Source organism: Stenotrophomonas sp. C-A (assembly GCF_054030835.1).
This window is the reverse complement of record NZ_CM132916.1, coordinates 2480528-2536383: the sequence shown is the minus strand read 5'-3', so window position 1 is coordinate 2536383 and position 55856 is coordinate 2480528. Positions and strand designations below refer to the sequence as shown.

Sequence of the window (55856 nt, the reverse complement as noted above, 5' to 3'; positions counted from 1 at the left end):
GCGACGCCGACGGTCTATGTGCCGTACACCTCCGCGTCCTCGCGCCTGCTTGGCAGCCAGCGGCTGGAGAGCATCACCGTGCGCGTGCGGGATGACGTGCCAACCACCGCCGCTGAGGCCTCGCTGGGCGCGGAGCTGCAACGCCTGCACGGCCGGCGCGATTTCTTCATCTACAACGCCGACCAGATCCGCAAGGCAGTGATGAAGTCCAGCCAGACCATGGCGGCACTGGTTTCGGCCATTGCTGCGGTGGCGCTGGTGGTCGGTGGCGTGGGGGTGATGAACATCATGCTGGTGTCGGTGAAGGAGCGCGTGCGCGAGATCGGTGTGAGGCTGGCGGTGGGTGCCCGGCAGGGCGACATCCTCCGCCAGTTCCTGATCGAGGCAGTGTTGATCTGCCTGTTCGGCGGGGTGCTGGGGGTTTTGTTCGCGTTGGCTGTGGGCGCCTTGTCCAGCCTGCTGTCGCTGGGGGTGCCGTTCCTGTTCACGCCTGGGCCGGTGATCGCCGCGCTGGCATGTTCGTCTGCGATCGGGCTCGGTTTCGGCTACTTCCCGGCGCGCAGTGCCGCACAGCTGGACCCCATCCAGGCGTTGGCGGCGGAGTAGGGTCGCGCCCGCTGCGGGGAGAGTCTCAGGTTGCCGGTCGCGGGTGCGTGCGCACGCGTGCGCGCTCGCGGTACAGGCGACTGTCGGCACGCTGCAGGGTGTCGGCCACCGACTCACCCGGGGCGTGGTGGGTCGCACCCAGTGAGAAGGGCGTGGGTGACCGACCGGCCTGCTGCGTATACCACTGCTCCAGCGCGGCCAACCGCCCCGGCTCCGGGCAGGTCAGCACCACCATGAACTCGTCGCCGCCCATGCGCACTACGCTTTCCATCGCCCCCAGTGGAGCGCGCAGGAAGGCGGCGAACTCGACCAGCACCGTGTCCCCTCGCGCGTGGCCCTGCGTATCGTTGATCTGCTTGAAATGATCCAGATCGAACATCAGGCAGGCCCAGGGTTGATCAACCAGCTCGTCCAGGCGCGGCAGGAAGCGGCGGTTGTAACTCTGGGTCAGCGGGTCCTTGAAGGACATCTCGCGCAGCTGCTGCTCCTGCATCCGCAGTGCAGTCACATCCTGCGCATGGCCCAGCACATAGGGAGGGTTCGCCTCGCTGTCGAGCACGTTGTGATATGCCCAGAAATGGCGGGTGCCATCGGCGGCGATCAGTTCGATGACGCCGGCATCGGTGTGGTTGACCGTGATCCGCGCGAGATAGGCCTTGAATGCAGCACGCTTCTCGGGAGGCATCAGATCGCACAGGCTGCGCCCGATCATATGAGTCTCATCGAAGCCCAGCGACTGCACGGCCGCCGGGTTCACCGATGTCAGCACGCCCTCCAGCGTGTGCGTGCAGATCAGGCCGAGGCTGTAGTGGAACAGGCGCCGGTAGCGCGTCTCGCTCGCCTCCAGGGCATCCAGCGCGGCACGCTCCTCGGTGATGTCCTGGATGGCGCCGACCAGACGAGGGTGCCCATCCACCTGCTGACGGCCACCGACCACCCGGGTCCAGATGGAGCGCCCATCGGCGGTGGTCATCGGCAGCTGCACTTCCCATGAGGTGCCTTCATCGATGCAGCGCTGGACCGCGCTGCGGATGATGTTGCGACTGTCCTCCCGATAGAAGGACAGTGCGGTGTCGAACGTGGGTTGATAGTTGCCGCGCACGCCGTGGATCTGCTTGGTTTCGCGGGTCCAGCGCACTTCGTGGGAGAGCAGGTCCATCTCCCAGCCGCCCACCCGTGCCGCGCGGTTGGTGCGTTCCAGGAAGTCCTCGCTGCGTTTCAGTTCGCGGTGCAGTGCCTTGGCCTGGCCGACCTGTGCCATCAGGGTGCTGCGCTGTTCCAGCACCTGGGTGGTGACCCGCGCCAGATGCACCATCAGTTCGCGCTGCGAGGGCGACAGTACACCAGGCATCGGATCGAGCAGGCACAGTGTTCCGATACGGGCACCCTGCGCCGACCCAAGCGAGATTCCCGCGTAGTGGCGGATGCGCGGGCCACCGGTCACCAGGGGGTTGGTGGAGAATCGCGGATCCTGCCGGGCATCCGGGATCTCGAACAGTTCGTCCTGCTCGATGGCATGAGTACAGAACGAGATGTCGCGTGCAGTCTCGCTGACACCTTCAAGGCCGATATTGGCCTTGAACCACTGGCGCTCCTCGGCCACCACCGAGATCAGGCCCATGGTCATGCCGGTAGCTGCGCGGGCGGCAGCAACGATTGCATCGAACACCGGTTCGGCCGGCGTGTCGAGCAGGTGCAGGCGGTCGATTTCAAGCAGGCGGTCGGCTTCGTCCATGGCGCTTTGCAGGGCTGGGTGGCGAGGGCGGCTTCGGCGGCTGTCAGGTACTACGCTAGTGCGCACCACGTTATGTATCGCTACGGTGAGGTGATGCCGACGTGACGCGCTTCCGCCTGCGTTTGCGAACTGCACGCGAGGGGTGAAAAAGCGTGACGGTGGTCGCGAACGAGCGCGCGCCGGCGGAGCTTGCATCAGAGGATCTGCAGGGCAAAGCGCGTACAGAGACATCATCAGTCCGGTGCTGGCGGCGTGGCCAGTGCAGCGCGCCGGGCAGCATAGACCTCCGGCGTCTGCGGCTTGACGAACAGTGCCACCAATTCCGGAAACTCCTGCTTCACTGCAGTTTCGATGCGGGTGATGCAGGCCTCGATCTGCGGCGTGCGCCGGTCATCCTCGAATTCCGCGCTGAGCATGGCCACGACCTGCTGTGGTCCCATCTGCATGGTGGTCACGCCATTGGCGCGGCGCAGGTCTGGATCGGTTTCGGCCACGGCCATGATCCGCTCAGCCACCGCAGGATGGGCCGGCTCACCCACCAGCAGTCCCTTGGTTTCGCGTGCGAGAAGAAAGGCGGTGGCGGCAAGCACGCCCGCGATGCACAGCGACGCCACACCATCAAGCACCGGCATGTCCAGGGCCTGGGCGGCCACGAGTCCGGTCAGTGCGAAACCCAGGCCCAGCAGGGCCGCGCTATCCTCCAGCAGCACGGTAAAGGTGGACGGGTCCTTGCTGCGGCGGAACGCTTCGAAGTAGCCAAGTCTGCCCTTGGTGCGCCGGAACTCACGCAGCGCCACCCACCAGGAAGCCCCCTCGAACAGGATGGAGATGCCCAGCACGCTGTAGCTCAACGCGTGGTTGGTAGCTGGCTCCGGCCGGCGGATGTGCTGGATGCCTTCGTAGGCCGAAACGCCGGCACCGGCGGCGAACACCAGCAGGGCGACAATGAAGCTCCAGAAATACAGTTCGCGGCCATAGCCGAATGGATGTACCGGGTCCGGTGCCTTTCCGGCACGGCGCAGTCCATACAGCAACAGCAGTTCATTAAGGGTGTCGACCAGCGAATGCACGCCTTCGCTGAGCATGGCCGAGCTTCCGGAGATGCCGGCGGCGATGAACTTTGCGATGGCAATGGCGAGGTTGCCGGCGAGTGCGGCGTAGATGACCAGACGGGAACCGGTGGGGACAGACATCAAGGCAAGGGGGAGGGCAGGTGGATGCCTGATCTTCCGGACGGGGATGTTCCCGGGATGTGCAGGTGTCCGATGTGCCGGGCCGGGCTGGCGCCTAACTGCCACTGCGATCAAGCCGGTTAGACGACGTGACTGCGGACGCCAGGCCCTACGCTGGGGTCAGTCCTCGTTGGCAACCCTGTTCGAAACGACGTTGACCATTTTCCATAACCTGAAGAGACTTCGATGAATCACAAACTTCCCTGGTGCGCCCTCCTCATTCTGTTGCTCTGCGCCAGCGTCGCGCGGATCTCCAACACCCTCCTGCTCGCTGCGGGTGGCAAGTTTCTCGTAGCGGCAAGTGCAGCCCCGATCGCAAGCTGGGGACCCCCTGGATACGGGCTGCTGATCGTCATGGGGTTTCTTGCGCTGGCGTCCTGGTACTTCAGGGCGAGCGCGCAGGCCGCGCAGAAGGCTCTGCCGGCCCGCGTCTTCATCTGATACCACCGTTTGGGCCCGGGGTGCCGGCCAGCGGCCGGCACTACCGTTCAATCGGCCATCACGCGCCCAATGGCATCGGCCAGCAGGGCGCGTACCCGCGCCGGCGGCAGGTCCGGATCGCGCACGGCACGCATCGCCAGTCCCTCCACCAGCAACCGCAGCAACAGGGTGCGGCCGGCAATCCGTTCTTCGTCCAGCGCCCGGCCAAGGCTCGCATCACGCTGTCGCAGCCAGGCCTGGATGGCGGCGCTGGTCTGCTTGTCGTGGGTACGCAGCACAGCGGCCAGCTCCGGATCGCGATGGGCCTCGGCATTGATCTCCGCATACAGCGCAACGCTGGCAATCGCGTTGCCGTGAATCGGCAGTACCTCACCACGCGCCCATTGCTGGTAGCACTCCAGCAGCCCGTCGACCAGGTCGGAGGCTGCGGGCATCTCGCTGATCGAGGCCTGGTCGTGGCGCAGCTGGCGCTCGATCAGGGCCAGGATCAGGGCGCGCTTGTTGGCGAAATAGCGGTACATCAGCCCCTGGCTGATCTCGGCCTCGGCAGCGATGTCGCCGATGGATCCGGCATGGAAGCCGCGGGTGATGAAGCACTTCTGCGCGGCGTCGAGGATGCGGCGGCGCTGGGCCTCGGCATGGGCCGCAGCGGGATCTTCGGAGGTCAGGGCTACGGCGGATTTCGGCGTCATTGCGTGAGGTCAGGGCGTCCAGAGGCGGGATAGTACGTCACAAAAGGTGTGAATGAACGGTCATTCATTTGTAATTCCCGCCTCCCAGACTGCGCCGGCCTTCTCCTTCCGCGAATGAGTCCGATGCGCCACGCCACGTTGCACCGCCCGTTGCTCACCCTCGCCATCGCTGCCGCTCTGCCGGCGCTGGCCCATGCCGAAGAAAGTCCAACCGCAGATGCCAGCGCATCCGCTGATGCAGCGCGCACCGTGGTCGCCCTCGACCAGGTGATGGTGACCGCGCAGAAGCGCGCTACCAACCTGCAGGAGACGCCGATCTCGGTGTCGGTGGTCGATGCCGAAGCGCTGAAGGATCGCAGCGCGATCTCGCTGGGCAGCCTGTCCGATGGTTCCATCCCGTCGCTGCGGGTCACACCGTTCGCCACCCGCAGTTCTGCACTGAACATCGGCATCCGTGGCATCGGCGCCTCCGGCGACGCCAACCAACCCGCACGCGATGCCGGCGTCGGCATCTACGTCGACGGTGTGTTCATGGGCCGTGCGCAGGGCCTGGGCAGCATGCTCTACGACGTGGAGCGCATCGAAGTGCTGAAGGGCCCGCAGGGCACGCTGTTCGGCCGAAATACCGAAGGCGGTGCGGTGAGCATCGTAACCAAGGCGCCGACCGGCGAGTTTGGCGGCAGCGTCAGCGCGGGGGTGTCCAACTTCAGCGGCTACAACAGCGCGCTGCACCTGGACCTGCCCAAGGTGGGCGATGTCAGCTTCAAGATCGACGCCGTGCAGGCCAAGCGCGGCGGCACCACCGACAACCCGATGCACGGCGAGCGCGACTTCAACAGCTACGACAAGCGCGGCGCACGCCTGAGCGCACTGTGGCAGCCGAGTGATGACTTCTCGCTGCTGTACGCGTTCGATCGCTCCTATGACGCCACCACGCCATACCACACCCAGGTGCTGGTGCCGAGCGCGTACCTCAGCCCGCTGCAGAAGGCCGGTGCCAGCCAGGACCGCCGCGACAGCGCCATCCTGGGCGGGCCGCAGGAAGACAACATCGGCCGCACCAGTGGCCATCTGTTGAACCTGTCGTGGGTATTGAATGACAACCTTGAGCTGAAATCGATCAGTTCCTACCGCGAACTGACCCAGGGCCAGTTCGACATGGGCCTAGTCGATGCGATTTCGGCCTACGGTGGCGCCGGCACGCCCTTCGGCCGTTACAGCCTGGCGCAGGTCTACCAGCACCAGTACAGCCAGGAATTCCAGCTGATCGGCAACACCTCGCAGGTGCAGTTCCTGGGCGGTGCGTTCTACTACCACGAGACCGCCGGCGACAATGCGCAGACCCCGAACATGCTGGTGTGGGGGCCGGGTGGCAACAGCTATACGGTGAACCCGGCGACCAACCCGCTGGATCTTTCACGGGTGCGGATCGACCGCGCCAGCAAGGCGTGGACCGACAGCCTGGGTGTGTTCGGCCAGGCCACCTGGACGCCGGAAGCAGTGCAGCGCCTGCACCTGACGGCGGGTGGTCGCTACACCCGTGATGACAAGAAAGGCAGCCTGTACATCGTCAATGGCGCGGCAACGAACCTTGCGTTCAAGGACCGCTGGAGCCGCTTCGACCCGATGGTGAACATCGCCTACGACCTTGGCGAGCACGCAATGGTCTATGCCAAGTACAGCACCGGCTTCAAGGCCGGCGGTGCCAACTCGCGCTCGACCAATTACACCGCTTTCGGTCCGGAGGAAGTGACGGCCTATGAGCTGGGCTTCAAGTCTCAGTTCTGGGACAACCGTGCGCGCCTGAACCTGGCCGTGTTCGATTCGACCATCGCGCACAAGCAGATGGACTTCTCGCTGCCGTTCGACCCGAACAGCGGTGAAACCCGCACCACCATGGTCACCACCAATGCGCTGAGCGATGGCAAGTCCCGGGGTGCGGAGCTGGAGTTCAACGTGATGCCGATGGACAACCTCACGCTCGGCCTCAACTACGCCTACACGAAGATCGATGCGCAGACCGCAACGGACCCGTTCGGCGCCGGCGTGCAGGTGACCGTGCAGCCGCTGCTGGCCCCGAAAAATGCAGGAAGCCTGTCGGTGGACTACCTGGTGCCGTTCGCCAACTTCTCGGCGCTGAAGTTCCATGTGGATGGCAACTGGTCCGATGGCTACTACACCAGCGAGTACGACCAGATGCTCACCGACAGCTCCTTCGTGGTGAATGCACGGGTGGCACTGGTGGATGTTCCGGTCAACAGCACCGGCACCACGATGTCGTTCTCGTTGTGGGCACGCAACCTGCTCGATGAGCAGCACCTGTTCTACAAGATCAACAGCGCGGCGCTGGGCCAGAGCGGCATCTTCAACGACCCGCGCACTTTCGGCCTGGAAGTGGCCGTCAATTTCTGATTCCAACGGAGAGCCCCATGAAGACCCGCCATACCGAACTCGCCCTGGCCCTGATGCTGAGCCTGCCGATGGCCGCGACGGCTGTTGCCGCTGATGCGCCGCAGGCCGTTTCCACGAAGGTGCCCGCCGCCGCCAATGTGAAGCCTGTTGCGGCAGATGCGCAGCGCGTGATCCCGTTGCAGGGCGCTTGGAACGTGCGTACGTTCGCCGGCCTTCAAGGCCGCCACGGCCCGATTCCGGCCGACGCATTCGTGCGTACCGCCGACCTCGGCCGCCTGACCGATGCCGACCGTGATGCCCTGGTTGCCGCGGGCGTGAAGCTGGACATCGACCTGCGCACCGCCGATGAGGAAGCACAGTCGCCGGACCTCCTGGCCCGCGATGATCGTTTCGATTATCAGCGCATCTCGCTGATGGGTACCGAGAAGATGGACCTGCAGAAGATGATGACCAGCTTCCCGGATTCGCTGGGCGAAGCCTACGTGCAGTGGCTGGGCCATAGCCAGCCGCAGTTCAAGCAGGTGTTCCAGCGCATCGCCGCGCAGCAGGACGGTGCGGTGCTGTTCCATTGCACGGCCGGCAAGGACCGCACCGGTATCATCGCCGGGCTGCTGCTGGACCTGGCCGGCGTGCCGAAGGCCGAGATCGTGCACAACTACGCGATCTCCGCGCATTACCTGGAGGGGCAGCCGAAGGACAGCGCGATGAACGCGCAGATCATGGCGCTGGTCAAGCAGAACCCGGAGATCGGCCGCAAGATGGCGGGCATGGCCGGTACCGCGCCGGGCAACATGGAGCAGTTCCTGGCGGCGCTGCACAGCCAGTACGGTGGAGCGGAGGGCTACCTGAAGGCGATCGGGGTCAGCGAGCAGGAGATCCAGCAGCTGAAGGTGCGGCTGGGGCAGGCCGGCTGATAAGTATTGCCGGCCGCTGGCCGGCTCCCCTTTGACGTCCAGAGACCGAAGGAATGCCGGCCAGCGGCCGGCATTACCCGCAGCCAGGCGGCCTGGCTCTACTGATCGGGTTTCACCCTTACCACCCGTTTCCGGTACTCATACACATTGTCACCGCGGATGCGCTTGTCCTCGGTGCCGGTGATCCGGTCGACCTTCTGGTCCGAACCGGTCACGGGCTGCGCCTCGATTTCGGTCTCGTGCTCGAAGGAATGCGATTTGTCGGTGTTGCGTTAATAGCGGTACAGCGCCCAGTACAGCGCGGTCGCGCCGGCTGGACCTGCCGCCAACAGCCAGAGGCCACTGTCGTCACTCATGTCGATGCCACCAGGAAGGCAATTGCGAGGGCTTCAATGACGGTGCCGGTGGCCAGGGCCGCCAGCAGCATCTTCCATTGCTGCACGGGCACGCTGCCCATGGTTTCGCCGGTACGGCCGTTCACTGCGATGTAGTGCAGCATGCCGCCGTTCCTGCCGGGCTGGTGGTACGAATACAACCAAACCGGCAGGTACATCGACACCCAGCGGGTGCCATGCACCTCCAGCTGTTCCTGTTCCCAGCGCACGCCACGGTTGTAGCGCTTCACCGAACCTTCCACCTGTGCGCGGGCAATTGACAGCAGCTGGTCTTCCAGCCGCGGCCGCAGCTTCTCCACGTCGAGGTTGCGCTTCTCAGAGGTGAATCCGGCCAGGTACGAAGCGTTCCATTTCACCGCGTTCTTGGTATCGAACGGCAGGATGGTGTTGATGATGTTGTTGGTATTGGCGCGGGTATCCAGATTGCCGCGCTCGGCCGAGGATTCCAGCGGAAGATCGTCGACGGTGAAATCGACCTGGCGTTCGACCTGGTAGACGTCGGCGTCATACAGGGTGCGCTTGTTCTTCTCGCTGCCCACGGTGTACTGCCGGGTCTGGATCTCGCCCTTGCCGGCCACGGCCGCGCTGACATTGCTGTCGACGATCATGTAGGGCAGGAACACGCCCACCACGTTTTCCGGGGTGAACTGGTCCTTGAACGCCTTCAGCGCGAACATGCGGCGCTTGTCGACGAACTGGCGGATGCGCGCGACCGCATCGTCTTTCTTGATATGGAAGGGCAGCACCGCATCAGGCACCGCGCCATTGGCGATCTGCTCGTTGACGCCGAAGACGTGGCGGCACCAGTGGCAGCGCGCCGTCATCGTACTCTCGGTATTGACCGTGACTTCGGCGCCGCAACCGGTGCATTTGAACGTCATCAGTGCCGAGGTGTCGGCATCGATGTCACGTGCGCCAGAGGCGATGACCGTACCGCGCAGCTGGTCGATGGCTTCGCCAAGGCCGAATTCTTCCTCGACCCGCGCGCCATGCCATTCGTGACGGCAGTACAGGCAGACCAGGATATCGGTCCCGGCCTTCGGCCGGATGTCGGTTGCGCCGCACTTCGGGCAGCGGTTGAGGCCGTCCTTCAGCTCGCTGGCCGAGGTATCGATGGCCACAGGGTCGGGCGCTTCCACTTCATCGCGGATGGCCTGCGGCAGCTTCGAGGTGTCCAGCGGGAAGCTGCCGGGCAGGGGAGGGACGTCCTGCGGCGAACCGGGCCCATCCAACGACGCCGCCGGCAAGGGCGGCGGCGTCGCGGGCGCGGATCCGGGCAGCGGCGGTGGGCCGTTTCGGGGATCGGACATGTTGGGTGTGCGTCCTGCCGTTACAGGCCCAGTGCCTTGGCTTTCAGGGCGTCATAGTCGCCCTGCGTGATCAGGCCCAGGTCCAGCATTTCCTTGGCTTTCTTCAGCTTGGCCACCGGATCGTCTGCGGCCGGTGTGACCGGCTGCTGCATGCCGCCGACACCGAACATGCCAGACGCCATGCCGACACCGACCAGACCTGCCGCGCCGCCGTTTTCGCCGGCCGACTGGATGCCCTGGGCGACGCTGGCCTGCAGGTTGGAATTGCCGCGCGAACCGGACAGCGCATCGGCGCGCTGCACGGTCTTCAGCAGCTCGCGGGTGTTGGCGTCGTACTCGATCGAGACGATGGCGGTCTTGACGATGGCCAGGCCGCGGTCGGACTTCCACTGGTAGCCCTGTTCAACGGCGGCCGACAGGCTCTGCGCGAAGCCCAGCGAGTCCTGCTGCAGCTTGGTGATGCGGTTGCCCTTGCCCGGATCGTTGGTATACAGGCTGAAGGCCGGCGCCAGCGAACCGACCACTTCATTGAACAGCTGGCTGGCGGCGGCGTTGTCCAGATCGGTGAAGTCGAACACCTGGCCCGGCTGCAGGTAGCTGGCCGGCACGAAGTTCTTCACGAACAGGATCGGGTCGACGATCTTCAGCGTGTACGAGCCACGGGTGACCGCCCCTACCTGGGTGTTGAGGAAACCGTCGTCCCAGTAGATTTCCGACTGGGTGCCGAAGCGGTTGTCCGGCAGTTCCTTCAGCGAGACGAAATAGGCCGCCTGCTGCGAACCCGGCTGGCCGCCGAACTTGAAGCGCTCCCAGCTCTGCTTGATGAAGGTGCTGACCAGGCCGTCGCCGGCGAAGATCGACTGCGAGTTCAGATCGTCCGAGCGCCACTCGTAGCCACCCGGTTCGGCGACGAACGCGGTGATCGCGCCGTCCTGGAACAGCAGCAGGCCGTAGCCCTCCGGCACGATGATCTTCGAGCCGTTGCTGATGATGTTGGACGAGCCGCTGGTGTTGGAGCCGCGGCCGGCGTTGGTGCCCTGCGGCACCGCCGCGAACAGGGCGGCCGTGGACGGCAGGCCCGCCGGCACGGTGTAGAAGTCCTTCCACTGGTCGGCCAGCACACCGCCAACCGCACCCTTCACCGCCTGTACCAGACCCATGACCAACTCCCTGTGATTCGAAGGCAGGCACCATGCCTGCCGAGCTGGACTGAATATAGCAGCGGTGGAGGACGGCAGTAGTGCCGGAACATGAATCCGGATCAGCGCCGGCCAGTGCCTGTTGGCCCGGCCCGTACCGCCTGCAGCACGGCCGCCATGTCCAGCGCCCCCGATCCGGACGCCAGTGCCTGTGCGAACAGCGCGTCGCTGGCGTCGATCAAGGGCGCATGCATGCCCACCTCATGGGCGGCAGCGGCTACCAGCCCACTGTTCTTGCGCACGTCGGTGATCGACGCCTGCACGCTGAAGTCACCACGGATCATTTTGTCCAGCTTGATTCGCGATACTTCGCTGGCCATCGGCCCTGCGTTGAGCACCTGCGCGAAGCGGTCAAGCTCAATGCCGTGTGCTTCGGCGAAGTACACCGCTTCGGCCAAGCCGGTGACCAAGGTGATCAGGTACAGGTTCACCGCCAGTTTCATGCGCAGTGCGGACGGCACTGCACCACAGCACACCGTTTGCCTGCCCATCGGTGCAACCAGTGGGGCGGCTGCCGCGAGGTCGACATCGGCACCGGCCAGCAGGATCACCAGCTGCGCCGCTTCGGCCTGCACGCGTGAGCCAGACACCGGCGCTTCCACGTAGCGGCCGCCCGCGGCACGGATCTGTTCGGCCAGCGCCTGTGAGTACGCTGCCGAGCTGGTACCCATGTTGATCAGCAGGCGGCCCTCGACCCGCTCGCCAAACGCCGCGCCATGCCGATCGAGCACGTTGTCGATGGCATCGTCATTGGCCAGCATCAGGATGAGGGTGTCGCAGGCCGCGAATACCTCGTCCACCGCCTCGCAGACGTTGATGCCGGCGGTGCGCGCGGCCGCATGGTTGCGGTCGGAGCGCGACCAGCCGCATACCTCGTAACCTGCGCGAGCCAGATGGGCCGCCATGGGCGTTCCCATCACTCCAAGTCCCAGGAATCCGATGCGCATGATGGACGTCCGCTGGCCGCAGAGCGCCCATCATGCCATGGGCAGTGGCCGCTAGAGCATGTAAGGAATCTTGAACGCCAGCGTGAAGTCCGGCGCATCCGGGGTCAGCCCGATGCCCAGCAGCGTCACCAGCGTGGTGTGCTGGTTCAACGCATAGGTCACGCCCAGGTTCAGTGATGCCGCATTGGCGTCACTGCCGATCACCTTCATCCACTTGCCACCCTGGAAGCGGGTGGAGGCGCGGGCGCTGATGCGGTCGCTGAAGGACAGGCTCAGGCTGGTCCGCTCGTTGAATGCGAAGGCAACACCTGCACCGAAGTACACCGAGCCGCCCAGCTTCACGTCGCCTGGGTTGACCGTATCCGGATTGCTGTCGATGTCGTTGAAGCCGCGAGGGATGGAGTGCACGTACCCGATGTTGGCGAACAGGATGGCCGGGTCAGCGGTCTTCACCATCGACAGGCCGAGGTTGGCCTGCCATACGCCGTTGCCGGTGGGTTGCTCGCGCGGCACGGCGAAGCGGATGTAGTCGTCGTCATCGCGCTCGATCACCTTCCAGTCCAGGCCGTAGGGCGCGCGCCCGGTGGGGGCGGTGACACCGGCCGTGAGCACGGTCTCCGGGCGCCAGCCGCGTTCGCCGAACAGCCGGTAGTTCGCGCTCAGGCCAATGTCGCCCAGGCCGTTGCCGTTGGTCTGCTCCTGCGCGATGGCGGCCGCTGCACCGCCGGCGCCGCCTTTCTGGTACACGGTGCGCCGCGCCAGGTAGGGCACATCCAGGTTGAGGGTCAGGTTCGGGCTGACGCCCCAGCGGGCCGCCACGTTATAGGTCAGCGAGTCGGACTCCACGTTCTCGATGGCGATATTGCCGAGGAAGATGGCGTCCAACGCGAGGAAGCCGTTGAGGGTGAGCTGCTTGCGGTCATAGCGGGCGTAGGTGAGGCTGTTCTCGATGGTGAAGCGACGGGAGAACAGGGCCGATTGCTGCTGCTTCACGTCGTCCACGCTGCGCCGCGACTCCTGCTTGGCCTGTTGGGCCTCGGCAGCGGTACTGGCGTAGCCCTCGCTGCTCGGTGGAACCGCGGCGGCCGCCGCCTGCGCCAACGGCGCGGCCGGTGGGGTCGAGGCTGGGCCAACCCGCCCGCCCAAGCGTGCCTGCATGGCCTGCACCTGCATGTCCAGTTCGCGCAGCCGCCGCACTTCCTGTGCGTAGTTGGCTTTCAGCTCTTCCAGCTGGTTGGCCAGGGCCTGCACGTCTGCGCCATCGTCAGACGTCGGCGGCGCGGCAAGGGCGGTGCCCGCCAGCGCCGCCAGCGCCAACGGGGTGATCCTCATCAGGGTGTGCATGTTCGTGTCCTGCGTTGTGGAGCGTTTCCCCCAATGCCAGGCCCTGCTACTGGCCCGGCCCCATGCCGCGGTTCAACGCAATGGCCTGGGCCACGTTCTGGCTCAACGGCAGGTTGCCGCCCACGGCGTTGCGCACCAGCTCCAGCCGCAGCTGGTTGCTGGCGATCTGGCCGTCACCGGCGAGGGCGATGCCCTGGCCGACGCTGCCATTGCGGATCCACTGCTGCACCAGCCCCTGGCCATCCACCTGCAGCAGCAGGCGTGCCTGGTTGCCTTCCAGCACGGCCGTCGCGCTGGCGCCGGCCCGCTGCGCGGTGACGTTGCCTGCGCCATCAGAGAGAACAGCCGGTACGCCATCCTCGCGGACGGTCAGCGTGGTGACGTTGCGCGCGACATTTCCATCGCCGGCCACCTGCACGCTTTGCACAAGGCCGCTGGCGTTGGCCAGGCCGCTGCTGTCGATGCTGCGTCCGCGGGTATCGGGCAGCGGCGCATCGGCTGCCGTGACATGCACGCTGGGCTGGAAGCTGAGCTTCGGCGCGCCACCACCACGGAAGTCCATGCCCAGGGTGAGGCTGCCCTGCAGGGTCGTGCCGTTGCTGGCCTGCCACTGCGACACCATGGTGACCCCGAACCAGGCAACGTTGTTGCCGCCCACGGTGTAGCGCCCCCGCATCAGGCTCAGCTCCGGGTCGGGGATTTCCGTGAGGCCACGCCCGGTCCTGCCGTCGGCGGCCAGCAGGGGCAAGGCAGGGGCCATCAGCAGCAGAGCCATCCATACGTGTTGACGGAACATGGTCGTACCTCCTCAGAACAGGTCGGCATGGCTGAAGCCGAAGTCGACCAGTTCGGCATCGGTGATCGGCCCTTGCCGCGCGTAGAGCGCGCGGGCACTTGGCCGTTCGCTGGGTTGCAGAAGAACGGTATTGCGATCGAAGTCGCTGCCGATCACCACGAAGACCGCACGCGATGGCCAGGCAGCCAGGAACTCCGGCAGCGTCAGGCTGCGGTTGCCGAGGATCGGGTCGGCCACTTCCACGATGCCGTTGCGGACCTGCTTGAGCACCACGAAATGGCGGAAGCCGCGCACGTCCATCAGCACCAGTCCTGGCACGCGGAGGGTGCGCAGTCGTGTTTCATCGATGCGGTAGCCCCGGCCACGCATGCCCAGCGATTCCACGTAGCGCTTGATGTCGAGCAGGGAGAATCCGCGCTCGGCCACCAGCGCTGGATCGGAAACCCCCATCATTCCTTCGATCACCGTCGCTTCGTCGGTCTGCAGGTGATAGGCATGGCGCAGGATGGTCGCCAATGCGGCCGCCCCGCAGCTGTAATCGGTGTGCTGGCGCACCACGTTGCGGTAGCGCCGCTCCTGCATGCTCTCCACCTTCTGCTGCAGCAGCGCGCCATTGGGCAGTACGCCGGCGAAGTGGACCTCGCCCGCCCATGCCGATGCGGTGCCCATCAGCAACAGGAAGGCAAGCAGGCGCATCGATGGAGGGCAACGGATCATCTACGTTCTCCGGCAGCAGGGGGGAGCCCCTGTCCCAAGGGGGAGGAGGAACAGGGGCTCCCGGAAACCCGGCCATTGGCGGACGGCCGGGGTGTTGCGCTTACTCGCCGCTGCCACCACCGCCGCCGGTGCTGGGCTGGGCGACTGCCAGGGCCAGGCTGTTGGCCTGCAGGTTGCCGGTGCCCGCAGCAACGTTCACGCCGATGTTGCCGGAGGCGCCCGAGAAGGCACTGCCGGACAACGCCGAGGTGTTGGTCGCGTTGACGTTCACCCAGCGCGTGGTGCTGACCGTGCCGCTGAGGCTGGCATACAGGTCGGCCACGCCCAGTTCGACGAACTGGCTGGTGCCACTCTCACGCGTATCGAAGCCCAGGCCGCCCACCCCCGGCCGGTTGGGGTTCATCGTGGCGTTCTGGATCTGGTTGTCCAGATCGATATGGCCGGTGCTGTTGCCACCCGGGTGCGGCAGCTCGCCACTCCACGTATCCAGGTAGTAATTGGCCATCTGGTAGGCGTTGCCGGTGCCGCGGTAAGTGCCCGCGCCATAGGCCAGGGTCAGGCCGCTGACGCCGCCACGCATGCCGACCTGCACGGTATCGGTGTAGGACTGCACGAAGCCGGCGTTGCTGACCGTGTTGCCGGTGGAGACCTGGTTGGAGCTGATGCTCGACTGGGCCACCGCCGTGGTCGCTACCGAGGCCGCGAGCGCGTTCTTCTGCTCATTGTTGTTGCCCGAGGCGATGTTCACGCCGATGTTGCCGGACGCGCCGCCAAAGGCGTTGCCGCCGAGACCTGCGGCGTTGGTGACGCCGGAGTTCATGGTGGCGTTGCCGAAGCCGGCCTGGTTGACGAACACCTCGGCGTCGGCCATGCCGAAGCTGAAGGACGCATCGGCAGCGGACAACGACGCGGCATTGTCCTGGGCGTTGTTGTCGCCGGATACCACGTTGAAGCCGAGATTGCCCGATGCGCCGGCACCCACGCTGTCACCGATGGACGAACTGTTGGTGACCAGGCTGTTGCTGGTGGCGTTGTTGCTGATCGACTGGCGGTTGTCGATCACGGCAATGGCCGCCGAGTCGAGGTCGATGTCGCCGGTGATGTTCGGGTCGCCGGAGAAATTGATGTCGGTGCTCAGCCGCAGGTCCTTCTCCAGGTTCACGTCGACGCCGTGGTTGTTCTTTTCCTTGCGTTCGTCGGCCTGGATGTTGCTGTGCTTCTGCACATTGACGTTGACGGTGCGGTTGCGCACGTCGTTGTCGGTATGGTTGTGCGTGTCGTTGCGGGTCTCGCTGACGGTGTGGTTGTGGTTGATGTTCGCGTTGGCGTTCTGGTTGTCCCAGCCATTGGCCGCAGCGGCGGTCGAGGCAGTGGCAATCGCCATGGCGAGCATGGTCTGTTTGACGGTCGCTTTCATGGTGCCCTCTCTCTCATCAGGTGGTGCATCGGTTGGGTGGTTGTCACGGGCGGTCGTGCACGACCAGGCCCAGTACGTTGGCCGTGTCGTTGCCGTTGCCCGCGATCTGATTGAGTTGCAGGACCCCGTCGAATCCCCGCAGTGCGGTGCTGGCTACACCGGCGCTGCGGGTGCCCGTCGCGATGCCGCGACCGGTGTCGTCCCGCCCCCCTGCCAACGCGGAACCCTCGGCGGCCAAGGCCGTATCGTCGGTTTCGCGTATGCCCTGTCGGGCCAGCGTCGCGCTGACGACGTTGAGCGTCGTGTTGGCGATGCCGCTGGCCTGGTTGATGGATGCGATGCCACTGGCACCGGCCAGTGCGTCACCGCCAATGAACGCGGTGGCTTGAAGCGGCCCGGACAGCACGCGGTTGCCCTGCTGCAGCTGCCGGGCATTGATCGCCACGTCGGCGCGATCGCCCTTGGCGATGCCCCGCAGGTTGGCCTGCACGTTGAGGTCGCCGGCGGCCTGGTTCACGGCGATGGCACCCGTCGCCCCGGCCAGTGCGTGGCCGTCGATGCGGGCCACGTCGAGATAGGCGAGCATGCCGCTGTAGTCATCGGCCCGGGTTGCCCAGGGCGCGGCAGCGAGCAGCAGAAGCAAGCCGTGCAGGGCCTTCATCTTCCACCTGCCGGGGCCGTGCCCTGCAGGGGGAACTGGGCCAGTGCGCCGCGCACGGTACCGGCGATACCGCGGGTGCTGCTGCCGACCGCACCGAGCGGACCACTCATGGCGCCTCCCAGGTTGCTGCCGACCATGCCATCACCACCGCGGCCAAGCGTGCCGCCCAGGGCCTGCTGGGTGACCCGTTCAACGGTAGTGCCGCCCGGTGTCGCGACGGACGCTGCCTGGCCGGCACCCATGCCGGCATAGTCCTCATCGCTCAACTCGTCCATGCCGTTCGTCGTGCCACCGGCGCCCAATGCGGTGGCGATCTCGCGCTGTGGCTTCGGGTCGGCAATCAGCGCCATGCCCGGTGGTGCCATGCGATAGGCCGGCCGCGCGGATACGTCCCGCAACAGGACGATTTCGCCCGGCTGTGCCTTCACGCCCTGGCGGGCGCCGGACGCGGATGCGTCCGCGCCAACCGACAGCAGGGCTATTGCCAGTGCTGCGGCCAGGCCGCGAATCAGGGTGGTGCCGTCCATGCCGATCTCCCGCGGTGGGTGCGGCGGAACCACGCATCAACCGTGCCAACCTGGAAGTGCCCACCCGCCAATGTCGGGACCTTACAGCTCCTGACCGTGCTGCTGCCACGGTGTTACAGGCACGTCGGGGAATCGTTGGAATTTCGAAGCCCCAGGCACCGCAGGGCAAGGGCGGCGTGCAACTGTTGCATGGGTGTTACAGGTGGCGCCGCCGTCTGCAACAGTGCCGGTTCATCCACAAATTTCTTGACGCATTGCTCATTGCGCCGCCGTTTAGGGAAGCGCTAGGATCCGCCCAACAAAGGCCGCCCCGGTGGCCGTAGAGGTCCCGGCGGGGGGCGGCACGCCGGCGATTGCCTGACAGTCCGCCGACGGTGTCCGGATGCTGGGGGAAGCATGGCAGCGGTCCCGGAGGCTTCTACGTCACGTTGCGTGCTCTGGTTTGGCGAGCCGTTGGCGAACGAGCGCAGTGCGCTGGCGGCAGCGGGCTGGTATGTGCGCAGCATCCATCCCGATCCCGCCATGGCGATAGGCCTGCGTGGGCGCGATCGATTGCTCGCCGTACTCGATCTGCGCCATCTCGATGCGGCGGCGCTGCAGCTGCTGGCACCGTGGATCGAGCAGCACCAGCATCTGCCCTGGCTGGCGGTACTGCCTCCGGGGGCCGGACCCACATCGCCGGCCTGGCTGCCGTTGCTGCAGCGATGCGGCGCGCGCTTCACGCTGCCGTTCGGCCTGCAGGACCTGGTCTGCGCGATGCGCCAGCAGTTCGATGCGGATGATCCGCCTGTCGATGCAACCTGCAGTGGGTACGGACCGCACGCATTGATTGGCGAAAGCGCTGCGCTGCATGCGGTGCGCACCGTGCTGCACAAGTTCGCGCCGGTGGAACTGCCGGTGCTGGTCACCGGCGAAACCGGCACAGGCAAGGAACTGGCTGCACATGCGCTGCATGCGCTGTCGGGACGCGCGGGCAAGCCGTTCATCGCGGTCAACTGCGGGGCCATTCCGGCCAACCTGGTGCAGTCCGAGCTGTTCGGCCACGAACGTGGCTCTTTCACCGGCGCCGACAAGCGGCAGATCGGCGTGTTCGAATCGGCCCATGGCGGAACGGTGTTTCTTGATGAGGTGGGCGATCTTCCGGCAGAGGCACAGACCAGTCTGCTGCGCGTGCTGCAGGAGGGAACCTTCGAGCGCGTGGGCAGCAGCCAGCCGCTGCGCGCAGATGTGCGGGTACTTGCCGCGACCCACGTCGAACTGGAACACGCGGTGGCGCAGGGGCGGTTCCGCAGCGATCTCTACTACCGCCTGAACGTGCTGCGCCTGCTGATGCCACCGCTGCGCGAGCGCGGTGCCGACGTGCAGCTGCTGGCCGAGCACTTCCTGCGCTGCTTCCGGTTGCGCCACAGCGTGCGTGCGCGCGGCTTCGCACCGGCTGCACTGCAGGCGATGCGGCGCTTCGACTGGCCCGGCAACGTACGCGAACTACTGAACCGTGTGCAGCGTGCAGCGATCATGGCCGAAGGCGAGCTGATCAGTGAGCGTGACCTGGAGCTGGGCGCATCGGTAGCGGTCCTGCCCGCGGCGATGCTGCACGATGCGCGCGGCCAGGCCGAGCGCGATGTACTGCTGCAGACCCTGCGCCAGACCGGCTACAACGTCTCCGAGTGCGCGCGGCAGATGCAGATATCGCGGGTCACGGTGTATCGCCTGTGCCGCAAGCACCGGTTGGAACTACCTGCACAGCGCTGATCAGCCGGCCGCCAGGTGCTTGAACAGGCGCAACGGTTTGCCCGCGACGCGCTCGATCACGCCCTTGGCTTCCAGGTCCAGCTGCACGGCCTTCAACCACCAGCCGGCGGTCGCACCTGCCGGGAACAGCGCGGCGGGCAGGTGCGGCAGCAGTGCCTGTTTCGCCTGCGCAACGGTCAGGCCGGGCGGTTGCGCAGGCAGCGCCCGCAGCAAGGCATGGCGCATGGCGAGGTACTTGGCGCGATCCACGCGCTGGATGTGCCCGGGCGTGGTGATGCTTTCGATCTCGATCCGTTCGGGCTCAGGCATGGGTATCTCCCGCGACCTCGATGCGTGGGCTGCGGAAGCCCATGGCGATCCACGCCTTCATCAACCGGGCATAGAAGCGCAGCGACCGGGTCTTCAGGTTCGGCACATCGTCGGGAAGCACAGACGCATCAGGAAGATCACTGACCATGGTCCGCATCTCCACGGCAGGTCTTGTCGATGCCGGCCACAACAGGCCATACAGGCTCAGCCAATGGCCGCCGCTGAACTCCAGGAAGAGCGGCGTATTGCAGCATCCCGCCAGTACGCGGCGGCTGCCGCCCCTGCTGGACAACCGCAAAGCACGCAGCATGGAATGTCCGGCATCGATGCTGACGCGATCCTTGCGATGCATTACGAAGAGCGACTGGCCATGCGGGCCCAGTACGTCCGGTGCGCGGGGCAGCGCCTGCAGCATGGCGCCGGCCTTGCGGCAGCTGTCGCAGCAGCATTCGACGGTGGCAATGGGACGGCCCGTGGCGGTCAGGCGGACTTGGCCGCAGGTGCAGGCAAGGAACTGATGGGAGGGCATCTGCATTTTCTCCTTGGGTGGTCATCCTCTCGACGAACCGGGGCGCCGGGAATCGACACCATCCGCCTTCAAGGGCGCTTCATCCGGTAGCGGACGCGGTACAGGTCCAACCCTGCACCGTCCGCGCGCCGCGCCGAATAGGTCAAGCTGCCGGGTTGCGAGCCATCCAGCATCGCGCCGTAGCTGTCGCCGGAGGCCTCGTTTAAGGGGGAGGGCAACGCATGGCCGGCGTCATAACGGCCTCCACGCTCGTAGGCAATGAACTGGCGCACCGGTGCACTGCCGAAGTCCAGGGCGCGGGCAAACACCACCGTGCGGCCGTCACCGAGGAAGGTGGCATCGAACTCCTGCGCTGCGGTATTGAGGTCTCCCGGCAGCGGCCGTGCCGGCTGCGCCATGCCACGGACCATCGCTGCAATGTAGAGGTCATGACCACCCGCACCGCCTGCGCGATCGCTGGAGAACAGTAGCGTGCCTGCATCCGGCGAGAGCATCGGCGCGAACTCATCGGCTGCGCTGTTCACTGCGGGGCCAAGATTGATCGGCTCCCCGAATCGACCGTCGCTCCCCATGCTGACCCGATACAGATCGTCGCCGCCCTGGCCGCCTGCGCGATCCGAACAGAAGAACACCACGCGGCCATCGGCGGAAAAGGCGGGATCGAAGTCACGTCCCGGCGTGTTGAACGAGACCGGCGTCGCCGGCCGCCAGCGCTGCCCATCGTTGCGGGCGACCCAGATGTCATACCCGCCCGGACCGCCGGGCCGGTTGCGGCTGAACCACAGCGCGGTCTTTCCGTCCGGGCTCAAGGTCAGTCGAATCTCGTCGTACCGCGTGGATGCAACACCCGGGGCAAAGCGCTCGGCCGGGCCGAAGATCTGCAGCACCCTGGATGGAGACGCAGGAGGCGACGCAGCAACCAGCAGCACCACGGCCAACAGCGCCTTCATGCCTGTCGCTCGAAGTCGCTGACCCAGTTGGTTTCCCAACTGCGTCCACCATCGGTCGAGGCCGCCTGTTCCCAGCGCGCCGAATGCGGGGTAATGCGTGACCAGATCACCCGGGTCTGGATTGATCGACCGTCGTGCTGTTCTTCGCCGAAGAAGCGGCCGACACCGGCCTCGAAACTACCGCGCAGTGGCGCGCCGATCCGGGTCGGCTCGCGGCCATCCAGCCACCAGCTCAGCCAGTGCTGCTCCGCCGCATTCCAGGCACGGATGCCCATGCCGCGCAGCGGTGCTCCAGGCACGTCCATCAGGTTGTCACCCACGTTGCCGAACCCTCCCAGTACCGGCCAGTTGTGCAGGGTGCCGTTGAACGCGTCCCACGCATCGCTGCCTGCCAGCCGAGCGCGCAGGCGACGATGGCGCACGTTCCAATGGCCCGCCAGGAAATCAAAATCGCCCGGTGCATCCGGCAGCTTCGGAAGCGGAGCGGGGACCGCAGCAGTGCGCCGGAACCAGTTGCGCCAGTTCACTTCCCAGTGCGCACCGGCATCGTCGGAGAACGCCTGTTCCCACCACGGCTCCTCGCCGTGGATGTCATGCCAGCGGAACCACACATCGATGGGGCGCCCGTCGATCCGGTCGGTGCCACGGAAGCTGCCGGCATCGCCCTCGAAGCCCCCGCGCACGGGGGCTTCGATATGGGCAGGATTGCGGCCATCGATCCACCAGATCGACCACGTGGAAGACACTGGATCAAATGCACGCACGCCCAGCCCCCTGTAGGGACCCGAAGGCAGCGCCATGACGTTGTCATCAATGGTGCCGAGCCCGCCCAGGGTGAGCCAGACCGCGCTGGAGCCGGTGAAAGACTCCCAGCGGGTATCGCCCACCAGGCGCTCCTTCAGGCGCTGGTGCCGGACCCGCCAGTTGCCCTGCAACCATGTCCAATCTTCGCTGTGGCTGGCCAGGGCCCACCCGGAGGGCAGGGCGGTGGACGCTGCCGCGGCGGCCAAAGTGGCCAGGAACTGCCGTCGATCCATGTGCGTGATCCGCTACCGAAGGTGCCTCCATCGTTGCGGGCACGAGGGGGGATTGACCACGCAGATATCGGGGCTCAGGCTAAGCCACACTTATGGTGACCCAACGCCAGCTTCCGTCGCTTGCCGCCATCCGTGCCTTCGAGGCGGCGGCGCGGCTGGGCAGCTTCGCGCGTGCCGCCGAAGAGCTCGACACCAGCGCGGCATCGGTGAGCTACCACGTGCGGCGGCTGGAGGCCCAGACCGGTACCTGCCTGTTCCTGCGCCATGCACAGCACGTAGAACTGACGGCGACGGGGGCCAGCGTCGCGCAGGAGGCCACCCGGGCATTCGATGCACTGCGCGCCAGCTTCATGCGCGCCGCAGACATGGATGCGGCGCGACTGCGCCTGTCTGTACTGCCCACGCTGGGCACCAGTTGGCTGACGCCGCGACTGGGCACGTTCCGCGCCCGCCACCGGCAGTTCGTGCTGGAGCTGGACCTGTCGGCAGCGCCGCAGGATCTGGCCGCCGGTCACTTCGATGCGGCCATCCGCAATGGCCAGGGCGGATGGCCAGGTCTTCAGGCAACTCCTTTGTTTCCCAGCGTGTTCACACCGTTGTGTGCGCCGGCGCTGCTGCCGACGGCGCGTGGGCTGGGCAGCAGCGTGCTGGAGATTCCCTTGCTCGGGCGGCCGGACTGGTGGGCCCTGTGGTTTGCCGCGCACGGGCACATGCCACCACCGGCACCGGAGAGTTTCGTCGCGCCCTTTGCCGTCGAGCATCTGGATGTCGGCGCCGCGATCGCAGGGCAGGGCATTGCCATCGGTTCGCCGATCCTGTTCCAGGCCGAGCTGGATAGCGGGCGCCTGGTGCAGGCGCATCCGGGGGTCGCCAGCGACGGTCGCAGCTTCTGGTTCGTGGCACCCACGGCGCGAGGTGGCAGTGCCAAGGTCATTGCATTCCGTGACTGGCTGGTCGAGCAGGCCGCCGAGGCGCGGCATGCAGCCCGCCATTACCTGGCCCGGGCGGTAATGCCATGAGCCAGAGCCCCGAACTGCTGCGGCGCCTGCTGCGCGCCAAGGACCGGATGGATCGGGCCAGCCATGAGGAATGGCCCGTCGCGCGTCTGGCTGAGGTCAGTGCGGTGTCGCCGGCGCACTTCGCCCGCTCGTTCAAGCAGGCCTTCGGGCTGCCGCCGCACCGTTATCTGCTCAGCCGCCGCATCGAACGGGCGGTGGCGCTGCTGCGTGATACCGATCTGGCGGTGACCGAAATCGCCGCGCAGACCGGATGGCGCAGCCTCGGTACCTTTGGCCGCATCTTCCGTGACATCACCGGTGACAGCCCGGGCACTGTGCGCGAGCGTGAGCGTGCTGGCCAGGCGGCGTCGACCAGTGTGCCGGAATGCCACGCACGCGCCGCGCAGCGCCCGGACCTGAAGATCGCAGTTCTGGAGAAGCGCCGCCGTGGGCTGGTTGCTAACGTGGACCCCACCTGAGGGAGGTCCCATGACGAATTCTGTGAACACGGTCGGCCTGTATGTGCGCGACCAGGATGAGGCGCTGGCGTTCTACGTCGGCAAGCTCGGTTTCGAAGTGCATACCGACGTGCGCAATGGCAGCTACCGCTGGCTGACGGTACGCAGCCCGGGCCAGGACGGTTTCCAGCTGGGCCTGTTCGTGCCGGGTCCGCCCACCCACGATGCGGCCACCGCGCTTTCGCTGCAGCAGCTGGTGGCCAAAGGCGCAATGCCGCCCCTGGTGCTGGCTGTGGATGACTGCCAGGCGCGTTACACGCAGTGGTTGGCACAGGGCGTGGAATTCACCCAGGAGCCGATCGAGCGATTCGGTGCGATCGATGCCGGATTCCGCGACCCATCGGGCAATGGCTGGAAGATGATCGAAGCCCGTTCCGAGGCGAGGCGCCGGCAATGAGCCGCGGTGGCTGGGCACGGCCCGTGCATCGTTGGACCTCGATCGTGTTCACCTTGGCCGTGATCGCCAACTTCGTGGCGCGCGGGCTGGGGCAGGGCGAGCCGGCGGCGTGGATCACCTATGCGCCGCTGCCGCCGTTGTTCCTGCAGCTGTTCACCGGGTTGTACCTGTTTGCGCTGCACTACAGCGGCAGGTGCCGCAGCGCCGGGCAGGGCGCTGCGGGTTGACGCCGGGTCAGGCGGCAGCGTCGGCGGTGTAGGCCGCCAGCAGTGCGGGAAGATCTTCCATGCGCTGGAAGATCACCTGGGCACCGGCCGCGCGCAGAGCCTCGGGCGTGCTGTGGTGCGGGCCGCCCTCGCTGAAGCCGAACACGGTGGCACCTGCCGCCACACCGGCGGTCGCACCGGTCACGGTGTCTTCAATGACCGCGCAGCGCTTCGGATCCACACCCAGCGCGGCAGCGGCCGCCAGGTAGACGTCCGGGTGCGGCTTGGTGTTCGGCATGTCCTGGCCGCTGTAGACGTGGTCGCCGAAGGCATCGAGGATGCCGACCTTGCCCAGCTGCAGTTTCACCTTTAGCAGATCGGCGCCGGAGGCGCAGGCGATCCGCCCACCGGTGGCCGCAGCGATCGCACGCACGGCCTCGGGTGCCCCCTGGATCGCATCCAGGTCACGTTCCAGTGCCCGGTTGCGCTGCTGGCGGAACTCTTCAAGCCACGCCTCGGTGAACGGCTTGCCGGTGCGCTCTTCGATCAGCCCGGCCAGATGGGCCACCGACTGGCCGAGGAAGACTTCACCCGCCTGCGCCGGGGTCAGCGGCCAGCCGCGCTCAGTCAGCATCTCCGAGAGCACGCGGGCCACCAGCGGCTCGGAATCGACGAGTACGCCATCGCAGTCGAACAGCACGGCATCAAACGGGAAACGGGACATCTACAGCTCCAGGGGGCAATGCGATGGTGCAATTGCCCGCCATTTTCCCATAGTCGTCCCGGCCTGGCACCCGGACCGGATGCCAGCCATTCCAGCAGGCCTGGTCAGCCCAGGTCGCACCCGGCTGGCTGCGGCCAGGTGCTCGCCGGCAGCATGTTCTTCAGCGATGCCGGCGCGTTGATGGCCACGTAGCTGGCACCCAGCAGCTCCTCCAGATCGGCGATGGTCACCAGGTAGCTGTCCAGGCTGCCCAGATTGGCTTCGTTGGGAATGATCCAGCTGATCGCCTTGGCCGTGCCAGTGTTCGGATCACGGGTGATGATCGTCTTCCAGAAGAACTCCGGTGTCGGAATGCCGTGGCTGGAAAGGAAGTAGTCGTTGGAGGCATCGCCGTAGACCACACCGCCATAGACATCCACCGGCGCGATGTCGCGGTAGCACTCGGCCACGTTCTCGGCCTTCACCCAGATGCCCTGGTTGAAGCTGGAGACCTGCGGGACGATGTTGGTCATGTAGTTGGCGCGACGGATGTAGGTCGCGTTGTAGTCCATGTGATTGGAGGTCACCAGATGACCACGGTCATAGCCGGACTTGATGCTGGCGTAGGAGGCGGTGCTGTTCTGGCCGAGGCAGCCGGCCGGCAGGTCCGGATCCTTGTAGAAACTGGACGGGCGCGCGGCCGAACCAGTGTCTGCGGTCAGGGTGTATTCGTAGCGGGTGGCGCTGTGGATGCTGCAGTCATAGGTGAGCACGAAGCCGCCCTTGTTGAGGGTGACGACCTGGGCCTGGGCAGCGCCGGCGACGGCGCTGAGGACGAACGCGAGGAAGAAGCTTGCAAGGCGCATTGCGGTTCTCCAGCAGAAGTTCAGAGCGCAGCCGTCCGCCTCGACCTGGCAGGGCGAGGTCATGGGGAGACGGTGCGGAGTCGGGTGCAGCGGATTGCGGTGGGACGTGACCGAGCGGGTGGGGCCATGCCGACCCTGCGGTGTCGTAAGCGTCACAAGCTGTCGCCTTTCGGTCAACGACGAAAAGACGAAGCTGTGACCGCCCGCAAGCACTGGTGATGTGTCAGATCACGCGGCACGTGGCTGACACGCGCGCGTGCTAGGGCGGGGCGGTCCCCTTCGCCACCAGGCTCAGGGCTGTGCCCGCAACACGTAGTCGCCGCGGCGCGCTCCAGGTACCAGCGACCATCCGGGCGCCAGGCTCAGCGTCCATCCATGATCCTGCAGGGGCAGTTCGCCCGATGCAGGCGCCTGCACGAACACGGCCTTCCAGTCGTTCTGCATCAACGCTCCGTCGGTGACCGTCAACGTTCCCCAGATGTCGCTCAGCTGCATCGTGGGATATACCGTGCCGCTGCCAGGCAACGGCTGCATGTTGCCTGGGTCGAACTGGATGCGCATGCTGCGAAGATCCAGCCGCAGTACCGGGCCGGTTACAAAGCGGGCCTGGTTGCGTTCAAGCTGCGCAAGGCGCTGCTGTTCCCGCTGCACTTCCGTTTCGCGCAGCGCAGGCCCGTCATAACGCGCTGCCGTGGTGAGCAGTGCAGCTTCGTCGGTGAGTGGAGTGGTGTGCGTGCGCTCTGCCAGAAGTGAACCAAGATCCCGGGCGGGGTGGACAAGATTGCGATGCCATCCGGGCGCAACCTGGTCCAGCAGCAGGCCATAGGCCGGGCCGGTCGCGTAGGCGAACGAACGGACGAAGCTGCGATCACCCACATGGGCGCGAAGGTCATGAAATGCAGCTTCGATGCGCGCAGCGCGAGTTGGATTGCCGACGAGAACGCCGGTGTACTCGGCCAGGCCCTCGTTCAACTCCAGCGCGGCCTCGTCCCGGGAGGCGGCTGGGAAGTGACGGTGACGCTCAGCACGGAACGCGAGCGCATCGTTCATCGCGTTGCGCTGTGCGCCGGGGTCGGTTGCGGACAGTGCGGCGGCAAGTGCACGCCATTCCAGCTGCAGCCAATAGCGCCCTTCGAGCGTGTCGAGGTGCTCATTGCCGCCTTCTGCCGACGTTTCGATCGACAATGCGGGTTGCAGGCGATGGAACATCTCGTGGGCCAGCAGCATGCGTCGCCGGCTTTCGTCCTGTGGCAGCGGCCAGAGCAGCTGCGTCCAGCGGGTGCCGGACCATTCGACGGCGGTGTTGGCGATGATCGCGTCCGGCGGAAGCTGGCCGACGAAGACCTTTCCACGTACCTGCAGGCGGCCCTGTGCATCTGCATGGGATGCCGTGACCCGTCGACTGGTCCGGTCTACCAGCATCATCGGCCCACACAGCGACGCTCCCCAGAGTCGACCGTTGTCGGCCTGGCACAGCGCTTCCGCCTCTTCAAAAACTGCGCCGGCGGCGACGTCGGACAGCGCGGGTCCGTCCGCAGATACGGGGCCGACTGCACCCAGCATCAGGGCGGCAAGTGAGAGTGGCCGGGGCCTCATGGTATCCGTCCATCCTTGGGAAGTACCCCGTCATAGCATCGATCCAAAGGCTGCGACAATGCAGCAAACGTCATGCTGCGCCGCAAGGTGCCTGTCACCATTCGCACTGGTACGGTCCGATCCGTTGCACCACCACCGACGGGGAGAGACCACGATGCGCAAGGTATTGCTGCTGTTGATCCTGCTGACCGGGCTGGCGCCCACCGCCTGGGCGGCCACGGTCAAGACCACCCATCGCACCATTCCCAGCTGGGATGGAACGCCTCTCGGGGCCTTCGTCATCGAACCGCAGGACGCGGGCAGCGGGCGGTATCCCTTGCTGGTGATGCCCAGCAGCTGGGCGGTGCCCAGCGTGGAATACGTGGGCGTGGCGCAGTCGCTGGCGCGGCGTGGCTATGTGGTCATCAGCTACAGCTCGCGTGGCTTCTGGGAATCCGGCGGCAGCATCGACATCGCCGGGCCGGCCACGGTCGAGGACGTCAGCGCGCTGATTGACTGGGCGCTGGACAACACCCGCGCCGACCCGTCACGAATCGGCGTTTCGGGCATCTCCTACGGCGCCGGCACCAGCCTGCTGGCGGCGGCGCGCGACCCGCGCATCAAGGCAGTGGCCGCATTGAGCGGCTGGGCCGACCTGCAGGCCTCGCTGTACAGCAACGACACCCCCAGCGCGCAGGGCATCGCGCTGCTGGTGGCCGCAGGATTGGCTACCGGTCGCCCGGGACCGGAACTGACGACCATCAATCGCAATGTGCTGGTCGGCAACTACCAGGGCGCGGTGGACTCGCTGTTGCCGGTGGCGGCCCAGCGCAGCCCTGGGTCCAGCATCGATGAGATCAACGCCAACCAGCCGGCGGTGTTCCTGGCCAACGCCTTCAACGACAGCCTGTTCCCGCCGGGCCAGCTGGTCGATTTCTTCAACCGCCTGAAGGGCCCCAAACAGCTCCAGCTGCGCCATGGTGATCACGCGCTCAACGAAGCCTTTGGCGCATTGGGTATTCCCAACGAGGTCTACGATTCGGTGGGCGTCTGGTTCGACCATTACCTCAAGGGTGAGGCCAATGGCATCGACCGGCAGCCTGCGGTGCAGCTGAAGTCGCAGAAGGGCAGCTGGAGCACCTACCCGAACTGGCAGGCGACCAATGCGGGCGCCGTCAGCTATGCACTGACCGCACCCAAAGGCCTGCTGCTGCCGACGGGTGGGCTGGCGGAGAACGGTGGCAGCACCGGCTGGAACTACCGCATCGGCAGTGGCCTGCTGACCGCCGCCAATTCCGGTGTGGCGATGGCCTCAGGTGCACTGCAGATGATCAACCTGCCGCCGGGTGCCTATGTGCCTTTCGTTGGCCGCAGTGCGGCCGGCGTCTGGCAGGGACCGGTTCAATGGAGCGCGCGGCGCCTGGATGGCGCACCGGAAGTGCGTTTGACGGTTACCCCCAGTCGCGCCAACACCACGCTGTACGCCTACCTCTATGCGGAAGACGTGCTGGGCAACGGCCAGCTGATCAGCCACAAGCCCTATACGCTGCGGGGTGCCACACCGGGCCAGGCGAAGACCATCGACCTGCGGCTGGAAGCCAGCAGCTGGAACGTTCCGGCCGGCAGCCGCCTGACCCTGGTGGTTGATACGGTGGATCTGCGGTATGCGGGCATCAGCCAGTTGGGTGGGGCGGTGACCTTCAGCTCGCCGGCCAATGCGCCTTCGGTGTTGAAGGTGCCGCTGCATTGATGTGCGTTCGCGCCCGTTGCGGCGGGCGCGGGTTGCCAGGCTGGAAAACTGCGAGACTGGAGATCGATCCAAGGGAGGGGTGCCGGCATGATCATCGCAGGGCTTCTGATGGGCGCGGTGCTTGCCACACCCATTCCGCAAGGCGTTCCAACCGACTGGTCGCGCACGCTGCTGGCAGATCTGGATGCAGCCGATGCAGCCATGCGCGACAGTCATCCGGGCACGGTCGACCGGCGCAATCCCGGCTTCGTTCCCCAGTTGGAGGCAGCCTCGGCGCTTGCCCGCTCGCGCGCGGGCAGGGTCGACAGCTTCGCGGGCTACTGGTGGGCGATGAAGGGCTATGCGGCGTCCTTCAACGATGGGCATGTCAGCCTCAACGCGCTTGCCGACGTTCCCGATCTTCCAACGCAATGGCCAGGGTTCCTGACCGGCTTCGACGGCGATGTGCAGGTGGTCATGGCCGTGGATGGTGGTCCGGGCCATCCGCCGCTTGGGGCTCGATTGCTGTCCTGTGATGGTGTCGATGCGCAGACGCTGGCTGCGCGCCGGGTGGGTGACTTCAGCGGGCGTTGGAACCTGCAGGCCAGCCGCATCCATGGTGGCGGTGAAGTGCTGCTGGAGCAGGGCAATCCGTTCGTGTCCATGCTGAGCAGCTGCGTTTTTCGTGTGAATGGTCGAGAACAGCGCCATACGTTGCGCTGGGCGCCACTCGATCCGGGAAGCCGAAAGGAACGCCTGGCCGATACCCGCCGCAGCGTCCGCCCAGCCAATGGCTGGCACACGATGCCAGGCGGTGGCTACTGGATCACCACCAGCAGCTTCAACGCCGATCCCGCTGCGGCCAATTTCCAGGAGCTCACCCGGATGCTGCAGCAACTCACCCCGGCGACCGACGCGTTGCAGCAGGCGCCCCTGATCGTGCTCGATGTGCGCGGCAACAGCGGCGGTGCGTCGCACTGGAGCATCGCGCTGGCGCGGTTGATCTGGGGGCGCGAGGCCGTGGATGCAGTGCGTGACGACAGCTGGGTGGAGTGGCGGGCGTCCGAACCCAACATCGCCCAGCTCCGTGGTTTTCTGCAGAAACTGGAGCAGGCACCTGACGCATCACCGGCGCTGCTTCATATGCTGGAGTCCGTAACCGCAGGGATGGCGCAGGCAAGGGAGCAAGGCCAGCCATTGTGGCGGGAACCCACCGATGATCCGGCCGCCGCGCTATCGCAGGTAAAGCGGGCCGGACCCGGACACAAGGGCAGGGTGGTGGTCGTGGCTGATGCCGCCTGTGGTTCGGCCTGCCTCGATGCATTGGATCTGTGGAAGCGGCTGGGCGCGATGCAGGTCGGCGTCGAGACGTCGGCCGACAGCCTCTACATGGATGTCCGGCCAGAGCGGCTCCCGAGCGGCTTGGCCAGGATCTCCGTGCCGATGAAGGTTTTCCGAGGCCGGGTGCGCGGCTCGAATGAGCCACATGTTCCGGATCGTCGCTATGACGGCGACATGCGGGACACCGCAGCACTTGAAGCGTGGATCTCCGGACGATGATCCGGTCCTGGTGGCCTGCCGGTGACGCAGCACGGATGCATTAAACCTTTTCACCGGCCGCGGCATCCAACCCGCAATGAGCACGGCACCCGCTGCGGCTCTACTGACGGAAGGAGCCCTCGGATGTGCGGACTGCCTCGTACTGCGCTTCAATGCGCGATGTCGATCATGCTGGTGCCTTTCGCAGCCGGTGCTGCGGTCACCGAAATTCCCTTCGAGCAGGGCAAGGATCACCGGATCTATGTCGAGGGTACGATCAATGGCTCGCGACCACTGCGCTTTCTCATCGATACCGGCGCGTCGGCCATGGCGGTTGCCAGGCACATCCAGCAGGACGCGAAGCTGGTCATTGACGATCAGAGCGAGAACACCGGTTCCGATGGCGTCACGCTTCTCGACTACAGCACGCACAACGCGGTCCGGATCGGCAGCGTGCAGCGACCGATGGGAGCGGTGGTGATCGACTACAAGGGGCGCCCCTTCGATGCGGTACTGGGCTGGACCTTCTTCCAGGGCAAGGTCCTGGAAATCGACTACGACCGCAGTCTGCTGCGCGTGCACGACGATGTTCCCGACCTTGCCGGGTATGTCCGGGCCAACGTGCGCTGGATTGGCAACGTCCCGGTGATCCAGGTCTCGCTCGGCAACGGCAGCAGCACCTTTGCGCCCTGGCTTGCCCTGGACACCGGCAGCAACGGCAACATCGACCTGTCCTACGCCTTCGGCACCGCCCACCGCCTGCAGGAGGCGTTCCCGGAACGACTTGGAACGTCTCAGTTCAGCGGCAGCGCGGGCCGGAAGATACGCGCGGTGGATGTGCGTGTGCCCGAGGCCAGCATTTCGACCCTGCAACTGAAAGGGCAGAAAGCCTCGATCACTGTCGATGACGAAGGCTCCACGGACGACGGGACGCTTGGCAGCGAAGTGCTGCAGCAGTTCAATATCCTGCTGGATGCCCGTTCCGGCAGCATCTTTCTGCGCCCCAATCGTCGCTTCGTCACCGCGCCGGCGGAGTGATCACGCGCGTTCAGCGCCGGACATCCGCGCCTGCATTGCCCAGCAGAGCCAGCACCTGCGCCTCCGCCACCGGGCTGAAGTCGCCGGGAATGGCGTGCTTCAACGCGCCCGCAGCCAGTCCGAAGTGTACGGTGCCTTCTGCGTCGAGCCCGGACAGCAATCCGTGCAGGATGCCGGCGGCAAAGGCATCGCCGCCCCCGATGCGATCAACGATACCGGGCAGCGGGCGCGGTGGTGCCTGCGCCCGCGTGCCGTCGCGCCCAAGCAGCAGCGCGCCCAGGATGTGATGATCTGCACTCACCACGTCGCGCTGGGTGCAGGCCAGCCACTGCAGGTGCGGGAAGGTGGCAAACGCGGCCGCCGCAGCGGCTTCTGTTCGAGCGACCGCATCGTCCTGCGGAAAGTGCAACCCCAGCACCAGTTCGATGTCCCGATGATCGGCAAACGCAATGTCGGCCTCGGCGAAGATCTCACGCAGGATCGCCGCTGCGTCGCCACTCCAGCGTCGCCACAGTGAGGGACGGTAATTGCCGTCGAAGGACACCTGGACGCCGGCCGCGCGAGCCGCACGCACGCCCCCCCGCACCGTCTCGGCCACGTTGGCACCCAGCGCCGGACTCACGCCCGAGACATGCAGCAGGTGCGCGCCGGACAGCAGAGTGGGCCACGCATGATCCTTGGCACTGCTGTTTGCGAATGCAGAACCCGCCCGGTCATACACCACTTCACTGGCGCGCTGCACCGCACCGGTGGCCAGGAAATACAGGCCCATGCGGTCACCCTCCACTTCACGCACGCCGGCCACGCCCACGCCATGCCGCCGCAGCTCGGCCACCGCATGCCGGCCCAACGCGTTGCCGGCTACCGTGCTGACCATCTGCACGTCATGGCCTAGGCAGGCCAGCGAGACGGCCACATTGGCCTCGGCGCCCCCCACATGGACCTGCAGCTGCGGCGTCTGCAGCAGCAGTTCACGGCCGGGTGCGCCCAGGCGCAGCAGCAATTCACCGAAACAAACGACGCGGCTCATCGGTTCTCTCTCAGTCGGTGGCGGTGCAGCCCAGCATGCGCAGATCGATGGCATCGGCCATGCGCCGGTAGCCTTCGTCGTTGGGGTGCAGGTGGTCGCGGGTGATGTCGGCCGGCAGTGACTCGGGCAGCTTCGGATCACGCAGCGCGGCATCGAAATCGATGATGCCATCGAACCCGGTCTGCCCACCGCGCGCCCACTGGTTGATCGTGGTGCGAGTGGCTGCGGACACGGGCTCGTAGCGCTCGGAGCCGCCGAATGGGGTCAACGTACCCAGCCAGGCGCGGATGCCGTGCGCATGCAGCCGCGCCGCAACCTGCTGATAGCCCAGCAGCATGTCCGCCGCGTTGCGTCCAGGCAGCGGCTGCGCGCCACCACTGTGGCGGATGTCATTGATGCCTTCGAACAGGATGGCCTGATCGACATCGGCCACCGCGATCACATCGCGATCCAATCGTGACAGGGCGCTGTGGCTGCGGCCATGGTCAAGCAGCTTGTTGCCGCTGATGCCCTGGTTGAGCACCACAAACCTGTCCGGGCAGGCCTGCTGCAGCCGCTGCGCCAGACGCTCTGGCCACTGGTTGAACGTGCCGCGACGGGCCGTGGCGCCTTCCGTGATGGAATCGCCCAGCGCCACGATCACCTGGGGACGATCATCACGCTGCACCATCACCGCCGAGAACACGTTCTGCTGGTAGCTCATCCGCACGCTGTCGGCGACGGTTGCCTGCCTGCCATCCGCTACCCGCAGCTCGGTGCGGCGCACGGCGGGACGGGTAGGCTGCGGGAAATAGGCACTCACGCTGATTTCCTGCAGTGCCGCCACCGGCATCCGCACCGGATCGCTCAGCAGTGCGGCACCCACCGGCACCTCGATGACCGCGCGGCCATCCACTGTTACCGGCAGTGGTGCGGCTTTGCCGTTCTTCATTCCTAGGCGCAGGTCCTCGACCCGCAAGGGCACCGTGCCGAGTTCGTTGCTGATGCGCAGCCGCAGCGCATCCCCGCGGCTGCCGACGCGGATGTCCTGGCGCACGGTCTGTGCGGCGAACTGTACCGGCGCATCGGGCGTTCCGTCCTTGCGATCGGGCGCGGGCGCGGCCGTCCAGGCAGTGACCCACACGGGTGCGGCCCACACAGCAGGCGTGGCCGTGGCGGAACAGATCGCCAATGAAAGCAGGAGTGTCCAGCGCTGCATGGGCAGGATTCCAGTCAGGAGAAGTAGGTGCCGCCGTTGACGTCCAGATTCGCGCCGGTAATGAACGCCGCCGCATCCGAAGCCAGGAATACAGCGGCGTCAGCGGCCTCGTCCGGCGCACCCTGGCGGCGCAGCGGGGTGGCGCCGGCAACGGCCGTGCGCACTTCCGGTTTGGTGAACTCGTCGTGGAAGCGGGTGGCGATCATGCCGCAGCACAGTGCGTTTACCCGGATACCCTTCGGCCCCAGCTCCTTGGCCATGGCACGGGTGAAGGTCATCACCGCCGCCTTGGCGGTGGCGTAGATCGATGCGCCCGGGCCGCCACCATCACGCCCTGCCTGCGAAGCGAAGTTGACGATGGCCGCGCCTTCGCGCATGTGCGGCACCACCGCGTGCGTGGTGAGATAGGTGGAGGTGATGTTGAGGTCCATCACCGTGTGGAAGAACGCCGGGTCGATCTCGGCCAGCGGGCGACGCTGCACCATGCCACCGGCAACGTTCACCAGCAGGTCGATGCGCTCACCAAACGCGGCCTGTGCCGCAGCGACCAGGCCGGCGACGGCAGCGGCATCGGTGACGTCGGCGCGATGCACGATGGCCTGGCCACCGGCCGCCTGGATCTGTGCCAGCGTTTCCTGGGCACTGGCTTCATCATTGGCGTAGTTGATGCAGACGCGTGCACCGGCGGCAGCCAGTTTGATCGAAACGGCGCGGCCGATATCGCGGCCACCGCCGGTGACAATGGCCACCTTGTCCTGGAACGACATGCGGAAAACTCCTTGGTTTGCGGGGGAATGGATGTACTTGGAAAAGAAGATGACCCAGGCTCAGCCGCCGCGGCGGTCGAGCTTCTGGATAGGCCCGGTCCACCCCCACAGCGCAGCCAGCGACAGCGGCACCAGCGCGGCAACGAGGATGAAGATCGGGGCGTAGGAGTGGCGGGTCAGCACCGGCACCAGCCAGGTGGTGATCAAGGTGCCGGCCACGGCGGCCAGGCCCCCCAGGCCCGCCAGCGTGCCCACCGAGCGGCCGTCGAACAGATCGCCGGGGAGGGTCTGGATGTTGCCGATGGCCACCTGGAAGCCGAACAGCACGGCGGCGATCGCCAGCACCGCCAGTAGCGGCTGGTTGGCCAGCACGGCAGCCAGCAGGGCAGGGGCCATGATCACGCAGCCCAGCGTGATGGCCAGCTTGCGGGCGCGGTCCACGCTGTGCCCGGCACGGATCATCCGCCCGGACAGCCAGCCGCCGCTGAGGCTGCCCAGCATCGCGCCGACAAACGGCACCCAGGCGAACAGGCCGATCTGCTTGATGTCGAAGCCGAAGGTTTCGGCCAGGTAGATCGGCAGCCAGGACACGAACAACCACCAGATCGGGTCCAGCAGGAAGCGGCAGGCGAGCATGCCCCAGCTCTGCCGATGGGCCAGCAGCGAACGCACGCTCACCTTCGGCGCGGCGACATCCTGCTGCCCGGTCTGGTCTTCCATGATCAAGCGGCGTTCCGCATCGCTCACCCACGGGTGCTTGTCCGGGCCGGCGCGGTAGACAAACAGCCACGGCAGCAGCCACAGGAAGCCGATCGCACCGACCAGCACGAAGGTGCCGCGCCAGCCCAGCCACAGGTACAGGCCGGCGATGGCCGGTGCGGAGACAATCGCGCCGATCGACGCACCTGCGTTGAACACGCCCTGCGCCAATGCGCGCTCGCGTGCCGGGAACCACTCGGCATTGGCCTTGACCGCGCCGGGCCACGCACCCGCTTCGCTGATGCCGAGCATCGCCCGCACCAGGCTGAAAGACAGCATCGAATGGGTGATCGAGTGCAGCGCAATGGAGATCGACCACACGCTGATCGACAGGGCGAAACCGAGGCGCGTTCCGATCATGTCGAACAGGCGCCCGAACAGGAACTGGCCGGCGGCATAGAACAGCATGAACACCGTCACCAGCAGGGCGTAGTCATCCTTGGTCGCGCCCACTTCCTTGGCGATTTCCGGCCACATCACTGCCAGTGCGTTGCGGTCGATGTAGTTGATGACCGTAGCCACGGCGATCAGGCCCACGATCAGCCAGCGCACTGCTGAACGCACCGGCACCTTGCGCAGGTTGGCCACCACCGCAGGGCCGTTCATTTCGCGTCCCCCTTGCTGCGGTCCATGCGCGCGTGGCTGCCGCTCCAGCGGTAGGCATGGCCGTCGATGGTCACGCTGTGCTCGCCCTTGGCGCTGCTGTCATCGGCCACGCCCAGCGCGATGCGGGCTCCACTGGCAAGGCGCAGCTCGATCACCTCGGCATCGCTGCTGCGGGCGCGAACGATATCCTTGATGCGGCTGTCGGCGCCGTGCACGTACTCGGCGGTGCCGTTGTACTCGCCATGAGGCTCCAGCACGCTGAAGAAGGTCACGTCCTTCTGGCCTTCCACGCGCTGCAGCAGGGCGGGTTCGCGGCGCAGGTTGAATTCCGGGTCGTTGGCACCGCTTTCCACCAGCAGCGCCTGCGCTGGCGCACTGCTGGCAAAGCGGTAGGTGTAGAAGCGGCCATCCAACAGCCAGGCCAGCGAACGCGGTTCGCTGCCGGGTTTGCTGCGTGCATCCAGCCACAGGTGCTGGTAGCCGTTGTCCTTGCCCAGCACCGGGCGCTGGGCGGGGAAGTGTTCGGCCTCGAAGCCGGTGGTGACGATGTGGCCGTTGAAGTGCAGCGGCAGGTCGTAGCGCGCGGCCTTGTCGCCGTGCACCTGCAGCAGATCCAGCACCACCGGCAGGCCCAGGTCAGGGTGGCTAAGCAATGCCTGGGTGCGGGTGAAGACCACGCCAGGGTAAGCGCCGCGCATGGTTGCCGAGGCGACCTGGGTATCGGCATCGGCCTGGAAGAAGCGCACCTGCGGCGCGTGTTCCTCGCCGCGCTTCCAGTCGCCCTTGAAGTGGCTCTGCTCGTCCACTACCAGGGTGTTGTGGGCCACGGTCTGCTTTGCCCAGCTGCGGTTCTCGGCCAGGTAGATGCCACCACGCTTGGCTTCCACGTTGAGGAAGCGGGCCGCGCCGTAGTCGGTCACCACCGGGTTGCCGTTGTCGTAGAACAGCCAGTTGAGCTTGTCGAAGTGGCCGTGTCCCATGCCCTGCATGGTGTCCTTCTGCACCAGCGCCTGGCCGCGTTCGCCGTTCATGCGCAGAATGGCCAAGCCGCCGCGGTCGCCGTCAGGGCCGTCGCGCAGCAGCATCGGCCGGTAGTCGAAAGGCTTGGCCTTGTTCGCCGCCAGCGCCTGCGCCACCTCCAGCCCTTCGGGCGAAAGCAGCAGGCGCTTCTGCTGCTGGGCCACCGACAGCAGGCGGTCATCACCGGTACGCGCATAGGCGATGCCGATGCCGGCCACCAGCTCTTCGGTGTCGATGCCTTTGTCCAGGATGGCGTCGTTGATCGGGAAGAACAAGCCGTTGTAGCTGGACTGCACCAGCACATCCACGGCCTTCAACAGCACGCCGTCACGGCGCGCGAAGATTTTCCGCTGAGGTTCGTTGCGTTCTATGGCATTGGCGAACAGCAGGAACGGCGCCAGTGCATAGCGCTGGTAGTAGGGGCCTTCCTCGTAGTAACCATCGGGCGAGAACAGCAGGTCGATCTGCCGAAGGAAGCCGAATTGATCGTCCTTCCGACTGCCGCGCAGGGATTTCTCCACCAGCTCAGGGTCGCGCAGCACGTAGCCGGTCATGCCGGTGGCGGCCACCGCCCAGGTGGCGTGGTTGTGGATCTGGTCGTAGTTCTTCGGCTCACTGACGAGGAACTCGGCCATTGGCTGGAACACCTTCGATTCGATGGTGTTGCGGTCGTTGGCGGACAGCGCGTCGCGGATCGCGTCGTAGCCCTGGATGGCGTTGACCAGCCATACCGAATCGTTGAGCACCTGCCAGAACACGCGCCCGGGAATCTGCCCACGGCCTTCCGGGTGCGGGCCCAGCGTCGGGTAGAGCTGGGCATACTGCAGCAGCATGTCGCGCGCATAGTCCACGTAGGCCCTGTCGCCGGTCAGCCGGTACAGCGTGCCCGCCGCCAGCAGCGCCTGGTAGTTGCGCTTGTGCTGTTCATGGGTGCGCCCGCCGCCCTTGTCCTTGGGTACCGGCACGTCGATACCGGCTTTCATCATCTTCTTCAGCGTCGCCTCGGTGCGCGCCTGTTCCTTGGAAAACCACGGGTAGCGGCGGCCTTCGCTGGCCATCTGCTGCCACTGTGCGGCGGTGACCAGCACCGGCGCGGCCTCGGCCTGTCGCACGGCAGCAGTGGGGGCTGCGAACAGCGATGCGCTCGGCAGCAGGGCGAAGGGGGCGGCCAAAGCCAGGGAAACGAACAGCGGCTGCAACCTCATCGATCAACTCCATTGCGGGTGCGTGACAGGGCAACTTCGCCCACCTTGGGATACCAGGCAACGCCGGTCGCCTCGCGCGCGGTCATCGCCAGGGCAGGATCGGCACCCACGGCGGGCAGGGCAGCCGTGGCAACCCACAATCCGCTATCAGCCTGCTGCAGGCTGACACCACGGCTCTCTACGCCTCCCGGGAACACAGTGCTGGCTGCCGGCGACTGCACGTTGCCACTGAAGTCGATACCGGCCAGCGAACTGGCGGCATTGGGCGGGTTCCTGCTGGTGCGGTTGACGATCAGGTTGCCGGTGAAGCGGCTGTTGCTGGCGGCCACCACGATGCCCTTCGCCTCATCATGGCCGACGCCGAAACTGATCTTCGCCACGTCCACGAAGGTGTTGCGGCTGATCGTGGCATTCACCACCGGCGCATACCCGGACAGCGGCGGGCTGGCCTGCGCATCCATCACCGCCAGTGCCGAACGGTTGCTGGACCCGGCCAGTCGTTCGAAGTAGTTGTTGCTGACGGTCTGGTCGGCGTTGATGATGCGTACGCCGCCGGTGCCGGCCTTGTCATCGCCGAGGAAGACATTGTCGATCACCCGGTTGCCATTGCCGTGGCGCAGGGTCAATGCGCCGGCCGAACGATAGAACACGTTGCCGCGGTAGGTATTGCCGCCAGACTTGTTGGAGACGATTTCGGTCTCGCCGTCGCAGCCTTCGAACCAGTTGTTCTCCACGGTGCTGTTGGAATTGCTCAGTGAGGTGTCACTGGTGCCGACGCGAATCGTTTCACCGCCGTTGACGCCCAGCGCTGGGCGTGGGCCGAACCAGTTGTGGTCGATGCGGTGCTGGTTGTCCAGGCCCTGGGTGGCATCGCGCACCACCACCACGGTCGGCCCGGCATTGGTCTTGCCGCGCAGCTGGCTGTGATCGAGGCGGTTGTGGCTGCCATAGAAGGAAACCCAGTAGTCCTGGTCGCTGGCATCGGGGTTGGTGTAGTCGTCGATCACCAGGCCGGTGACGCGGCTGTTGCTGGCGACGGCCGTGCTCGACTCGCGGAATGCCACCACCGCATCACCCGGTGCGTAGCCGTTGCGGAACACCAGGTTGGACACCTGAAGGTAGCTCCCTGCCAGGCGCAGGTCCGAGCGCCCGCTGAGCACGACCTCGCCGGCGGTCTGCGCGCGCAGCACGATCGGCGCGGCTGCCGTGCCCTGGCCCTTCAGCAGCAACCGGGCGTCGGTCCAGATGCCGTCAGCCAACACGATCTCATCGCCGGGCTGCAGCGTCGAGGCGGCTGTAGTGAACTCAGCAACATCGTGGACGAGCCAGCTGGTTGCACTTGCAGCTGAAGTGGTCAGGCACATGACCAGACCAGTGGCCAGGCAAAACAGTGATGGATTGTTGGACGGGTGACGCGCCAGCGAGTGAATGCGCATGAAATCCTTCCAGGGACGGCCCGGCCGTCGTTTCAGGGTGGGTCTGCATACCACTTTCGGGTCTGTTGTAAGCCAGCCTTCGCGCAAAGTCATGCTGCAGAAGCACATTAAATTGCGATCAACTGGTATGGATCAAAGGCATTTAAACATTTGCATACCAATTGGTTGACATTTTCATGTCACCGTGCCGAAGCTGCGTCCCACGCCTGGCATGCAGGCGATCCTTTGGGAGGAGGAAACCATGCGGCGATCCGCCGGAGCAGTGCACAGCATCTCGTTGTCCCCCACACCCCTGATCGTGGCGTTGCTCGCCGTGCTGGCGGGCCTGCCCGCGGCCCAGGCGCAATCCAGCAGGGACGCGGCAGGACAGGATCCCACCACGCTGGACCAGGTGCAGGTCACCGGCATCCGCGAATCGATGCAGAGTTCGATCAACAAGAAGCGCGACGACACCGTCATTGCAGATGTGCTCTCGGCCGATGACATCGGCGACCTGCCGGCGCCCTCGCTGGCCGATGCGATCGAGACCCTGACCGGCGCCGCTTCGACCCGCGACAAGACCGGCGCCTCGGAAATCTCCATCCGCGGCCTCGGCGCCTTCCTCAGCAGTACCAATTTCAATGGCCGCGAAATCACCAACGGCAGCGGCGACCGCTCGGTGAACTTCAACATGTTCCCCGCCGAGCTGATCAATACGGTGGCCATCTACAAGACCCAGCGCGCCGACATCATCGAAGGCGGCGTGGCCGGTACCATCGGCCTGGAAACAGTACGGCCATTGGAATACGGCAAGCGCTCGGCGCAGATCGATCTGCGTGGCAGCTGGGCCGAGTATGACAAGAAGTACCGCGACGACGACAGCATCGGCTACCGCGGCACCGCTAGCTACATCGACCAGTTCGAGTTCGGCAACGGGCAGAAGCTGGGCATTTCGCTGGGTTTCCAGCGTCTGGACGGTACTGATCCGGAAGAGAGCATCACCAGCGGTTCCACCTGGTATGCCTGCGATGGCACGCAGAACGTGGGCAATGCCAACTGCAATGAAGTGTCCGCGCAGGCCATCGCCAACGGCGCGCCGTACTACCTGGTGCCAAGCAGCCGCATCTACCGGCTCAAGCAGGAGCGCAACAACCGGCAGAGCGAGTTCGCCGCACTGCAGTGGCGGCCCAATGATGTGGTTGAAGTGAACCTCGACTTCGAACACACCGAGCGCAACTGGTACGAGAACCGCAGCGATCTGAGCCTGTCCAACGCTCGCCGAGGCATCACCCAGCGCGAGGTTGACGAGGACGGTATCGTGCGCCACCTGCACGGCAGTACCTCGATTGATTCCACCTCAAACCGCTACTGGCGTGGCGAGGAATACACCGGGGGTGGCCTGAACCTGATCCTGCGACCGACCCCGGCCTGGGAGCTGTCCACCGATCTTTCGTACTCCCACACCAATCGCCTCGACAGCGAGCGCATGACCCGCTTGCGCGCCAACCAGCGCGACGTCAACAATGCCGTCGTGCCCGGCATCAGCAGTGGTGCCACCGGCTACGTGGACTATGACTGGGACTGGCACGGCGAAGTGCCCAGTGTTGCCCTGGCGCCGAACTTCGACCCCACCAACTGGGACGCCTACACCGGGGCGGCGCGGGTGACCTCAAGCGCAACGGAGAACGACCATAAGATCAAGGCCGGCCGCTTCGATGCCAGTTTCATGCCCGAGTCCGGTTTCTTCACCCGCATCAAGGGCGGCGTGCGCGCCAGCCAGGCAGACTACCGCCTGCGCGACAACACCCTGGTAACCGACTACGACCAGCGCGTGGCGACCGACAAGGCGAAGATCATCGCTGCCAATCAAGCTTGCCGTGCACCATTCCCCCAGGATGACTTCATGGATGCCGCCAGCGGCAACACGATCTCCTCGTGGGCGTACTTCGATCCGAACTGCCTGTACCAGTCGTTCCGTGGCAGCCTCGACAGCGGGCTGGATCCGGGTTTCCAGGATCCGAACAATGTCGATATCACCGAGAAGACACGCGCGCTCTATCTGCTGGGTGAGTTCAGCAGCAGCCTGTTCGGTTTGCCGGTGACCGGCAACCTCGGCCTGCGCTGGGTCAAGACCGATGTCCGCTCCGAAGGCGTGCGTACCGGTCTGCGTATCGAGGACAACGGTGACGGGACGATCCGCCTGCAACCCACTGGCGAGTACAGCACGCAGGTGTTCAAGGCGGGCAACGACAAGCTGCTGCCCAGCCTCAACGCGGCCTTCGAACTCCGCCCGGACGTATTGCTGCGGGTCGGTGCATACCGCGCGATGTCACGGCCGGACATCGCCGCGCTGGGTGCCGGACGCACCATCAACGTGAGCAGTGATGCCACCTACGGCAATCTGGCCGACGCGCTGGATGACATCAGTGCCAGCGGCAACCCCGCTGCGCAGCCGCTGATGTCCTGGAACGGTGACCTTTCCCTGGAGTGGTACCCGAACCCGGACACGATGCTGGCCGGCGCGGTGTACTGGAAGCAGTTCAACGGCGGCACCGCCACCGCGCTGGTGCCGGAGACCTACACCATCGACGGCCAGAGCGTGACCGTGCCGGTGCGGCAGCAGGTGACCACCGACGAGGACAGCACGCTGACCGGCTTCGAGCTGACCGCCACCCATCGACTGTCGTACCTGCCCAAGCCGTTCGACGGGCTGGGCTTCAAGGTCAGTTACAACTACGCCGATGCCGACTACCGGACCCAGGACTCGCGACTGGGCGAGCAGCTGGCCAGTGATGGCACGATCATTCCGGCGATCGTGCCGCCGGCGGGTCTCAGTGGCTTCTCGCGGCACGTCCTGTCCGGCTCGATCTACTGGGACGTCGGGCGCTTCAACATCCAGGCCATCGGCAAGTTCCGCTCGCACTACTACCAGGACTTCACCGGCAACACCGCGCAGCAGAACCGCTACTACGATGACAACACCAGCGTGGACCTGCGCCTGCGCTACCGGGTGAACAAGCAGTTGTCGCTGTCGCTGGAGCTGATGAACCTGACCAACGAGCCGCGCGTGGCCTACCAGCCGCTTTATGGGAACTTCCGCGAAGTGGTGACCTACGGGCGGCGTGCGTATTTCGGTGTACGATACAAGTTCTGAACAGGGCGGCGCGGCCAGTGGTCGCGCCGTCGCTCCAACCGGACCCTTGCCGGCCGCGGTGGCAGGGCAGGGACCCGGAGGGAATCGCCAAGGGTCAGCCGCATGTCCGCCAACCGCCTTTACCAGACCATCGCTGCCAAGCTCCGCAAGCTGATCGAGGACGGCGAATTTCCGCCGGGCTCGCGGCTGCCGGGCGAGCGTGAACTGGCCGAACGGTTCGGTGTCAGCCGGGTCACCATCCGCGAAGCCGAGATCGCACTGGAAGCACAGGGCTGGATCGCCATCCGCATCGGATCGGGCGTGCATGTGAAGCCGCGTCCGACGCAGGCGTCCGGCGGGCTGCCGGATGTCAGCGCCTTTGACCTCACCGCTGCTCGCGCGGTATTCGAAGCCGAGGCTGCCGCGCTGGCTGCCAGCAATCTGGATGATGCCGGCATTGCCGAGTTGCAGGCGTTGGCCGAAGCGCTGTGCCGTCGCGACCTGAGCGACGCCGAAGCCTGCGAGTACGACCGCCGTTTCCACCTGGCCATCGCAAGGCTTTCCGGCAATCCGGTGGTGGAATTTTTCGTGCAGCAGATCTGGCGCATGCGCAGCGAACTGCCGCGGGTGACCGAGGTCTATGCACGGGTCTGCCACGATGATGGCGCCAGCCGTGCCGACGAGCACATGGCGATCTTCGAAGCCTTGCGTGCGCGTGATCCGGTGGCCGCGCGCAATGCCATGCGCCATCACTTCCAGCGCCTGTTCGAAGCCATGCTGCAGGCGACCGAAAGCCAGGCGCTGGAGGAGATCCGCCGCCGCACGCAGCAGGACCGCGAACGGTTCATGGCGACGACGCGTATCTGAAAGGCGTTCTGCGGGCGACGACCTGATGTGGCTGGCTACCGCCGTCGGGCTTGATGCCCACGGCCTTTCTACACCGCTGGAACCGTGATCCGCTGCAGATCCAGCTTGGCCCTGAGCGCATAGTGCTTGCGGGTGACCGGCACGGTGCAGGTCAGGCTTGGATCCAGGTAGTCCTTGAACATCGGCGGTCGCGAAGCGCCCAGATAGAACGGCCGATCCTGCTTCACCGCGGCTGGCAGCAACACGTCGGACAGATCACTGTCGGACGCATCGGTCACCAGGCAGGGGGCATGGCGGAAGCCGAGCCTGCGCAGCAGGTACAGCCGGTGCGAGCCGTTGGTCAGGATGATCCGGCGGCCAATACGTGTGGCGCTGATCAGGTTGTCGCTGAAACCGAGATAGATGACAAGGGCGTGGCTGGCCGCGCCGAACGGCTCGTAACCGGCGATGGTGCGAGGGTCGATCGTCGCCACGTCGAGGAACCGCAGGTCATTGGACGCAGATGCGAAAGTGTAGCTGCCATCGGACTGGGTAAAGCGCACCTCCGGATGTGCGTGGCGTCCACGTCGCGCCACCAGTTCCATGATCTCGCATGCATCGGGTGACGCGGCCGTGGCCGCTGCAAGCTGATCGATGTGGCGCAGGTTGATGCACTCCTGGAAGACCACCAGCCGGTCGATCTCCACCATCTGCCAACTGCGGGGCACCACGCTCGTCATGCGGTGCATCGAGGGTTGGCGAAGCGCCTGCTCGGCCGGTGGCCGCATCTCTTCCGGCAGGGCGAGGACGTCCATGGCATCGGCGTGGTCTGCTTCGTCGTGATGAAGGCGACGCACCAGGGCGCGGGCTTCCCGCCACTGCTCCACCAGCATCGCTTCGTCAAAGCTTCCTGGTGGGCAACGCTCCCTGACGAAGCGGATGAACTTCGGCAGCGGAAACAGGCCCTTCAGCAGAAGGGTGGAATCAAGGCCATCGTCATTGATCTCGGTGGGCATCCATCTCGCTCTCTTGGGAGTCGCTGCAGCGACGCCCGATCACGGTCGGCCGTCACACCAAAATAATATGTTATATCGTAACATTTACGTGCCTTGGCGGCAATCGTCCTGAAACACGCAGGGCGACGCTGGCTTGGCCGCTGTGCATCCGCTGCATCGCGTGGGTGCATCCACTGACTAGAGGAGATGTTCATGAACGAACTGATTGAGCTGGGCGTAGTGGCTGGTGAGCAGAATCACGAAGATCAGAGTGAACTGATCGAGCTGGGCTCGGTGGTTTCCGAAACGAAGGCGCACAACCACGGCACGTTGTGGGATGGCGTCTTCCCGACCACCTCGCCCTGATCCATCGCACCCTGCATGACCTGCGGTGCATGCCCCCCGCATGCACCGCTCTGATGCCTGCAGCAGCATGAGATCGCGCTCGCGATGGACCAGCCTGAAACCACCTACTTTCTTTCGAAGCACGCACATGTCTGTGTGACCGGTGACGCAATGGTCATTCTTGATCAGGCCTCCGGCAGCTATCTCTCCATCGATCGGCGCGGAGCGGCGGCGCTTGGCGGGCTGGTGCAGGACTGGCCCCTGGCTTCCGATGGAGCGCCGAGCCCGAGGATGCTGCAGTCGCTGCTTGATCGGCGCCTGATCACCCAGGATCCGCTGCGTGGCAAGTCCGCAGCAAGCGCCGAAATCGCGTTGCCCCGGCACTGGGTGCGCGAGGGCGAGTCCCGAGGATGTCCGCCGATCACGGCCCGCGATGTGCGCCGGTTCCTGGCCTCGGTCACGCGCGCGGCCTGCAGCAGGACGTTCCTGCCTTTCAGCTACACGGTGTCGGCAGCCCGCAGGCGCGGTCAGGAAGCTACGCCGGGCGAGGTGGATCTGCAGCAGCTGGCCCTCCTGGTCCGGGTGTTCGATTGGTTGCGACCGATCGCCTTCAGGAAGACCGATGAGTGCTTCCTCTACTGCCTGGCCATGCGTGAGTTCCTGTCGCGGTACGGCATCGTTCCGGCGTGGGTGTTCGCGGTGCGGACCCAGCCGTTCGCAGCGCATTGCTGGTTGCAGCACGGCGACCAGGTCCTGACCGACATCCCCTTCAACCTGCGCCGGATGACGCCCATCCTGGTGCTGTAACCGGCCTGAGGCATGTACCGATACATCGCTCTGTTCTGGAACGAACATTCCGAATCCGCTCGTGCGCAGGCTTTGCAGGCCATGGAACGGATCGAGGCAGACCGCCCCGGAATCGCCTACGTGATGAAGGGCAGCGGCGGCGCCATCTATGCCCAGACCGACAACCCCGGCTACTTCGAGTACAGCCGGTCCGGCCCGCTGGTGATACTCGGCAAGCTGTTCCACAAGGTGTTCGCCGCCGATACCGTTCCCGCACAGGCATTTCCCGATGCTGCATCCGCAGACAGCGCCTGCAGTACGCAGGGCAGGAGCCTGGTGGAGCAGTACTGGGGGCGCTACGTTGCCGTGGGCTACCAGCCGGATACCGCCAGCTGGTTCGTGCTGCGCGATCCGACGGCGGAGATTCCGTGCTACATGACCACGGTCGATCAGTTGACGGTGGTCTTTTCGAGCATGGAAGACTGCCTGCTGCTGGGAGTGGGTGACTTCAACGTCGACTGGTCGTTCCTGTCCTACTCGCTGCTGTTCCCGTTCCGTGACGGCCTGCAGACAGGCTTCGAGGAGGTCACCGCGCTCGAGGCGGGCGAGGCAGTGACGATCCGTGATGGCCGGCCGATCGGCCGGCACTACCAGTGGGATGTGGTGCGGCAGGCCAGTGAAGCGCCCATCGAAGATCTGGAGGAAGCCGTGCAGCTGGCACGTGCAACGCTGCTGGGCTGCATTGGTGCGCTGGCGAGCCAGCATCGATGCATCCAGCTTCAGTTGTCCGGCGGGCTGGACTCCTCCATCGTCCTCGCCGGCCTGCTGCATGCACCCTCCGCACCGGAGGTGAAATGCGTCCATCACTACGATGCCGGCATTGGTGCCGATGAGCGCATGTTCGCGCGCATGGCCGTTGCCGGTGCCAGTGAATCCTCCGGAAGAAGCTGCGAGTTCGTCGAGTACCAACGGCAGCCGCACTGCTCGCTGGAAGAGATCATGGACTTCCCGCGAACCGCGCGTCCTGCGCATTGCTCGGGTTACCTGCTGCATCGGCGCGACGTGGATGTCGACGCGGACACGGTGCAGTTCACCGGTGTCGGCGGCGATGCGGTCTTCCTCCGCTTCAAGGGCAATGCCGCTGCCATCGATTATGCGTGGCGGCGTGGGATCGACCGCGACTTCTTCCGTGTCGCGTTCGAAACTGCGCAGTCGGGCGATTCGCTGTACGGGGTATTCAAGGATGCCTTCGTCCATGGCATGTTCAAGAAGCCAGGCAGCATCAACGGCCGCTGGGGCAACCCGTGCGAATGGGTGAAGGTGGATGCGTCCGAACAGGATGGCCTGCCGCCGGCCTGGCTGCGGCATGCACGCGCACAGGGGTACAGGCTGTCTCCGCACAAGCTGGCGCATATTGGCCGGATGATCTTCCCGACCAGCGTGCTCGATCCCTTCGAGGGTGCAGGACGCTGGCACGGCGTATCACCCATCAGCGCACAGCCTGTGGTGGAACTGTTCGCCCGCCTGCCGCTGCACCTGCTGATGGCCGGCGCGGAAGACAGGACGATCGCGCGTCGTGCACTGCAGGGCCTGCTGCCGCAGGCGCTGCTCTCGCGCAAGGTGAAGTCCTACCTGGACGATCACTCGGTGGCCGTCACCCAGCGGCATCAGCAGTTCATCAGGGGCCTGCTGGTGGATGGCCTGCTGGCCCGGCGGGGCTACATCGACAGCGCATCGGCCGACGCGGGCATCCGCAGGGTCAGCCCCGATCACTCATCCCAGGTGCTGGGCATCTTCGGTCCGCAGGTCAACATCGAAGCCTGGCTCAGGCGCTGGATGGGCGCGCCAGGCATGCCCGCAGCCGGCGTGGCCTAGGTGCTCCGGCTCATTTCCTCAAGGTAGAGGCTCTCAAGATCATTGGCGGTGATCGTGCTGGCATCCAGCGTCCTGCGCAGCCTGCCGGCCTGCATCAGTCCGATGGTCGTTGCCACTTCGCGGGCACGGAACAGATCGTGGGTGGCCATCAGGATCGCCGTGCCGCGGTCGCGCTGGCGCACGATCAGCTCGTGGAATTCGGCCGAGGCGGTCGGGTCCAGGCCCGACGTCGGCTCATCAAGGAGCAGTGCCCTGGCTTCCTTGATGATGGCCAGCGCGATGCCCACCTTCTGGCGCATGCCCTTGGAGTAAAGCCCGACGCGTCGCCCGAATGCCTCGGGCGCCAGCCCGGCCGACCTGAGCGCGTCCTTCAGCCGTGCGGACGAGCGCTGCTCCACCGCAGCCAGGCGCGCGAAGTAATCCAGGTTTTCATAGCCGGTCAGTTCGTCATACAGCGCCACGTTCTCCGGGATGTACAACAGGCGCCGGCGTACCTCGTGTGGCTGCTGCCAGGCACTGAGCCCATCAACCTCGGCGGATCCGGAGGTGGGTTCGAGGAAGCCCAGGAACAGCTTGATCGTGGTCGATTTGCCGGCCCCGTTGGCACCCAGCAGGCAGAAGATCTCGCCGGGGCGCACCGTGAAGCTCACATCATCCAGCGCCCGATGCGTGCCGTGTTCCTTGACCAGATGCCTTGCAGTCAGCATGTGTGATGTACCTCAGGGGGTGGCCAGCCGACGCCGCATCGACCAGGCCGCAATCAGCAGAAGCAGGGTGGCGACGGCCAATGCGGCCAGGTCGATCAGTACACCGCGTTGCAGGGCGCCCGCCGTGTCCTGGAATTCGAAACGGGGCAGGGCGTCGTACTCGGCCAGCGTCTGTGGCACGTCACGGTCCAGATAGTCCTTGTGCAGCTGCCGACGTGTGTGCCAGTACGCGAGGACCTGCTGCTGGAACGCCAGCGCCCGGTCGGCGTCGGATCCGGCGAGGCGGTCCAGTGCATCCTGCACCGCGACCGAAGGCAGCAGCAGGCGCGCCCGGTCGAGTGCCTGGCGCCGCGCGTCCTCAGCCTTCGTGTGCGCGGCGATCAAGGGCGCGATGGCCTGATCGGCCTGGACAAGATCGGCATAGGCCACGCGCACGGCGTCCGCAATGCGCGGTGCTGGCGAACGCGTGGCGGGGGAGGCTGCCGCGTGGCGCAGCTGCTGCTGGCGGGCAGTGTCGGCCAGCTGCGCCTTCAGTGCGGTCGCCAGTTGCATCTGCGAGGGCGGTGGAACCATCAGGTTCACCGCTGCCAGGACCAGTGATGGGGCCATGACAACGATCAGCAGCCACAGTGCGCCAGCGGCGATCGCGGCCTCGGTGGTGCGCCGGGCGAAGCAGCCGATAAGCACCGCCAGTGCCAGCCAGAAGCTGCCGTAGGCGAGCACGATCAGGGCAAGCACGGCCAGGCCGGAAGGGCGTGTTGCGCCCGAGCCAGCGGCAACGGCAATGATGATCGCCAGCGCAGGCAGCAGCACGATGGCACCTCGGGCCAGGGCCTTGACCGCGATCAGCCGTCCTGCCGCGATGGGCTGTGACAACACCAACGCTGTGATGCCGCGCTCGCATTCGCGCGACCAGAGATCGAAGGTGGTCGCCAGGATGACCAAGGGCAGCAGAAACACAATGACGAAGGCCAGGTCGAATCGGCCAGCGGCCTGCACGGCAGGATTGCCGATGTCGGACCACACATGCCTGAGCAGCTGGGTACGGTCACCCAGCGCAACCACATCGGCGGTGTAGGGGTAGGCGTCCGCCTGTCCAATCGACAATGCCGCCATCGGGCCGGGAGGGAGCACCGGCTGGACGCGGGGCAGTACCGACGGCGCCTTGCCAACGAACCCCCGGCTGCGGTCCCTGGCATCCTGTTCTTCCGCGTTGATCAGGCTGATGGCTGCCTCGCGCTGCCCGACCCACGCACTGCCATTCCATGCTGCATAGGCCGCCAGCACCACCAGCAGGCCAAGCAGCACCGGCAACGCCCGGTCACGCAGCAGGCGACGGATCTCATGCCCTGCGATCGACAGGCTGCTCATGGGGCACTCCCGAGATGCCGCGCCGACGTGAACACCAGCCCCAGGGCCAGCAGCACCCAGGCCAGCAGGATGGCGAAATTCACCGACTGTGCCGCGGCGATGTGGCCCAGCGGCGGTTGTTGCGGGCTGTACGCCACGGAGCGGGTAAGGGTCGCGATATCGGCCAGATGCTTGCTGCCGTTCGCGGCCTTGTGCTGTTTCACTTCCAGGTTGAGTGCCTGGATCAGCCGGTAGCGATAGTCTTCGACTCCGCGCAGGAACGCCAGTTGTGCAGGGAAGTCGGTGCGCGCCAGTGCCCGTGACGCGGCCTGCAGCGCGAGGGTGGGCGACAGCGCCGCGAAGGCGCGCTGCGTGATCGCCTGCCGCTGGTAGGTAGCGTAGATGCGTTCGAAGTGGCGGTTGTAGGTCTCGGTGGAATTGGCTTCGGCGAACTCCAGCGCCACGCCGCGGAAGTTGACCGGAAGATCGTCCACGTCCTTCACCTGATAGCGTGCCAGCATCTCTGCTTTCAGTGCGTCCAGCCGCTTGTCCGCCGGGTCGTGGCCATCTGCGCCGTGCTCTGCGTCCTCGCTGACCGCCGCCCGGAACGCGGGGGCAGTAGGCGTGGGATACAGCGATTCGGCCAGTGCGGGGGCCACCCGCGGCGCGAGCAGGGTGGCTACCACCCAGAAGCCGAGCAGCACCACCAACGACGTGCGTGCTGCGCCGAAGCGCGCCGAGACGCCGATGGTGATGGCGCAGAACACCAGGAGATAGAGCGCATACGCCGCGAACATCGCAATCAGCGCCATGATGTCGGCCGTGCCGAGGGTGCGTCCGGCCATGCCGGGAACACTGACCGCCAGCAGGGCGAGCACCAGCAGCAGCGATGCCGTTGCCAGCGCGATCAGCCGGCCGCCGATCAGGACGTGGGCCGATGCACCACTGCCGAGCTCCTGGCGGAGGGTTTCGCGGGCGACATCGCCGGAGAGGCTGGCGAATCCGGCAAGGATGATCAGCAGAGGCGCCACGACCTGCAGCGCCCATGCGGCGGAGAAGCCATCGAACCGGCTGAGCGCGGTGCCGGCGTCGACGGGTCGGTGCCGGGCCGGGTTCTGCGCATGGCCTTCGATGAACACCGAGGTGCCGACGAAATCCGTGATGCCCGGGTCGAGCGCCGCCAGCGGCCGCACCGGCGCGGGAATGGCGCGGCCGACGTGCGCGGCAGCATGCGGGTCGATCGTGCCCTGGCTGTCCCATAGCCCGGCCTCCTGCTCCGCTACGATCTGGCGCTCCTGGGCCTGCTGCGCCAGCCGTGCTGCGCCCGTGGTAACCGACGCTCCCGCAAGCAGCAGCAGGGTCAGCGCGAGCCACAACAGGCGCCGCTCGCGCCACATCAGCTTCAGCTGGGTCGCGGCAACGACCAGCGTCTGGCGCACGGCGGATGCGGGTCTGGAGAAGGTGGGGGAGGCATCGCTCATGGCGGGCGCCCTACCAGCGATGGGTCAATGTCATGGACAGGAATCGGCCGAGCGCCGTTGCATTGGTCGGGTCGAAACCGGTGTTGATGCTGTTGACGATGAAGGGCGGATTCCGGTCGAACAGGTTCTGCACGTTGAAGGCCAGCGAAGTGCCCTGTCCGGCACCGGCAGCACCGCTGAAGTCATACCTGAGATTGAGGTCGACCGTCGTCCACGAGCTGACATGGGGGTCGGCGCGGTTGGCGGGATCGCGATAGCTGTCCACGTAGTTCACGAACAGCCCGCCGGCAACCTGCCGGTGGCTCATGGCGAGGCCGCCGCGCACCTTCAGGTCGACCGGGAAGTACACCGCATTCACCGCGTCCACCTCGGGCGAGGTGGCGGTCACGCGGCGCTTGGAATCGATGATGTACTGGCCGGCAAGGTTCAACGCGATGCGGGTCTGGCCAGCGTCGAAATCGTAGGAGGCATTGAAATCGACGCCGCGCTGCGAAGTGAACGCGTTGTTGCGAAAGCGGTTGTCCAGGATGACTTCGCTGCTGGTTTCATCGGTTCCTGGTGTCAGGGCATAAGGGCCCACCCGCGATACGAACAGGCCCAGGCCGGAGGCACCCAGTTGGCGCGCCTGCTGGATCTGCTGCGGCGTCGGGTTGACGGTCAGCAGGTCTGCATAGGGCGCGGTGGACTGCAGGAACAGCGACGGGAAACTGCCGCCGAAACCGCTGCCGATCCGGTCGGCATACTCGATGTGATAGTAGTTCGCGTCGATCTTGAGGCCCGGCAGCGACGGGGGCGCGAACGAGAAGCCGCCGGTCCAGGTCGTGGCACGTTCGGGCCCCAGATCCGGGTTGCCGTTGGAGAGCATCATCAGCACCGTGCTTCCGTTGGCCGCGCTCGGGTTGGGTACCTTGGCCACCACCACGGTGTTGTTCAGCTGCATGTCCTGGTAGACCGGCGCCCGGTAGGAGCGACCGTAGCTGGTGCGGAATGAAAGTCCTTCCGTTGCTTCCCACAGCAGGCCGAGCTTGGGATTGAGGGTGGAACCAAAATCGCTGTAGTCGTCGTAGCGTGCGGCCGCAGTCAGCGACAGCCGACGAACGCCAGGCATGTCTGCCAGCAGCGGAATGTTGAGCTCAGCGAAAGCGGAACGGATCGTGCGCTGCAGATCCAGCGGCTTCTCAAGCCCGCGGTGGTCGAGCAGTTCATAGCCATCGCGGCGGTAGCCCGCACCGAATGCCGCGCGTACGCCGCCGGCCGGAAGATTGAACAGCTCGCCGTCGGCGATCACTTCCAGATAGCGCGATTCGGAGTTCGTATCCGTCGGCGGCGCGGTGCTGACCGAGCTGCCGGTGATGGTCGTTCTCTCGTAGGAGACGTCGCTCCTGCCGAATCCGGAATTCAGGCGGGCCTGCCACTGGCGCGGAAGCTCGAGAGTAAGCCCGGCGAACACATCGAACTGCCGCGTGTGCGGGAACAGGCGGGTCTCGTCGGCGGTTCCCGAAATGGTGGTGTCCATCTCGCGCTTGGCAAAGGAGCCGGTCAGGTTGAGCGTCAGCACATCACTGAGCTCCTGCACGCCGTCCAGATACAGGCTGTGCCGCTTCGAACCGGGATAGATGTCGTAGGGCTTGACCGTAACGTTCCGGGAAAAGTCCTTGTCGACGGCGGCGAGGTTGCCCTGCTTCAGGAACTCGTAGCTGGCCATCAGGTGGCCACCCTCCCACGACCAGCCGGCCGACTGCGAGGCCTGGTACTCGTCCATGTTGCCGCGGGTGACGCTGCCATAGCGCAGCGAGGTCTCATAGCCGGTGAAATCGCGGCGCAGGACGATGTTGACCACACCGCCGACGGCGTCGGTGCCGTAGATGGCAGAGGCGCCATCGGTGAGGATCTCCACGCGCTCGATGGCGCTCAGCGGAATCAGCGAGATGTCGACGTATTGGTAGCGGTTCGAGGAGGTCACGCGGTGGCCGTTGATCAGCGTCAGCGTGGTGCCCGTGCCGAGGCCACGCAGGTTGATGGCGGTGCCCTGGCCGAAGTTGTTGCCGGTATCGCGGTCGACGCCGAGGTTGCCGACGTTGGCGCCGTTGGCACCACCGCCGAAGTTCTGCGGCAGCTTCTCGAAGAGCTGCTGCAACGAGGCCACCCCGGTTCGATCAATGGCCTCCCGGTCGATCACGATGACCGGAGAGGCGCCGCCGCCAATGGCATCGCGGATATTGCTGCCAATGACCATCACCTTGTCCAGCGTGGCGGTATCGGATCGCCGGTCGCCCTGGGCAGTACTGCCCAGAGCGCCGGCATCCTGCGCCATTGCCGGCGCGTTGAGCTGCAGAGCAGCGGCCAGGCTGGCGACCACCAATGCCGCCGGCCTGGCAGTGGATGCGTTGTTCATGCCCCGGTCCATCGATCTCATCGGATGTTGGTCTGCGGCACGAGCCATCGCGCCTTCAATGGAGATGTTATATCATATCATTCAAGGTGCGCGGCGATCTTGCTGTGCCGAGGGGCGAGGGCAGGCGCACCGCCACACACGAGTCACTGCACAGATGCCGGACCGACGCTGATGAGAATGTTCGCGCTGCCGCCGCCGGTCACCGAGATCCTCGCCGCGTACTGGAAGGCGGACCGCAGGCTGCTGCTGTTGATCGCCGCCATCGTCATGCTTTCCGGCCTGGCCACGGTGGCAGCGCCGTACCTGTTCTCGCGCCTGATCGACCGCATCAGCGCGGAAGGCATCCGTGAACTGGCGGGATGGTTCCTGCTCTACGCGGTGATGCTCGGCGCCGCCAGCATCCTGCAGAACACCGTGCAGTACCTGTCGTTCCTCAGTGGCGAGAACCTCGGTTTCATCACCAGCACCCGCTACTTCGCGCGCCTGCTGAAGAAGACCCACAGCTTCTTCCTGGATTACAACGCAGCCGAACTGCAGGTGGCCGGGGAGAAAGGCCGCAACGCGCTGAAGATCGTGGTGCAGCTCGGCCTGGTGGTGTTCATTCCCAGCGCACTGCAGATCCTGCTGACCCTGGTGACACTGGGCGCACTGATCAACCTGCAGATGGTGGCGATCGTGCTGGGCTATGGCTCTGTGGCCGTCACGCTCTCGGCCATCGCCACCCGGCGAGCACGGATCCATCGTGAGGCGGCGGTCGAGGCGGGCCAGCAGAATGCGCGCTTTGTCGGCAATGCGATGAACGCGATGGAGACGTTGCGCTAGTTCGGCGGCAGCGCGTGGATGATCCAGCGCTTCGAACAGAAGGCCCAGGAGGTGCGCGACAGTTGGCGTGCCTACGTGCTGCAGCGGATCGGCTTCATCGTGCTGCTCGGCATCGGCCTGGCGGTCGAGTTCATCGTCACCTTCGCACTGCTACTCCCACGCTACCAGAGTGGTGACCTGAGCGTCGGCGATATCGTGCTGTTCAATCTGCTGTTGCTGCAGCTCAACATGCCCTTTGAAATGATCGCGCGCTCGATTGATGACGTTGCCCGTTCGTGGACGCTGCTGACGCCGCTGTCGGCCCTGTGGGCGGCGCCCGAAGAACGGCAGGCGGCGAACGCCGGCCGATTTCGCGGAAAGTGCGGCCGGATCGAGTTCCAGCATGTCAGCCATCGCTACGGCAATGGCCGCGGCGTCCGGGATGCGTCCTTCCACGCCAGGCGCGGCGGCATCAACTTCCTGATGGGGGAGACCGGGGCAGGGAAGTCGACGCTGTTCAAGCTGGCACTGAAGTCGATCGAGCCCCAGCACGGTCGCATCCTGGTGGATGGCACCGACCTGGCCCACATCGACCGTGCCGCGTGGCACGCCGCCGTCGCCGTCGTTCCCCAGGATGTCATCCTGCTCAACGAGAGCCTGGCCGACAACATCCTGCTGGGGCGCCCGCGCGACGACACCCGGTTGCGTCACGCGACCCACAAGGCGTCGATCCTGGCCTTGATCGACGCGCTGCCCGAAGGGTTTGAAACCAGCGTGGGCGAGCGTGGCCTGAAACTTTCCGGTGGCGAACGGCAGCGCATCGCCATTGCCCGTGCACTCTATGGAGAGCCCACCATCCTGTTCCTGGATGAAGCCAGCTCGGCGCTGGACGAGGCGACCGAGCGCGAGATCATGGGCCATATCCGTGCGCTAGCCGGTGATGTCACGATCGTGGCCATCACCCATCGCCGCAGCGTGGTAACCGAAGCCGACCAGGTGATCGTGCTGGCCACGGGCTGACGCGACATGGCGGACACCTGCACCTGCAGCTGGGGCGCAGTGCTTCTGGGGTACGCTGTGCGCGACCTTTCCCGGTACCGCCCGTGCTGTCGATGCATGGCCCGTGACCCCGCACCGACTCATCCCAGGAATCCCGCATGTCCGACAACGCTCCACCGCTGAACATCCTGGCGTTTGCCGGCAGCCTGCGTGGCAACAGTTACAACCGGCGCCTGATCAGGGCCGCGGCAGGCGCCGCGCCTGCGGGCCTGCTGCTGACCGTGCATGACACCATTGCCGATGTTCCGCTGTTCGATGAAGACCTCGAAGCCGCCGATCCGGCTGGCCCTGCCGGGGTCAAGCGCCTGCGCGCGGCCATTGCAGCCGCTGACGGCGTGCTGATCGCCACGCCGGAGTACAGCCAGTCACTGCCCGGCGTACTCAAGAACACGCTCGATTGGCTGTCCCGCGACGATGCCGAATACCGCACGGTCCTTTCGGCCAAGCCGATGGCGATCATCGGCGCCACGCCGGGTCACTGGGGCACCAAGCTGGCACAGTCGCAGCTGCGCCATACACTGACCGCCATGGGTGCCTTGACCATGGCCTCGCCACAGCTCTACGTGGCCGAAGCTGCGGCGGCCTACGACAA

General features: G+C 65.8%; 50 protein-coding genes and 2 pseudogenes (2 of these 52 running past the window's edge). 20 read left to right on the top strand and 32 right to left on the bottom strand.

Going from position 1 to position 55856, the window contains the following annotated elements:
* On the top strand, positions 1–606 hold the 3' portion of the coding sequence (locus ACW5IY_RS11925) for a MacB family efflux pump subunit (protein ID WP_049437424.1). Its footprint begins 1338 nt before the window's first position; the window shows 606 of its 1944 coding nt (coding positions 1339–1944); its start codon lies off the left edge, out of view; it ends in the stop codon at positions 604–606.
* Between the two features lie 25 nt (positions 607–631).
* Here the strand turns inward: ACW5IY_RS11925 and ACW5IY_RS11920 are convergent, their stop codons facing one another.
* Entirely contained in the window at positions 632–2341 is a 1710-nt protein-coding gene (locus tag ACW5IY_RS11920; protein WP_010485511.1) for a sensor domain-containing diguanylate cyclase, read from the bottom strand.
* Between the two features lie 233 nt (positions 2342–2574).
* Positions 2575–3534, bottom strand: coding sequence for a cation diffusion facilitator family transporter (locus ACW5IY_RS11915; protein ID WP_049437422.1), 960 nt, complete (start codon positions 3532–3534; stop codon positions 2575–2577).
* Positions 3535–3759: 225 nt separating this feature from the next.
* Here ACW5IY_RS11915 and ACW5IY_RS11910 point away from each other — a divergent pair, with 225 nt between their 5' ends.
* Positions 3760–4014: a hypothetical protein gene (locus ACW5IY_RS11910; RefSeq protein ID WP_010485516.1), complete on the top strand. Its 255-nt coding sequence runs from the start codon at positions 3760–3762 to the stop codon at positions 4012–4014.
* A gap of 47 nt (positions 4015–4061) precedes the next feature.
* Here the strand turns inward: ACW5IY_RS11910 and ACW5IY_RS11905 are convergent, their stop codons facing one another.
* A complete protein-coding gene (locus ACW5IY_RS11905) occupies positions 4062–4706 on the bottom strand; it encodes a TetR/AcrR family transcriptional regulator (RefSeq protein WP_010485518.1) in 645 nt (214 codons plus the stop codon).
* Positions 4707–4820: 114 nt separating this feature from the next.
* Between ACW5IY_RS11905 and ACW5IY_RS11900 the strand changes: the two genes are divergently transcribed.
* Positions 4821–7118: a TonB-dependent receptor gene (locus ACW5IY_RS11900; RefSeq protein WP_049437420.1), complete on the top strand. Its 2298-nt coding sequence runs from the start codon at positions 4821–4823 to the stop codon at positions 7116–7118.
* Positions 7119–7135: 17 nt separating this feature from the next.
* Complete coding sequence (locus ACW5IY_RS11895; protein ID WP_049487021.1) at positions 7136–8032, top strand: tyrosine-protein phosphatase; 897 nt, start codon at positions 7136–7138, stop codon at positions 8030–8032.
* A 98-nt stretch (positions 8033–8130) separates the two neighbouring features.
* Here the strand turns inward: ACW5IY_RS11895 and ACW5IY_RS11890 are convergent.
* From ACW5IY_RS11890 to ACW5IY_RS11845, 10 genes and pseudogenes are all read right to left on the bottom strand, one after another.
* Positions 8131–8388 (bottom strand): annotated as a pseudogene (locus tag ACW5IY_RS11890) (hypothetical protein).
* Positions 8385–9737: a membrane protein gene (locus tag ACW5IY_RS11885; protein WP_049433788.1), complete on the bottom strand. Its 1353-nt coding sequence runs from the start codon at positions 9735–9737 to the stop codon at positions 8385–8387. Before ACW5IY_RS11885 ends, ACW5IY_RS11890 begins: the two are co-directional and overlap by 4 nt.
* Before the next feature lie 20 nt (positions 9738–9757).
* Positions 9758–10897 (bottom strand): SPFH domain-containing protein, encoded by a 1140-nt coding sequence (locus ACW5IY_RS11880; RefSeq protein WP_049433787.1) that lies wholly within the window; start codon positions 10895–10897, stop codon positions 9758–9760.
* A 101-nt stretch (positions 10898–10998) separates the two neighbouring features.
* Positions 10999–11841: an NAD(P)-dependent oxidoreductase gene (locus ACW5IY_RS11875; RefSeq protein ID WP_049433786.1), complete on the bottom strand. Its 843-nt coding sequence runs from the start codon at positions 11839–11841 to the stop codon at positions 10999–11001.
* Positions 11842–11934: 93 nt separating this feature from the next.
* A complete protein-coding gene (locus tag ACW5IY_RS11870) occupies positions 11935–13227 on the bottom strand; it encodes a transporter (protein WP_049433785.1) in 1293 nt (430 codons plus the stop codon).
* Between the two features lie 46 nt (positions 13228–13273).
* Positions 13274–14023, bottom strand: a complete 750-nt coding sequence (locus ACW5IY_RS11865) for a hypothetical protein (RefSeq protein ID WP_049433784.1) — start codon at positions 14021–14023, stop codon at positions 13274–13276.
* A 12-nt stretch (positions 14024–14035) separates the two neighbouring features.
* Complete coding sequence (locus tag ACW5IY_RS11860) at positions 14036–14740, bottom strand: C39 family peptidase (protein WP_049433783.1); 705 nt, start codon at positions 14738–14740, stop codon at positions 14036–14038.
* Between the two features lie 100 nt (positions 14741–14840).
* Positions 14841–16157, bottom strand: a complete 1317-nt coding sequence (locus ACW5IY_RS11855) for a hypothetical protein (protein WP_049433782.1) — start codon at positions 16155–16157, stop codon at positions 14841–14843.
* 43 nt (positions 16158–16200) lie between these two features.
* The gene (locus ACW5IY_RS11850) at positions 16201–16818 is read right to left on the bottom strand and encodes a hypothetical protein (protein WP_049433781.1); all 618 of its coding nucleotides are present in this window, start codon (positions 16816–16818) and stop codon (positions 16201–16203) included.
* Entirely contained in the window at positions 16815–17345 is a 531-nt protein-coding gene (locus ACW5IY_RS11845; protein WP_049433780.1) for a hypothetical protein, read from the bottom strand. The genes ACW5IY_RS11850 and ACW5IY_RS11845 overlap by 4 nt, the downstream gene beginning before the upstream one ends.
* Before the next feature lie 396 nt (positions 17346–17741).
* On the opposite strand from ACW5IY_RS11845, the gene ACW5IY_RS11840 reads away from it, so the two are divergent.
* Positions 17742–19097: a sigma-54 interaction domain-containing protein gene (locus ACW5IY_RS11840; protein WP_049433779.1), complete on the top strand. Its 1356-nt coding sequence runs from the start codon at positions 17742–17744 to the stop codon at positions 19095–19097.
* Here the strand turns inward: ACW5IY_RS11840 and ACW5IY_RS11835 are convergent, their stop codons facing one another.
* From ACW5IY_RS11835 to ACW5IY_RS11815, 5 genes and pseudogenes are all read right to left on the bottom strand, one after another.
* Positions 19098–19406: a DUF6958 family protein gene (locus ACW5IY_RS11835; RefSeq protein WP_049433778.1), complete on the bottom strand. Its 309-nt coding sequence runs from the start codon at positions 19404–19406 to the stop codon at positions 19098–19100.
* On the bottom strand, positions 19399–19821 hold the full coding sequence (locus tag ACW5IY_RS11830) for a GFA family protein (protein WP_239682872.1): 423 nt from the start codon (positions 19819–19821) through the stop codon (positions 19399–19401). The genes ACW5IY_RS11835 and ACW5IY_RS11830 overlap by 8 nt, the downstream gene beginning before the upstream one ends.
* A gap of 45 nt (positions 19822–19866) precedes the next feature.
* Positions 19867–19935, bottom strand: a pseudogene (locus ACW5IY_RS11825) (hypothetical protein); the annotation flags it as partial.
* Positions 19936–20003: 68 nt separating this feature from the next.
* Positions 20004–20885, bottom strand: a complete 882-nt coding sequence (locus tag ACW5IY_RS11820; RefSeq protein ID WP_049433776.1) for a TolB family protein — start codon at positions 20883–20885, stop codon at positions 20004–20006.
* Positions 20882–21922 carry a hypothetical protein gene (locus tag ACW5IY_RS11815; RefSeq protein WP_049433775.1) on the bottom strand — a complete coding sequence of 347 codons (1041 nt, stop codon included), beginning with the start codon at positions 21920–21922 and terminating at the stop codon, positions 20882–20884. Before ACW5IY_RS11815 ends, ACW5IY_RS11820 begins: the two co-directional genes overlap by 4 nt.
* 92 nt (positions 21923–22014) lie before the next feature.
* On the opposite strand from ACW5IY_RS11815, the gene ACW5IY_RS11810 reads away from it, so the two are divergent.
* The 4 genes from ACW5IY_RS11810 to ACW5IY_RS11795 are packed head-to-tail and all read left to right on the top strand — an operon-like array spanning position 22015 to position 24062.
* Complete coding sequence (locus tag ACW5IY_RS11810; protein ID WP_049433774.1) at positions 22015–22941, top strand: LysR substrate-binding domain-containing protein; 927 nt, start codon at positions 22015–22017, stop codon at positions 22939–22941.
* Positions 22938–23399 (top strand): helix-turn-helix domain-containing protein, encoded by a 462-nt coding sequence (locus tag ACW5IY_RS11805; protein WP_010485555.1) that lies wholly within the window; start codon positions 22938–22940, stop codon positions 23397–23399. The genes ACW5IY_RS11810 and ACW5IY_RS11805 overlap by 4 nt, the downstream gene beginning before the upstream one ends.
* A 10-nt stretch (positions 23400–23409) precedes the next feature.
* Positions 23410–23835 carry a VOC family protein gene (locus ACW5IY_RS11800; RefSeq protein ID WP_010485557.1) on the top strand — a complete coding sequence of 142 codons (426 nt, stop codon included), beginning with the start codon at positions 23410–23412 and terminating at the stop codon, positions 23833–23835.
* A complete protein-coding gene (locus tag ACW5IY_RS11795; RefSeq protein ID WP_010485559.1) occupies positions 23832–24062 on the top strand; it encodes a hypothetical protein in 231 nt (76 codons plus the stop codon). The genes ACW5IY_RS11800 and ACW5IY_RS11795 overlap by 4 nt, the downstream gene beginning before the upstream one ends.
* A gap of 7 nt (positions 24063–24069) precedes the next feature.
* Here ACW5IY_RS11795 and ACW5IY_RS11790 read toward each other — a convergent pair whose 3' ends face one another.
* The 3 genes from ACW5IY_RS11790 to ACW5IY_RS11780 form a co-directional block, all read right to left on the bottom strand.
* Positions 24070–24765 (bottom strand): HAD family hydrolase, encoded by a 696-nt coding sequence (locus ACW5IY_RS11790; RefSeq protein ID WP_049433773.1) that lies wholly within the window; start codon positions 24763–24765, stop codon positions 24070–24072.
* Positions 24766–24869: 104 nt separating this feature from the next.
* Positions 24870–25610: a DNA/RNA non-specific endonuclease gene (locus tag ACW5IY_RS11785; protein WP_049433772.1), complete on the bottom strand. Its 741-nt coding sequence runs from the start codon at positions 25608–25610 to the stop codon at positions 24870–24872.
* 291 nt (positions 25611–25901) lie between these two features.
* Complete coding sequence (locus tag ACW5IY_RS11780) at positions 25902–27173, bottom strand: hypothetical protein (RefSeq protein WP_239682873.1); 1272 nt, start codon at positions 27171–27173, stop codon at positions 25902–25904.
* A 187-nt stretch (positions 27174–27360) separates the two neighbouring features.
* Here ACW5IY_RS11780 and ACW5IY_RS11775 point away from each other — a divergent pair, with 187 nt between their 5' ends.
* The 3 genes from ACW5IY_RS11775 to ACW5IY_RS11765 all read left to right on the top strand — a co-directional run bounded on the left by ACW5IY_RS11775 (position 27361) and on the right by ACW5IY_RS11765 (position 31491).
* Positions 27361–28935, top strand: a complete 1575-nt coding sequence (locus tag ACW5IY_RS11775; RefSeq protein WP_049433770.1) for a S15 peptidase family protein — start codon at positions 27361–27363, stop codon at positions 28933–28935.
* A gap of 87 nt (positions 28936–29022) precedes the next feature.
* Complete coding sequence (locus ACW5IY_RS11770) at positions 29023–30474, top strand: S41 family peptidase (RefSeq protein ID WP_049433769.1); 1452 nt, start codon at positions 29023–29025, stop codon at positions 30472–30474.
* A gap of 159 nt (positions 30475–30633) precedes the next feature.
* On the top strand, positions 30634–31491 hold the full coding sequence (locus ACW5IY_RS11765) for a retropepsin-like aspartic protease (RefSeq protein ID WP_192840199.1): 858 nt from the start codon (positions 30634–30636) through the stop codon (positions 31489–31491).
* Between the two features lie 10 nt (positions 31492–31501).
* On the opposite strand, the gene ACW5IY_RS11760 is transcribed toward ACW5IY_RS11765, so the two are convergent.
* Genes ACW5IY_RS11760 through ACW5IY_RS11735 form a run of 6 tightly spaced genes read right to left on the bottom strand, consistent with a single transcriptional unit; the run spans position 31502 to position 39512 of the window.
* Positions 31502–32521, bottom strand: a complete 1020-nt coding sequence (locus ACW5IY_RS11760; protein WP_049433767.1) for a sugar kinase — start codon at positions 32519–32521, stop codon at positions 31502–31504.
* A 10-nt stretch (positions 32522–32531) separates the two neighbouring features.
* Complete coding sequence (locus ACW5IY_RS11755; RefSeq protein ID WP_049433766.1) at positions 32532–33719, bottom strand: GDSL-type esterase/lipase family protein; 1188 nt, start codon at positions 33717–33719, stop codon at positions 32532–32534.
* 14 nt (positions 33720–33733) lie between these two features.
* Positions 33734–34486 carry an SDR family NAD(P)-dependent oxidoreductase gene (locus ACW5IY_RS11750; RefSeq protein ID WP_049409649.1) on the bottom strand — a complete coding sequence of 251 codons (753 nt, stop codon included), beginning with the start codon at positions 34484–34486 and terminating at the stop codon, positions 33734–33736.
* A 60-nt stretch (positions 34487–34546) separates the two neighbouring features.
* Positions 34547–35851 carry an MFS transporter gene (locus ACW5IY_RS11745; protein ID WP_049409651.1) on the bottom strand — a complete coding sequence of 435 codons (1305 nt, stop codon included), beginning with the start codon at positions 35849–35851 and terminating at the stop codon, positions 34547–34549.
* Positions 35848–38076: an oligoalginate lyase gene (locus tag ACW5IY_RS11740; protein ID WP_049433765.1), complete on the bottom strand. Its 2229-nt coding sequence runs from the start codon at positions 38074–38076 to the stop codon at positions 35848–35850. The genes ACW5IY_RS11745 and ACW5IY_RS11740 overlap by 4 nt, the downstream gene beginning before the upstream one ends.
* Positions 38073–39512 carry a polysaccharide lyase 6 family protein gene (locus tag ACW5IY_RS11735; protein WP_049433764.1) on the bottom strand — a complete coding sequence of 480 codons (1440 nt, stop codon included), beginning with the start codon at positions 39510–39512 and terminating at the stop codon, positions 38073–38075. The genes ACW5IY_RS11740 and ACW5IY_RS11735 overlap by 4 nt, the downstream gene beginning before the upstream one ends.
* A 241-nt stretch (positions 39513–39753) precedes the next feature.
* On the opposite strand from ACW5IY_RS11735, the gene ACW5IY_RS11730 reads away from it, so the two are divergent.
* On the top strand, positions 39754–42645 hold the full coding sequence (locus ACW5IY_RS11730; protein WP_049433763.1) for a TonB-dependent receptor: 2892 nt from the start codon (positions 39754–39756) through the stop codon (positions 42643–42645).
* A gap of 102 nt (positions 42646–42747) precedes the next feature.
* On the top strand, positions 42748–43491 hold the full coding sequence (locus ACW5IY_RS11725; protein WP_049433762.1) for a FadR/GntR family transcriptional regulator: 744 nt from the start codon (positions 42748–42750) through the stop codon (positions 43489–43491).
* Between the two features lie 68 nt (positions 43492–43559).
* On the opposite strand, the gene ACW5IY_RS11720 is transcribed toward ACW5IY_RS11725, so the two are convergent.
* Positions 43560–44486, bottom strand: a complete 927-nt coding sequence (locus ACW5IY_RS11720) for a hypothetical protein (RefSeq protein ID WP_049433761.1) — start codon at positions 44484–44486, stop codon at positions 43560–43562.
* A gap of 192 nt (positions 44487–44678) precedes the next feature.
* Between ACW5IY_RS11720 and ACW5IY_RS11715 the strand changes: the two genes are divergently transcribed.
* The 3 genes from ACW5IY_RS11715 (at position 44679) to ACW5IY_RS11705 (ending at position 47471) form a co-directional block, all read left to right on the top strand.
* Positions 44679–44831: a hypothetical protein gene (locus ACW5IY_RS11715; protein WP_162531805.1), complete on the top strand. Its 153-nt coding sequence runs from the start codon at positions 44679–44681 to the stop codon at positions 44829–44831.
* A gap of 84 nt (positions 44832–44915) precedes the next feature.
* Positions 44916–45617 carry a lasso peptide biosynthesis B2 protein gene (locus tag ACW5IY_RS11710; RefSeq protein ID WP_010485615.1) on the top strand — a complete coding sequence of 234 codons (702 nt, stop codon included), beginning with the start codon at positions 44916–44918 and terminating at the stop codon, positions 45615–45617.
* Positions 45618–45698: 81 nt separating this feature from the next.
* Entirely contained in the window at positions 45699–47471 is a 1773-nt protein-coding gene (locus ACW5IY_RS11705) for an asparagine synthase-related protein (protein WP_239682874.1), read from the top strand.
* Here the strand turns inward: ACW5IY_RS11705 and ACW5IY_RS11700 are convergent.
* From ACW5IY_RS11700 to ACW5IY_RS11685, 4 genes are read right to left on the bottom strand one after another with little or no spacing between them, the layout of a single operon-like run.
* The gene (locus tag ACW5IY_RS11700) at positions 47468–48178 is read right to left on the bottom strand and encodes an ABC transporter ATP-binding protein (RefSeq protein WP_049433759.1); all 711 of its coding nucleotides are present in this window, start codon (positions 48176–48178) and stop codon (positions 47468–47470) included. The two genes, ACW5IY_RS11705 and ACW5IY_RS11700, sit on opposite strands and share 4 nt — an antisense overlap.
* Before the next feature lie 12 nt (positions 48179–48190).
* Entirely contained in the window at positions 48191–49549 is a 1359-nt protein-coding gene (locus ACW5IY_RS11695; RefSeq protein WP_049433758.1) for an ABC transporter permease subunit, read from the bottom strand.
* Entirely contained in the window at positions 49546–51009 is a 1464-nt protein-coding gene (locus tag ACW5IY_RS11690; RefSeq protein ID WP_049433757.1) for a DUF3526 domain-containing protein, read from the bottom strand. The genes ACW5IY_RS11695 and ACW5IY_RS11690 overlap by 4 nt, the downstream gene beginning before the upstream one ends.
* 10 nt (positions 51010–51019) lie before the next feature.
* Positions 51020–53404: a TonB-dependent receptor plug domain-containing protein gene (locus tag ACW5IY_RS11685; protein WP_049433756.1), complete on the bottom strand. Its 2385-nt coding sequence runs from the start codon at positions 53402–53404 to the stop codon at positions 51020–51022.
* 171 nt (positions 53405–53575) lie between these two features.
* Here ACW5IY_RS11685 and ACW5IY_RS11680 point away from each other — a divergent pair, with 171 nt between their 5' ends.
* The 3 genes from ACW5IY_RS11680 to ACW5IY_RS11670 all read left to right on the top strand — a co-directional run.
* A complete protein-coding gene (locus ACW5IY_RS11680) occupies positions 53576–54226 on the top strand; it encodes an ABC transporter transmembrane domain-containing protein (RefSeq protein ID WP_239682876.1) in 651 nt (216 codons plus the stop codon).
* Between the two features lie 18 nt (positions 54227–54244).
* The gene (locus tag ACW5IY_RS11675; RefSeq protein WP_239682877.1) at positions 54245–55225 is read left to right on the top strand and encodes an ABC transporter ATP-binding protein; all 981 of its coding nucleotides are present in this window, start codon (positions 54245–54247) and stop codon (positions 55223–55225) included.
* 137 nt (positions 55226–55362) lie between these two features.
* Positions 55363–55856: the 5' portion of an NADPH-dependent FMN reductase gene (locus ACW5IY_RS11670; RefSeq protein ID WP_049433755.1), read on the top strand. 106 nt of this gene lie beyond the right edge of the window; the window shows 494 of its 600 coding nt (coding positions 1–494); its start codon is at positions 55363–55365; the stop codon falls past the right edge of the window.

Excerpts from the sequence above, each read along its gene's own strand:
- ACW5IY_RS11920 (WP_010485511.1), bottom strand. The coding sequence starts at position 2,341 with ATGGACGAAGCCGACCGCCTGCTTGAAATCGACCGCCTGCACCTGCTC.
- ACW5IY_RS11915 (WP_049437422.1), bottom strand. The coding sequence starts at position 3,534 with ATGTCTGTCCCCACCGGTTCCCGTCTGGTCATCTACGCCGCACTCGCC.
- ACW5IY_RS11910 (WP_010485516.1), top strand. The coding sequence starts at position 3,760 with ATGAATCACAAACTTCCCTGGTGCGCCCTCCTCATTCTGTTGCTCTGC.
- ACW5IY_RS11905 (WP_010485518.1), bottom strand. The coding sequence starts at position 4,706 with ATGACGCCGAAATCCGCCGTAGCCCTGACCTCCGAAGATCCCGCTGCG.
- ACW5IY_RS11900 (WP_049437420.1), top strand. The coding sequence starts at position 4,821 with ATGAGTCCGATGCGCCACGCCACGTTGCACCGCCCGTTGCTCACCCTC.
- ACW5IY_RS11895 (WP_049487021.1), top strand. The coding sequence starts at position 7,136 with ATGAAGACCCGCCATACCGAACTCGCCCTGGCCCTGATGCTGAGCCTG.
- ACW5IY_RS11885 (WP_049433788.1), bottom strand. The coding sequence starts at position 9,737 with ATGTCCGATCCCCGAAACGGCCCACCGCCGCTGCCCGGATCCGCGCCC.
- ACW5IY_RS11880 (WP_049433787.1), bottom strand. The coding sequence starts at position 10,897 with ATGGGTCTGGTACAGGCGGTGAAGGGTGCGGTTGGCGGTGTGCTGGCC.
- ACW5IY_RS11875 (WP_049433786.1), bottom strand. The coding sequence starts at position 11,841 with ATGGCGGCCCATCTGGCTCGCGCAGGTTACGAGGTATGCGGCTGGTCG.
- ACW5IY_RS11870 (WP_049433785.1), bottom strand. The coding sequence starts at position 13,227 with ATGCACACCCTGATGAGGATCACCCCGTTGGCGCTGGCGGCGCTGGCG.
- ACW5IY_RS11865 (WP_049433784.1), bottom strand. The coding sequence starts at position 14,023 with ATGTTCCGTCAACACGTATGGATGGCTCTGCTGCTGATGGCCCCTGCC.
- ACW5IY_RS11860 (WP_049433783.1), bottom strand. The coding sequence starts at position 14,740 with ATGATCCGTTGCCCTCCATCGATGCGCCTGCTTGCCTTCCTGTTGCTG.
- ACW5IY_RS11855 (WP_049433782.1), bottom strand. The coding sequence starts at position 16,157 with ATGAAAGCGACCGTCAAACAGACCATGCTCGCCATGGCGATTGCCACT.
- ACW5IY_RS11850 (WP_049433781.1), bottom strand. The coding sequence starts at position 16,818 with ATGAAGGCCCTGCACGGCTTGCTTCTGCTGCTCGCTGCCGCGCCCTGG.
- ACW5IY_RS11845 (WP_049433780.1), bottom strand. The coding sequence starts at position 17,345 with ATGGACGGCACCACCCTGATTCGCGGCCTGGCCGCAGCACTGGCAATA.
- ACW5IY_RS11840 (WP_049433779.1), top strand. The coding sequence starts at position 17,742 with ATGGCAGCGGTCCCGGAGGCTTCTACGTCACGTTGCGTGCTCTGGTTT.
- ACW5IY_RS11835 (WP_049433778.1), bottom strand. The coding sequence starts at position 19,406 with ATGCCTGAGCCCGAACGGATCGAGATCGAAAGCATCACCACGCCCGGG.
- ACW5IY_RS11830 (WP_239682872.1), bottom strand. The coding sequence starts at position 19,821 with ATGCTGCAGGCGCTGCCCCGCGCACCGGACGTACTGGGCCCGCATGGC.
- ACW5IY_RS11820 (WP_049433776.1), bottom strand. The coding sequence starts at position 20,885 with ATGAAGGCGCTGTTGGCCGTGGTGCTGCTGGTTGCTGCGTCGCCTCCT.
- ACW5IY_RS11815 (WP_049433775.1), bottom strand. The coding sequence starts at position 21,922 with ATGGATCGACGGCAGTTCCTGGCCACTTTGGCCGCCGCGGCAGCGTCC.
- ACW5IY_RS11810 (WP_049433774.1), top strand. The coding sequence starts at position 22,015 with ATGGTGACCCAACGCCAGCTTCCGTCGCTTGCCGCCATCCGTGCCTTC.
- ACW5IY_RS11805 (WP_010485555.1), top strand. The coding sequence starts at position 22,938 with ATGAGCCAGAGCCCCGAACTGCTGCGGCGCCTGCTGCGCGCCAAGGAC.
- ACW5IY_RS11800 (WP_010485557.1), top strand. The coding sequence starts at position 23,410 with ATGACGAATTCTGTGAACACGGTCGGCCTGTATGTGCGCGACCAGGAT.
- ACW5IY_RS11795 (WP_010485559.1), top strand. The coding sequence starts at position 23,832 with ATGAGCCGCGGTGGCTGGGCACGGCCCGTGCATCGTTGGACCTCGATC.
- ACW5IY_RS11790 (WP_049433773.1), bottom strand. The coding sequence starts at position 24,765 with ATGTCCCGTTTCCCGTTTGATGCCGTGCTGTTCGACTGCGATGGCGTA.
- ACW5IY_RS11785 (WP_049433772.1), bottom strand. The coding sequence starts at position 25,610 with ATGCGCCTTGCAAGCTTCTTCCTCGCGTTCGTCCTCAGCGCCGTCGCC.
- ACW5IY_RS11780 (WP_239682873.1), bottom strand. The coding sequence starts at position 27,173 with ATGCTGGGTGCAGTCGGCCCCGTATCTGCGGACGGACCCGCGCTGTCC.
- ACW5IY_RS11775 (WP_049433770.1), top strand. The coding sequence starts at position 27,361 with ATGCGCAAGGTATTGCTGCTGTTGATCCTGCTGACCGGGCTGGCGCCC.
- ACW5IY_RS11770 (WP_049433769.1), top strand. The coding sequence starts at position 29,023 with ATGATCATCGCAGGGCTTCTGATGGGCGCGGTGCTTGCCACACCCATT.
- ACW5IY_RS11765 (WP_192840199.1), top strand. The coding sequence starts at position 30,634 with ATGTCGATCATGCTGGTGCCTTTCGCAGCCGGTGCTGCGGTCACCGAA.
- ACW5IY_RS11760 (WP_049433767.1), bottom strand. The coding sequence starts at position 32,521 with ATGAGCCGCGTCGTTTGTTTCGGTGAATTGCTGCTGCGCCTGGGCGCA.
- ACW5IY_RS11755 (WP_049433766.1), bottom strand. The coding sequence starts at position 33,719 with ATGCAGCGCTGGACACTCCTGCTTTCATTGGCGATCTGTTCCGCCACG.
- ACW5IY_RS11750 (WP_049409649.1), bottom strand. The coding sequence starts at position 34,486 with ATGTCGTTCCAGGACAAGGTGGCCATTGTCACCGGCGGTGGCCGCGAT.
- ACW5IY_RS11745 (WP_049409651.1), bottom strand. The coding sequence starts at position 35,851 with ATGAACGGCCCTGCGGTGGTGGCCAACCTGCGCAAGGTGCCGGTGCGT.
- ACW5IY_RS11740 (WP_049433765.1), bottom strand. The coding sequence starts at position 38,076 with ATGAGGTTGCAGCCGCTGTTCGTTTCCCTGGCTTTGGCCGCCCCCTTC.
- ACW5IY_RS11735 (WP_049433764.1), bottom strand. The coding sequence starts at position 39,512 with ATGCGCATTCACTCGCTGGCGCGTCACCCGTCCAACAATCCATCACTG.
- ACW5IY_RS11730 (WP_049433763.1), top strand. The coding sequence starts at position 39,754 with ATGCGGCGATCCGCCGGAGCAGTGCACAGCATCTCGTTGTCCCCCACA.
- ACW5IY_RS11725 (WP_049433762.1), top strand. The coding sequence starts at position 42,748 with ATGTCCGCCAACCGCCTTTACCAGACCATCGCTGCCAAGCTCCGCAAG.
- ACW5IY_RS11720 (WP_049433761.1), bottom strand. The coding sequence starts at position 44,486 with ATGCCCACCGAGATCAATGACGATGGCCTTGATTCCACCCTTCTGCTG.
- ACW5IY_RS11715 (WP_162531805.1), top strand. The coding sequence starts at position 44,679 with ATGAACGAACTGATTGAGCTGGGCGTAGTGGCTGGTGAGCAGAATCAC.
- ACW5IY_RS11710 (WP_010485615.1), top strand. The coding sequence starts at position 44,916 with ATGGACCAGCCTGAAACCACCTACTTTCTTTCGAAGCACGCACATGTC.
- ACW5IY_RS11705 (WP_239682874.1), top strand. The coding sequence starts at position 45,699 with ATGGAACGGATCGAGGCAGACCGCCCCGGAATCGCCTACGTGATGAAG.
- ACW5IY_RS11700 (WP_049433759.1), bottom strand. The coding sequence starts at position 48,178 with ATGCTGACTGCAAGGCATCTGGTCAAGGAACACGGCACGCATCGGGCG.
- ACW5IY_RS11695 (WP_049433758.1), bottom strand. The coding sequence starts at position 49,549 with ATGAGCAGCCTGTCGATCGCAGGGCATGAGATCCGTCGCCTGCTGCGT.
- ACW5IY_RS11690 (WP_049433757.1), bottom strand. The coding sequence starts at position 51,009 with ATGAGCGATGCCTCCCCCACCTTCTCCAGACCCGCATCCGCCGTGCGC.
- ACW5IY_RS11685 (WP_049433756.1), bottom strand. The coding sequence starts at position 53,404 with ATGAACAACGCATCCACTGCCAGGCCGGCGGCATTGGTGGTCGCCAGC.
- ACW5IY_RS11680 (WP_239682876.1), top strand. The coding sequence starts at position 53,576 with ATGAGAATGTTCGCGCTGCCGCCGCCGGTCACCGAGATCCTCGCCGCG.
- ACW5IY_RS11675 (WP_239682877.1), top strand. The coding sequence starts at position 54,245 with ATGATCCAGCGCTTCGAACAGAAGGCCCAGGAGGTGCGCGACAGTTGG.